The sequence below is a fragment of the Candidatus Auribacterota bacterium genome (assembly GCA_026392035.1).
GTDB lineage: Bacteria > Auribacterota > Tritonobacteria > UBA1439 > UBA1439 > JAPLCX01.
In genome coordinates this window covers 1-57671 of record JAPLCX010000047.1, presented here as the reverse complement: position 1 = coordinate 57671, position 57671 = coordinate 1, and the positions used below count along the sequence as shown (strand labels likewise).

Annotated in this window: 51 protein-coding genes (1 of these 51 running past the window's edge); 50 read left to right on the top strand and 1 reads right to left on the bottom strand. The window is 55.4% G+C overall.

Annotated elements, in window-relative coordinates; translation table 11 throughout:
* From NTX71_04705 to NTX71_04675, 7 genes are all read left to right on the top strand, one after another.
* On the top strand, positions 1-640 hold the 3' portion of the coding sequence (locus NTX71_04705) for an ornithine carbamoyltransferase (protein ID MCX6339203.1). Its footprint begins 371 nt before the window's first position; only the last 640 of its 1011 coding nucleotides appear in the window; its start codon lies off the left edge, out of view; it ends in the stop codon at positions 638-640.
* Between the two features lie 131 nt (positions 641-771).
* Positions 772-1782 carry an ornithine carbamoyltransferase gene (locus NTX71_04700; protein MCX6339202.1) on the top strand — a complete coding sequence of 337 codons (1011 nt, stop codon included), beginning with the start codon at positions 772-774 and terminating at the stop codon, positions 1780-1782.
* A 107-nt stretch (positions 1783-1889) separates the two neighbouring features.
* Positions 1890-2168, top strand: coding sequence for a hypothetical protein (locus tag NTX71_04695; protein MCX6339201.1), 279 nt, complete (start codon positions 1890-1892; stop codon positions 2166-2168).
* A gap of 73 nt (positions 2169-2241) precedes the next feature.
* Positions 2242-3213, top strand: a complete 972-nt coding sequence (gene arcC, locus NTX71_04690; GenBank protein ID MCX6339200.1) for a carbamate kinase — start codon at positions 2242-2244, stop codon at positions 3211-3213.
* An 84-nt stretch (positions 3214-3297) separates the two neighbouring features.
* Positions 3298-4536 (top strand): threonine synthase, encoded by a 1239-nt coding sequence (locus NTX71_04685; protein ID MCX6339199.1) that lies wholly within the window; start codon positions 3298-3300, stop codon positions 4534-4536.
* A gap of 216 nt (positions 4537-4752) precedes the next feature.
* Positions 4753-5691 carry an ornithine carbamoyltransferase gene (gene argF, locus NTX71_04680; protein ID MCX6339198.1) on the top strand — a complete coding sequence of 313 codons (939 nt, stop codon included), beginning with the start codon at positions 4753-4755 and terminating at the stop codon, positions 5689-5691.
* Positions 5692-5795: 104 nt separating this feature from the next.
* Positions 5796-6581, top strand: coding sequence for a rhomboid family intramembrane serine protease (locus tag NTX71_04675; GenBank protein ID MCX6339197.1), 786 nt, complete (start codon positions 5796-5798; stop codon positions 6579-6581).
* A gap of 25 nt (positions 6582-6606) precedes the next feature.
* Here NTX71_04675 and NTX71_04670 read toward each other — a convergent pair whose 3' ends face one another.
* Positions 6607-7524, bottom strand: a complete 918-nt coding sequence (locus NTX71_04670) for a Ppx/GppA family phosphatase (protein MCX6339196.1) — start codon at positions 7522-7524, stop codon at positions 6607-6609.
* Between the two features lie 748 nt (positions 7525-8272).
* On the opposite strand from NTX71_04670, the gene NTX71_04665 reads away from it, so the two are divergent.
* The 43 genes from NTX71_04665 (at position 8273) to NTX71_04455 (ending at position 56950) form a co-directional block, all read left to right on the top strand.
* Complete coding sequence (locus NTX71_04665) at positions 8273-8677, top strand: hypothetical protein (protein MCX6339195.1); 405 nt, start codon at positions 8273-8275, stop codon at positions 8675-8677.
* Between the two features lie 420 nt (positions 8678-9097).
* Positions 9098-9283: a hypothetical protein gene (locus NTX71_04660; GenBank protein ID MCX6339194.1), complete on the top strand. Its 186-nt coding sequence runs from the start codon at positions 9098-9100 to the stop codon at positions 9281-9283.
* 158 nt (positions 9284-9441) lie between these two features.
* Positions 9442-10401, top strand: coding sequence for a XamI family restriction endonuclease (locus tag NTX71_04655; protein ID MCX6339193.1), 960 nt, complete (start codon positions 9442-9444; stop codon positions 10399-10401).
* A gap of 5 nt (positions 10402-10406) precedes the next feature.
* Positions 10407-12002, top strand: a complete 1596-nt coding sequence (locus tag NTX71_04650) for an SAM-dependent DNA methyltransferase (GenBank protein MCX6339192.1) — start codon at positions 10407-10409, stop codon at positions 12000-12002.
* Positions 12003-12117: 115 nt separating this feature from the next.
* Positions 12118-12927, top strand: coding sequence for a hypothetical protein (locus NTX71_04645; GenBank protein ID MCX6339191.1), 810 nt, complete (start codon positions 12118-12120; stop codon positions 12925-12927).
* 621 nt (positions 12928-13548) lie between these two features.
* The gene (locus tag NTX71_04640) at positions 13549-15192 is read left to right on the top strand and encodes an IS1634 family transposase (GenBank protein MCX6339190.1); all 1644 of its coding nucleotides are present in this window, start codon (positions 13549-13551) and stop codon (positions 15190-15192) included.
* Between the two features lie 245 nt (positions 15193-15437).
* Positions 15438-16097 (top strand): PDZ domain-containing protein, encoded by a 660-nt coding sequence (locus NTX71_04635; protein MCX6339189.1) that lies wholly within the window; start codon positions 15438-15440, stop codon positions 16095-16097.
* Between the two features lie 862 nt (positions 16098-16959).
* A complete protein-coding gene (rplU, locus tag NTX71_04630; GenBank protein MCX6339188.1) occupies positions 16960-17274 on the top strand; it encodes a 50S ribosomal protein L21 in 315 nt (104 codons plus the stop codon).
* An 82-nt stretch (positions 17275-17356) separates the two neighbouring features.
* Positions 17357-17614, top strand: a complete 258-nt coding sequence (rpmA, locus tag NTX71_04625) for a 50S ribosomal protein L27 (protein ID MCX6339187.1) — start codon at positions 17357-17359, stop codon at positions 17612-17614.
* Between the two features lie 53 nt (positions 17615-17667).
* Positions 17668-18729 carry a GTPase ObgE gene (obgE, locus tag NTX71_04620; protein ID MCX6339186.1) on the top strand — a complete coding sequence of 354 codons (1062 nt, stop codon included), beginning with the start codon at positions 17668-17670 and terminating at the stop codon, positions 18727-18729.
* The gene (gene proB / locus NTX71_04615; protein ID MCX6339185.1) at positions 18726-19886 is read left to right on the top strand and encodes a glutamate 5-kinase; all 1161 of its coding nucleotides are present in this window, start codon (positions 18726-18728) and stop codon (positions 19884-19886) included. The genes obgE and proB overlap by 4 nt, the downstream gene beginning before the upstream one ends.
* Before the next feature lie 5 nt (positions 19887-19891).
* Positions 19892-21160, top strand: a complete 1269-nt coding sequence (locus tag NTX71_04610) for a glutamate-5-semialdehyde dehydrogenase (protein MCX6339184.1) — start codon at positions 19892-19894, stop codon at positions 21158-21160.
* Between the two features lie 109 nt (positions 21161-21269).
* Positions 21270-21938, top strand: a complete 669-nt coding sequence (nadD, locus tag NTX71_04605; GenBank protein ID MCX6339183.1) for a nicotinate-nucleotide adenylyltransferase — start codon at positions 21270-21272, stop codon at positions 21936-21938.
* Positions 21920-22309 carry a ribosome silencing factor gene (gene rsfS, locus NTX71_04600; protein MCX6339182.1) on the top strand — a complete coding sequence of 130 codons (390 nt, stop codon included), beginning with the start codon at positions 21920-21922 and terminating at the stop codon, positions 22307-22309. The genes nadD and rsfS overlap by 19 nt, the downstream gene beginning before the upstream one ends.
* Before the next feature lie 24 nt (positions 22310-22333).
* Positions 22334-24010, top strand: coding sequence for an arginine--tRNA ligase (argS, locus tag NTX71_04595; protein MCX6339181.1), 1677 nt, complete (start codon positions 22334-22336; stop codon positions 24008-24010).
* A 150-nt stretch (positions 24011-24160) separates the two neighbouring features.
* The gene (locus tag NTX71_04590; protein MCX6339180.1) at positions 24161-24337 is read left to right on the top strand and encodes a 4Fe-4S binding protein; all 177 of its coding nucleotides are present in this window, start codon (positions 24161-24163) and stop codon (positions 24335-24337) included.
* Between the two features lie 29 nt (positions 24338-24366).
* Positions 24367-25686: a tetratricopeptide repeat protein gene (locus NTX71_04585; protein ID MCX6339179.1), complete on the top strand. Its 1320-nt coding sequence runs from the start codon at positions 24367-24369 to the stop codon at positions 25684-25686.
* Positions 25687-25709: 23 nt separating this feature from the next.
* The gene (locus NTX71_04580; protein MCX6339178.1) at positions 25710-25952 is read left to right on the top strand and encodes a YggT family protein; all 243 of its coding nucleotides are present in this window, start codon (positions 25710-25712) and stop codon (positions 25950-25952) included.
* Positions 25953-25961: 9 nt separating this feature from the next.
* Positions 25962-27140, top strand: coding sequence for an ATP-binding protein (locus NTX71_04575; GenBank protein ID MCX6339177.1), 1179 nt, complete (start codon positions 25962-25964; stop codon positions 27138-27140).
* Between the two features lie 532 nt (positions 27141-27672).
* A complete protein-coding gene (locus tag NTX71_04570; GenBank protein MCX6339176.1) occupies positions 27673-29073 on the top strand; it encodes a sigma-54 dependent transcriptional regulator in 1401 nt (466 codons plus the stop codon).
* A 24-nt stretch (positions 29074-29097) separates the two neighbouring features.
* Positions 29098-29670: a hypothetical protein gene (locus NTX71_04565; protein ID MCX6339175.1), complete on the top strand. Its 573-nt coding sequence runs from the start codon at positions 29098-29100 to the stop codon at positions 29668-29670.
* Positions 29671-30060: 390 nt separating this feature from the next.
* Entirely contained in the window at positions 30061-31989 is a 1929-nt protein-coding gene (gene dnaK, locus NTX71_04560) for a molecular chaperone DnaK (GenBank protein ID MCX6339174.1), read from the top strand.
* Positions 31990-32130: 141 nt separating this feature from the next.
* Entirely contained in the window at positions 32131-32418 is a 288-nt protein-coding gene (locus NTX71_04555) for a co-chaperone GroES (protein ID MCX6339173.1), read from the top strand.
* 60 nt (positions 32419-32478) lie between these two features.
* On the top strand, positions 32479-34110 hold the full coding sequence (gene groL / locus NTX71_04550; GenBank protein MCX6339172.1) for a chaperonin GroEL: 1632 nt from the start codon (positions 32479-32481) through the stop codon (positions 34108-34110).
* Positions 34111-34322: 212 nt separating this feature from the next.
* Positions 34323-34532, top strand: a complete 210-nt coding sequence (locus NTX71_04545; protein MCX6339171.1) for a DNA-directed RNA polymerase subunit omega — start codon at positions 34323-34325, stop codon at positions 34530-34532.
* A gap of 65 nt (positions 34533-34597) precedes the next feature.
* Positions 34598-35527 (top strand): ATP-binding cassette domain-containing protein, encoded by a 930-nt coding sequence (locus NTX71_04540; GenBank protein ID MCX6339170.1) that lies wholly within the window; start codon positions 34598-34600, stop codon positions 35525-35527.
* An 82-nt stretch (positions 35528-35609) separates the two neighbouring features.
* A complete protein-coding gene (locus NTX71_04535) occupies positions 35610-36356 on the top strand; it encodes an ABC transporter permease (GenBank protein MCX6339169.1) in 747 nt (248 codons plus the stop codon).
* 58 nt (positions 36357-36414) lie between these two features.
* The gene (locus tag NTX71_04530; protein ID MCX6339168.1) at positions 36415-37878 is read left to right on the top strand and encodes a GldG family protein; all 1464 of its coding nucleotides are present in this window, start codon (positions 36415-36417) and stop codon (positions 37876-37878) included.
* 173 nt (positions 37879-38051) lie between these two features.
* The gene (locus NTX71_04525; GenBank protein MCX6339167.1) at positions 38052-39851 is read left to right on the top strand and encodes a DUF4340 domain-containing protein; all 1800 of its coding nucleotides are present in this window, start codon (positions 38052-38054) and stop codon (positions 39849-39851) included.
* A gap of 181 nt (positions 39852-40032) precedes the next feature.
* The gene (locus NTX71_04520) at positions 40033-40683 is read left to right on the top strand and encodes an NAD-binding protein (protein MCX6339166.1); all 651 of its coding nucleotides are present in this window, start codon (positions 40033-40035) and stop codon (positions 40681-40683) included.
* Positions 40684-41346, top strand: coding sequence for an NAD-binding protein (locus tag NTX71_04515; GenBank protein ID MCX6339165.1), 663 nt, complete (start codon positions 40684-40686; stop codon positions 41344-41346).
* Between the two features lie 141 nt (positions 41347-41487).
* Entirely contained in the window at positions 41488-42993 is a 1506-nt protein-coding gene (locus NTX71_04510; protein ID MCX6339164.1) for a TrkH family potassium uptake protein, read from the top strand.
* A gap of 1 nt (position 42994) precedes the next feature.
* Complete coding sequence (locus NTX71_04505) at positions 42995-43552, top strand: hypothetical protein (protein MCX6339163.1); 558 nt, start codon at positions 42995-42997, stop codon at positions 43550-43552.
* Entirely contained in the window at positions 43549-43782 is a 234-nt protein-coding gene (locus NTX71_04500; GenBank protein MCX6339162.1) for a hypothetical protein, read from the top strand. Before NTX71_04505 ends, NTX71_04500 begins: the two co-directional genes overlap by 4 nt.
* Before the next feature lie 197 nt (positions 43783-43979).
* A complete protein-coding gene (locus NTX71_04495; protein ID MCX6339161.1) occupies positions 43980-44777 on the top strand; it encodes a rhomboid family intramembrane serine protease in 798 nt (265 codons plus the stop codon).
* A gap of 128 nt (positions 44778-44905) precedes the next feature.
* The gene (locus tag NTX71_04490; GenBank protein ID MCX6339160.1) at positions 44906-45517 is read left to right on the top strand and encodes an MBL fold metallo-hydrolase; all 612 of its coding nucleotides are present in this window, start codon (positions 44906-44908) and stop codon (positions 45515-45517) included.
* A gap of 11 nt (positions 45518-45528) precedes the next feature.
* Positions 45529-46407, top strand: a complete 879-nt coding sequence (locus NTX71_04485) for a diacylglycerol kinase family lipid kinase (GenBank protein MCX6339159.1) — start codon at positions 45529-45531, stop codon at positions 46405-46407.
* Between the two features lie 202 nt (positions 46408-46609).
* Entirely contained in the window at positions 46610-48331 is a 1722-nt protein-coding gene (locus NTX71_04480) for a DUF3416 domain-containing protein (protein MCX6339158.1), read from the top strand.
* A 320-nt stretch (positions 48332-48651) separates the two neighbouring features.
* Positions 48652-49827, top strand: coding sequence for a glycogen synthase (gene glgA / locus NTX71_04475; protein MCX6339157.1), 1176 nt, complete (start codon positions 48652-48654; stop codon positions 49825-49827).
* A 169-nt stretch (positions 49828-49996) separates the two neighbouring features.
* The gene (gene galT / locus NTX71_04470; protein ID MCX6339156.1) at positions 49997-51016 is read left to right on the top strand and encodes a galactose-1-phosphate uridylyltransferase; all 1020 of its coding nucleotides are present in this window, start codon (positions 49997-49999) and stop codon (positions 51014-51016) included.
* Between the two features lie 81 nt (positions 51017-51097).
* Complete coding sequence (locus tag NTX71_04465) at positions 51098-53272, top strand: glycoside hydrolase family 57 protein (GenBank protein MCX6339155.1); 2175 nt, start codon at positions 51098-51100, stop codon at positions 53270-53272.
* 63 nt (positions 53273-53335) lie between these two features.
* Entirely contained in the window at positions 53336-55468 is a 2133-nt protein-coding gene (locus tag NTX71_04460; protein MCX6339154.1) for a DUF1926 domain-containing protein, read from the top strand.
* 291 nt (positions 55469-55759) lie between these two features.
* Positions 55760-56950 carry a hypothetical protein gene (locus tag NTX71_04455; GenBank protein MCX6339153.1) on the top strand — a complete coding sequence of 397 codons (1191 nt, stop codon included), beginning with the start codon at positions 55760-55762 and terminating at the stop codon, positions 56948-56950.
* The last annotated feature ends 721 nt before the right edge of the window (positions 56951-57671 follow it).

Here is a 57671-nt window from a genome sequence, read left to right as displayed (position 1 = left end):
CGGCGACGCGCGCGAGGTGCTGTGCGCCATCGCGAAGGACGCGAACATCCCGGTGATCAACATGCTCGACGACAAGGAGCACCCCTGCCAGATCATGGCCGACATCATGACCATGCGGGAGAAGTTCGGCCAGGGCTACAAGGAGAAGAAGGTCGTCATGGGATGGGCGTGGGACGACAGGGCCAAGTCCGCGGGCGTGCCGCAAACGATGGTCGTGGCCGGCGGCATCATGGGGATGAACATCGTCCTGGCCTTCCCGGACGAGGCGGGATGCTACGACATAGACCCGGAGTACTTGAAATTTGCTCAGGCAGCGGCGAAGGAATCCGGCGGTAGGATCACCGTTGAGCATGACATATGGAAGGCCTGTAAGGGCGCCGACGTGATCTACTGCAAGAGCTGGGCGCGGAAGCCGGACGTCCACGCTGAGAAGGGTCCGAAGTACGCAAAGGACTGGTGCATCTCTCACAAGCATTTCGAGGTGGCCAATTCACGTGCCGTCTACATGCACTGCCTGCCCGCGAAGCGCGGCAAGGAAGTGACGGACGAGCTCATCGACGATCCGAAGATATCCATCGTGAACGACGAGGCGGAGAACCGCCTGCATGTCCAGAAGGCCATTATGGCGTTGACGATGTGAGACCGCCAGTGGTATAGTGTGCTCCCGCGCGAGCGACAGGTGGTAAGCGGATGCGCGCTTACCACCTGTGCTCTGTAGGCCGCGGGTGAGTCCTAACCATCAATCGTTCAGAGAGGAGAGGTGAGGGACACATGTCAGATTTAACGGGAAGAGACCTGGTGTGCACGCAGGAGTGGTCAGTGAAGGAACTTACCAAGGTTCTCGACTTGGCCGAGCATATGCGCAAGAAGCGCTATGATAAAAAGTATACGAAGCTTTTGCTGAACAAGACATTCTTCATGTTCTTCTATAACCCATCGGTCCGCACGCGCCAGAGTTTCGAGTGCGCCGCCACCGAACTGGGTGGGCACGCGCAGTTCCTCGAGCCCAAGACGATGCGGCTCAAGACGGCGAAGACCGCCGGTGAGACGGTTGAGGACGCGGCGAAGGTGATGAGTCGCTACGCATGCGGTCTCGGGATACGGATACTCGAGGACAAGGTGAGCCGGTACGGGGAAGGTGACGAGCTGATCCGCGAGTACGCACGGTGGTCTGATATCCCGGTCATCAGCATGGCGCATGACAAGTTTCACCCCTGTCAGGGGCTGGCAGACGTCATGGGACTCAGGAAGCACCTCGGGAAGAACATCAAGGGCAAAAAGCTGCTCCAGGTGTGGGGGCAGGGAGCGCTCGCCCGATCGTGGTGCTCCGTCCAGGAGAGCTTGCTCATCTGCTCGCGCTTCGGCATGGATGTCACGCTCGCGTACCCCGAGGGGTATGACCTGGACCCCGCCGTGATCGAGCAGGTGAAGAAGAACTGCGCTGACAACAAGGCGAAATTTGCGATTACCCACGATCCGAGAGCGGGGTACCGGGGAGCGGATGTGGTGTACTCCCGCAACTGGATGACCCCGCACGCCTATGACAAGGGCGAGTTCGACAAGCAGGGCGAGGTTGAGAAGGCCATGAAGTACACGGAATGGATATGCGACGCGGCGAAGATGAGGCTCACCAACAACGCGCTGTTCACGCACCCGATGCCGATCGACCGTGGGAACGAGGTGACCGATGAGGTTGCGAGCGGGCCGCGCTCGATCATCTACGACGTCGCGGAAAATCGCCTGCATGTTCAGAAGGCGATCATGGCCCTCACCATGGCCTGACTACAGTTGAAAGTGTAAGGTTGAAGGTTTAAAGAATAAACCTAGATGTCTTTATACCTTAAGCTTTCAACTTTAGGCCGTGTTTAGGTGCGTCCGGGGAAACTGATATGGATCCTTATATGGTGCAGCACTGGCTCGCGTGGAGCATTGTGGTCGTCATTTTGATGCTGGGCGCGTGGATGAAGATGGGTTCATATCTGTTCTATCTCGGCCTCGCCGCGTTGCTCGCGCTGGTGGAGGCGATTTTGCGCTTCAGGTTGTCGATACAGATCGTGAGCTTTGTGGTGGCATCCATTGTCCTTGTGTGCGGGAGCTGGGCAATCTCCTCCCGCATGCAGAAGAGAAAAACTGCCCTTCCCGGTGACCGGCCTCCCCCGGGGCACTGAGGGAACGCATGACCTGGGAACCCTCTCTGTGTTGAGTAATATGAGAATGAAATAAAAGGAGGTATGTTCAAAGATGAGAAAAGTGATTGTGGTGGCGCTGGGAGGCAACGCGATCAAACAGGCCGATGAGAAGGGCACGGCCGAGGATCAGCTCAGGAACGTCGAGATCACCAGCACGCAGCTCGTGAGCATGCTGAAGTACGGTCACCGGCTCGTGATCACCCATGGCAACGGCCCGCAGGCGGGGAATCTGCTCCTCCAGCAGGAAGCGGCGACCGGCGAAGTGCCCGCCCAGCCGCTCGACATCGTCGGCGCGATGACGCAGGGGCAGATCGGATACATGTTCCAGCAGACCATGCAGAACATGCTCTGGAAAGAGAAGCTGCCGCTCCCCGTGGTGTCCATCGTGAACCAGGTGCTCGTGAGCGAGGACGACCCGGACTACCAGGACCCCAGCAAGCCGGTCGGCCCGTTCTATGCAGAGGAGGAGGCCGCGAGGATCAAAAAGGAGCGCCCTGACTACGTCATCAAGGAAGTCAAGCCAAAGAGTGTCGCGAAACGGTTCCGGCGCGTCGTGGCGTCTCCAGACCCGATCAGAAACATGGAGTACGTCGCCATACGGCGCATGGTGGATTCTGGGATCGTCGTCATTGCCTCGGGCGGCGGCGGTGTCCCCGTGGTGTATGACAAGAACGATAACCTGAGGGGGACCGCGGCCGTCATAGACAAGGACAAGGCCGGCGAGCGGCTCGCCGAGGTCGTCGGGGCTGACATCTTCCTCATCCTCACCGACGTGGACGCCGCGCGGATCAACTTCGGAACCCCTCAGGAAAAACCGGTAAGGAGCGTCACCCTCTCGGAGATAAAGAAGCTCCACAAGGAGGGTCATTTCAAGGCGGGCAGCATGGGGCCCAAGGTGCTCGCGTGCATACGATTCATGGAGTGGGGCGGCCAGTGCGCCATCATCACCAGCCTGGATAAGGCGATCGATGCCCTCCTAGGGAAGGCGGGGACCCGGATTGTCCCCGACCCCGTGAACGGATAGCGTGTAGTGGTCGAGGGTTGAGCGTCTGATAGCGCGTATTCTCTCAGCCCGCGACGCTCAGCCCTCATCTATTTCTGGAGAGCAATGCACCACGTTCTCGGATTGAAGTGCACCGGCTGCGGGCGGGAGTTTGAGGCCCGCGGCATGCGCTACGTGTGCGACCGCTGCGGGAAGAACCTCGATGTCGTGTATGACTACGCCGCCATCCGCAAAAGGCTCACGCGCGAGACCCTGGCGGCGAATACCGATTTCTCAGTCTGGCGCTACTGGGATCTCTATCCCCTGGAAGACCATTCCACGATCATGCCGCTCGCAATCGGGTGGAGCCCCCTCTACCGGGCTGAAGCACTCGCCAGTCGGCTTGGGATCAAGACACTTTTCCTCAAGGATGACGGGAGGAACCCGAGCGCGTCATTTAAGGACAGGGCCAGCTCGGTGGCCATTGCGAAGGCCCTCGATCTCGGCTTCAACAAAATATGCGGCGCCTCGACAGGCAACGCGGCATCGTCAACCGCGTGCCTCTGCGCGAGCATCGGCCTGAGCCCGATCATCTTTGTCCCCGAGACGGCCCCGAAGGCCAAGATCGCCCAGCTCCTCATCTTCGGCGCAAAGGTATTCGCCGTGAAGGGCTCCTACGATGACGCCTTCGATCTATGCCTCGAGGCGGCAGAGGAGTACGGGTGGTACAACCGGAACACCGGCTACAATCCCTACACGCGCGAGGGGAAGAAGAGCTGCTCATTCGAGATATGCGAGCAGTTGAACTGGGAGGTTCCCGATCTCGTATTTGTGCCTGTCGGCGACGGGAACATCATCAGTGGCATATGGAAGGGATTCAGGGACCTGCAGGGTGTGGGACTGATCCATAGCATGCCAAAGCTCGTCGCCGTCCAGTCCGAGAAGAGCAGCGCCGTGGCGGACGCGGTGAATGGCGACGGCGTCATCCGCCCGGTGAAGGCGACGACGATCGCCGACAGCATATCCGTTGACCTCCCGAGGGACGGTGATATGGCGGTGCGCGCGGTGAGGGAATCGGAGGGCATGGCCGTCACGGTGCGCGACGAGGAGATTCTAGACACAATACCGCTGCTCGCCCGGACGTGCGGCATATTTGCCGAGCCCGCGGGCGCGACGAGTGTGGCGGGATTGAAGAAGCTCATCGCCAAGGGGGATTTGTCGGGATCGGAGAGGATCGTATGCCTGATCACGGGGAACGGGCTCAAGGATGTCGATACCGCCATGAAGATCGCCGGCCGGACAATCTCCATCGAGCCCGATCTGGACAGCCTGAAGAAGGCCATCGGCGGTGCCGGCATCGAATAAAAATATATTTTCACCACGGAGGCACGGAGGGCACGGAGAAACTCAAGAGTTTAACCGCGGATGACGCTGATTTCGCGGATTAATTTTAACCGCAGGTAAACACGGATTATTTCTTGCCCTGGAAACCAGAAACGCGAAACTGTTGTTGCTGTTTTAAAGATCTCCGTGCCCTCCGTGCCTCCGTGGTGAGAATTTAACGTTGTTATGGAGGAATCAATGAAGAGTAAGGACCTGATCAGCATTGACGCACTCGATAGGGGAGAGATATTGGAAATCTTTTCCAGGACAAAAGAGCTCAAGGATAAGCTGAAGAGGGGCACGCCCACCCCCGTGCTCGCGGGGAAGACCCTCGGCATGATTTTCCATAAGCCGTCCACGCGCACGAGGGTTTCATTCGAGGTGGGGATGTTCCAGCTCGGCGGACACGCCCTCTATCTCGGCGCGGGCGACCTTCAACTCGGCCGGGGAGAAACCATCGCTGATACCGCGAGGACCCTGTCCCGCTACCTGAACGGGATCATGATACGGACCTTCAGCCATCAGGATGTGATCGAACTTGCCAACCACGCCTCAATCCCGGTGATCAACGGCCTCACGGACCTCCTCCACCCGTGCCAGGTGCTCGGCGATATCTACACGGTGCTGGAGCATTTCCACAGGGACGTGAACGCTCCGCGCCTCGACGATATCAAGGTCACGTTCATCGGTGACGGCAACAACGTGGCAAACTCCTGGGTGGAGGCCGCCGCGAAACTCGATTTCACGTTTACTATCTGTTCCCCCACGGGATTCGAGCCGGACAGGGAGATCTGGGCGGCGGCGAAAAGAGCGGGAGCGAAACTATGTATTGAAAGGGATCCGGCGAAGGCGGTGTCGGATGCCGATATCATCTATACCGATGTCTGGGCGAGCATGGGACAGGAGAAAGAACGCGAGAAGAGGCTGAAGATCTTCGAGCCATTCCGGGTGAATGGGCGGCTCATGTCAAAGGCCAAGAAGGGTGCCAGGGTGATGCACTGCCTCCCGGCCCACAGAGGCGAGGAGGCGACGGATGAGGTGCTCGACGGCCCCGCTTCCATAATCTTCGACCAGGCCGAAAACCGCCTCCATGTGCAGAAGGGGATCATGGCGCTCTTACTACAGTCGAAAGTGTAAGGTTGAAAGTTTAAAGCGTCCAAAGCCATATTAGGGTGAAAAGTTTATTGGTGACATTGAAAAATCCTTAAACTTTACACTTTCAACTTTAGGCTGTTTTGCCCATGCTTCCCATCCGCGACATCAATCCCGCTTCCGCCACGCCGTTGGTGACCGTTGCACTCGTGGCCATCTGCGTCATCGTCTTCGTCTATCAGCTTGTACTCGGAGTGAGCGAGGGCCCCTTTGCCGCTCAGTCGTTCGTGTACCGCCACGGCCTCATCCCCTTTGAGATTGCGCATGGCGTGAAACTTACCCCGCATCCCTCGCGCCTTCCGCATCCCCTCTCCTCGTTCGGGTGGCCTGATGAAGCGCGGCTTCGGGTCGTCAGCGAGCCCGTGCGCGGCTTCGGTGAAGCAATCAGGATCCTCTATCTCCCTATAATCCTCTCCATCTTCATGCACGGCAGTGTCATCCACCTTGGATTCAATATGCTCTTCCTCTGGGTCTTCGGCAATAACGTGGAAGATGCGATGGGCCATATCCGCTTCCTCTTCTTTTACCTGATCTGCGGCGCGGCCGCTGCCCTCATCCATGTGGTCACCAATCTCAACTCCCAGATCCCCACGATAGGAGCGAGCGGCGCGATCGCCGGCGTCATGGGGGCATACCTGGTGCTCTATCCGCGCGCGCGCATCCTGACGCTCGTCCCGCTCTTTTTCTATTTCACCTTCGTGGAGCTCCCCGCGGTGGTATTTCTCGGGATCTGGTTTCTGATGCAGCTCCTCATGGCCAGGAGCGGAGGAGACGTCGCGTGGTTCGCCCACATTGGCGGGTTTATCGCGGGGCTCTTCCTCGTCAGGAGATTCGTCAAGTACAGCCCCCGGAGCCGGGGACGTTACGGCCGGTGAGCGGTAGCCCGTGTGGCGAAGCCTGTCACCCCTCGGCGAGTTCCATGACAGCGCCATGGAGAATCCCCTCATCGCTCACGGTGATCTCTCTGAATTCGTAGAACTCCATGATGCCCCGGAGGACAATGAGACCTGCGACGATGATGTCGGCCCTTTTTTCTTCAAGCCCTGGCATTTTCCTCCGCGCGTCGAGCGGCATCCCGGAGAGTTTTGCGATGAGCCCCGCGACCTGTGCGAGCGATACCACGCAGCCGTGGATTTTCTCAGGCTCATAGCGTGCGAGGCCGAGCGTGAGCGCGGCCGCGGTGGTGATCGTGCCGCCGGCGCCGATGAGCCTCGCTGTAGGAGCGTCGCCTTTGGGCATCTCTCGATCAAGCGTGCGAGCGATGCATTCCCGCAGTGATCTTCTCTCGCTTTCTGGTGGAGGATCGGAAGTGAGGAACAGCTCCGTCATCCTCACGCAGCCGAGGGCAGCGCTTCTGAACACAGGTTCCCCCTTTGCGGATGGAATGATGAACTCCACGCTCCCGCCGCCGATGTCGATGACCAGCGCGTTCTTGGGTAGGGGTGGGATCGTCCGGGTGACACCGCGATAGGCGAGCGCCGCCTCCTCGATACCGCTCAGGATCCTGACGCCCTGGCCGGTTCTCTCCTTGACCCTGTCTATGAATGATTTGGCATTCTCAGCCTCGCGCAGGATGGCGGTGCCGAAGAGAAGGAAGCGCTCTGCCCGGGCGCGCCTGCCCAGTCCGACGTATCGCTCCACCGCGGCAGCGGTTCTCTCAGCCGCATCGGGAGAGATCAGCGGGCTCCTCCCCATCCCCCCGCCCAGCCGCGTGATCTCGATGCCGCGCTCGACCGGGGAAATACGCCCCCCGCGCGCGACGTCCGCGATAAGGCAGCGGACAGAATTTGATCCTATGTCTATCGCGCACACACGCATGATATGAACCCTCTCTCGCAGACGTATAACAGACGGTTGAAGTATTGCTGAAGCTTATTAGATGCTAGTGTAAAACATTATGTGCTCACCTCACAAGGAAGAACCGGCGGCGGAGAAAAAATCAGGTTCAAACCTTTATACTATACACTGAGAGGAGCATAGTTGATGTAGTGCGAGCATGGCAAGACCACTGAGGATTGAATATTCGGGGCATGGTACCACGTTACAATCCGCGGGAACGAGCGGGGGGAGATATTCCGGGACGACAAGGACAGGAAGCGGAGCTGCGGTGACGAATAATCATATGCCCCTTCAGAAGCAGATGTTAAAAGACCGAAGATTGGCGAAACGGGTGAAACAGATTCACAACAAACTTGTCAGTGTATAGTGAAGGTCTGATTGATGCTGCACGACTATACAATCGGTCGCCGGCATCAGTCATAACGAAGTTCCCGTGTTATACCAAAATCACCATAACCACGGAATTTCCAGTGTTATGGTAGCCGCCTGACCGCCTCCCGTCAAGATTCTTCGTCCCGCGAACAAGAAAAGCTTGACAGCACCTCTCGTAGACAATATGCTCTGGGCGTAGGGGACTCGGGTGCCCCGGCAAACGGAGATTTGTGTAGAATAACAAGTTGGCCGCAACGAGGAGGTAAAAAAGGAGGTATCCCATGAACAAGTGACCGCGATGAACGGAAGTGCGAGAGGAGACAGGACCGGATACTAAGAAGAGAGGAATGTGCAGATGAAAACCCTTGTTACGTTGTTTGCATGTGTCGTTGCTGCGTCCGTTGCGTACGCCGAAGCAGAAAAGGCACCGATATCCATAACGAAGCCGGGCAATGAAACGAAAGTTGACGAACGTCCGCTTGTTGAAGGGGCTGTTTCCAACACAACGGCGGTTGTCAAAGTGGTTGTTCACCCTATGGAGACAGGCGACTATTGGGTTCAACCGAATGTGAGCGTCAAGACTGATGGAACCTGGAAGGTCCAAATCTATATCGGAAGGCCGGGAGACATAGATGTCGGTAAGCATTTTGAGATCATGGCCTTTGCCGACCCCGAAACGAATCTGGAAGAAGGACGTGTTCTCAGCGACTGGCCGAAGGCCAAACACAAGTCAGGCGTCGTTGAAGTGATAAGGAGATGATGCGTGCATTCCGCGTTGACCCAACTTCAGGCCATCGGGTCCGCCTTGATGGCGGTCGGCGGTGCGATTCTGGGGCACACTCGGCTCAAACGTGTCGGTTGGTGTTTGCTTGTTGGCGGTTTGGCAGTGGTCATCCTGACGGTCTGGCAGACATTGGCCGAAGTGGCACGCCTGCAGCATCGTGATACGGAGCAGAAGGAGACAATCAGCACACTTCTTATTGCGCCGCCGGCTCGCGAGACCGCACGGAGGACTCCGCGCAACGTCAGTGGCGACGTAGTCATCCGGGAACCCCCGCAAGGCACAAGGATGCCCCAAGAAGGATATGTGGCTGGAACTATCTCCGACCCTGGTATAGAGGTCTGGCTTGTCGTGCACCCTTTGGACGTCAGTGCATACTGGGTTCAAGCAGCCGCGAACGTGAGTCGCGCAGGTAACTGGCGGTGTAAGGTCTACCTGGGCAGATCGGGGAATACCGATTCAGGAAAGGAGTTTGAGATCGTTGCCCTCGGAAAGCCCGTACAGCCCCTCAAAGAGGGCATGGTGTTGCCAGACTGGCCAGAAGCGGAATGGTCCTCAGACGTGCTCATGGTGCTGCGCGAGTAAACGCACAGACGAACTGCAGAAAAGGAACGACTGGCCAACAACCGCCTCCAGGCTATCGCGGTCCGCGGCGGACCGCTCAGCCTGAGGCGGGGCGTTAGGCGCACCAGGGTGGTGGCCGCGACAACCGGAAACGCAGTAGCCATGAACGGCTGGATCTCATGAAGGCTCGAAGGATCAACTCGAACAAGCCGCACCTGTGGAAGGCCGACATCGCGGCCTCTGTTGACCAATTCAACCAGTGGTTCATGCGATTTGCGCCCCAGGCGTTCCGTTCCACACGGGTGGAGACGACCGAGCACGTCAAGACGGCGCTCCTTGCCACAAACGACCTCCGGAACCTCGATGCGGCAACCTTGCGAAGTAACCCCGGAGCGTTGCCAACGCTCCGCATGTGCACGGCTCCACCCTTGGCAGTAGACCGTTTGATCGGGCTTGCCAAAGCGAGCAAGAATCTCGTCAGCCGGATGGAAAAGGCAAAGCTCCCCGCACGGATGCCTGGTGCAGATCTCGACACCGAGTTGAAAGCCCTGTGCCGCATCTTGGTGAAACTGTTGGACCGCGACATCTTCCCGTGGCTCGCCGGGAGTCGGAACCCCAACGACCACGAACGTGAACGAGCAGCCACGATCGTTGCCGATCGCCTATGCAGCGCGGTCGCCAACCCGATCGTCCGCAATGCTCAGGAGCAGCGCCAACTCGTACTGATCGGTAAGTACTTGGACAACCGAGGCTATCGCAAGCAGGCGCATCCGGCTGGGAAACCACTGATAGACATGGAGCCTGGCACCTACTCGTTTCGAATGAATCTACCTGTCGGCAGAGTGCTCAAGGTGAACATTCCCGTTGACGTGGTGATTCAGCCCAGAAAGCCCCGCAAGGATCGGCTCCCGATTCTCATCGAAGCCAAGTCGGCGGGCGACTTCACGAACACCAACAAGCGCCGCAAGGAGGAGGCGACCAAGATTCACCAGTTGCAGGCAACCTACGGCGCGACCGTGGCGTTCGTGCTCTTTCTCTGTGGGTACTTTGGCAGCGACTATCTGGGCTACGAAGCTGCCGAGGGGATCGACTGGGTGTGGGAGCACCGGATCGAGGACCTCGCGAAGCTGGGGCTATAACACCGATGATTATGCGACACGAGAACACGATTGAAGCTCGACGACAGGCCATGCAGGCGGCGCTCGATGCAAGGAAGTCGCCCGCCGAGAGGAACCGCCTCGGTCAATTCGCGACTCCCAACGCCCTCGCGATCGAGATTGCCCGCTACGTTCGGTCCATTGCGGGCCGCCGTCTCCGCGCGGTCCATTTCGCCGACCCCTCCGTTGGCACTGGCAGCTTCTACAGCGCCGCGCTCGCCGTTTTCGGTCCCGAGCAAATCGAGAAAGCCGTTGGCGTCGAACTCGATCCCGGCTTTTGTGATGCCGCCCGCGACCTGTGGGCGGAGGCGGGCCTTGATGTGATGCGGGGCGACTTTACCCGCATCGTCGCAAGCAGCAGCCGCCCGGTCGCGCCTAACCTGATCCTCGCCAACCCGCCTTACGTCCGGCATCATCACTTGGAGCGCGAGGACAAGGAACGCCTGCAAGCCCTCACGCACCGGATGACGGGCGTCGAGGTCAACGGCCTTGCGGGTCTGTACGTTTACTTCCTCCTTCTCGCCACGGCGTGGATGGAGGAAGGCGGCTATGCCGCGTGGCTTATCCCCTCCGAGTTCATGGACGTCAACTACGGCGCGGCGCTCAAACGCTTCCTGACGGACCGCGTGGAGCTTCTCCGCGTTCATCGTTTTGACGCCGAAGATGTGCAGTTCGGCGACGCTTTGGTCTCATCCGTCGTCTTGGTGTTCCACAAGGCGCCCCCGCCACGCGAACATACCGTGGAGTTTACCTTCGGTGGCACGATGGCTCAGCCGCACGCCCGCGAATCCGTCACGCTCGACCGACTGCGCGACTCACGCAAGTGGACCGTGTACCCCGAGCACGCTAGGAACGACCGTCGCACATCCACGAACGGCGAAGGGCCAACGCTCGGCGACTTGTTTCGAATCCAGCGCGGTATCGCCACGGGTAGCAACAAGTTCTTCGTCCTTGAGCGGACCGACGCGGCCAGACGCGGCCTACCGAAGAAGTTCCTGCGCCCCATCCTCCCCAGCCCGCGCCACCTCAAGGCGACGATCATCAATGCCGACGAGGATGGTTACCCGCTGATCGACCCACAGTTCTGCGTCATCGACTGCGAGCTGCCGGAGCATGTTGTTGAGGCCAAGTACCCGGCCCTTTGGGCATACCTGCAAACCGCCGAGGCGCTGGGGATCAAAGACGGTTATCTCGTCAGTAAGCGCTCGCCGTGGTACAGGCAGGAGCAACGGTTGCCTGCGCCCTTCCTTTGCACGTACATGGGTCGGGGCGCCGAGGAAAAGCAACCGTTTCGCTTCATCTGGAACCGCTCGGCCGCCATAGGGACGAACCTCTACCTCATGCTGTATCCACAGAGCACCCTCGCCGCGAAACTGCGCCTACAACCAGAGTGTGGCGCAGCGATCCACGAGTTCTTGCGATGTGTCACCGGGTACGAGCTGCGCGGAGAGGGACGCGTCTACGGCGGTGGGCTCAACAAGATTGAGCCGAGTGAGTTGGGCCGCATTTCGGCAGCACCGTTTATTGCGCGCTGGCCTGAGCTGAAGTCCGCTGTGCAACGCCAGATGGAGCTCTTCGGGTGACTTGCAGCAGAATCAGAGTGGGCACCACGGGGCGCCTAACAAGCCGATGAAGCTGACGGTCGCCTGCGGCGCCCGCAGCTTATCGGCAGGGCGTTCGGCATGAAGGAGGAAGATGATGGAATTCACGAAGTTTGAGTCCGTCTCCATACAGAATCATTCAGAGTTGAACGAGCGGTGGGTGCAGGATCGCATCGCCGAGGACCCGTCCATCCTTGGGCTTGGGGATATCGTCCTCAAGGACCGAGAACGCATTCAGGCAAAGGCGGGCCGGCTGGACCTGCTCCTGCAAGACGCCGAGTCAACCCGACGGTACGAGGTCGAGATACAACTCGGCACAACTGACGAAAGTCACATCATCCGCACAATCGAGTACTGGGATATCGAGCGGAAACGCTATCCGCAGTATGAGCACACGGCAGTCATCGTTGCAGAGGACATTACAAGTCGCTTTCTGAATGTGATCAACCTGTTCAATGGTACGATCCCGTTGATCGCCATACAAATGCGCGCTCTTCAGTCCGGTTCTAAAATCGGCTTGGTGTTTACGACTGTCGTTGACTTGCTGTCCTTGGGCCTCGTTGATGACGACGAAGAGGGACAGGAGCCTACGGATCGAGCCTACTGGGAATCGAGAGGTTCTAAGAAGACCGTGGGCATGGCGGACCAACTTCTTGGCATCGCCAAGCAGCACGACCCCACCCTGGAACTGAAATACAACAAGTTCTACATCGGGCTTGCAAGAAACGGACAACCGTGCAATTTCATGGTGTTCCGCCCCAAGAAGGGCTTCATCCGTTTCGAAGTCCGCCTCAAGAACACCCAAGAGACTCAAGAACGGCTGGAGTCAGCGGGACTCGACATCGTTCGGCGTTCGGCGTTCGGGGTCGCACCACGATATCTTATTGGCAATGAGGTGGTTGTGTGATTTCAGGGCCTTTAAAAGTGGCTTAGACCTCACATTCCGCGCTTCCGGGATGGTGTTTTTGAGGGATTTTAATTTTGTAACTCTAATCCCTCCAATTAGTTATGGCATGCCGATTTTTATCGCTCCGCTAATTATTGCACGCCTTTGTTCTTTTGTACTGCATTATTTGTCGCTACGCTGAGGAAGGGGAGCCTCATTCGGCTTTGCTCAATCAATGCCATCTCATAGTCGTCGAACATCTTTTTCATTTTGGACTGCATACCCAACAGTCTGCGCCGGAGGGAGCGAAATCTCCGGTAATTTTCCGTCAGCGTGCGCACATTTGCGAGATCAGAGGAAGGGACTTTGCGGGTAATGATTGTACCCTGCTGACTCCATGACATCCGAACATGGGGATGTCCCTTGGGACTTTGCGCGCACCAGCACCTGGCCTTGCCGCAGCGAGTAACCACGTGACTCACCGTTCCCCGCAGTAGTGGCTGCAGCGTGAGCAGCTGCCGGATCAGTCTCGTCTGTTGATCGTGCAGGGTGAGCAATGCAGTCCTGGATTTTGTTGTTGTCATCTTGATTATATTAAAGCATTATATGTTCAAGATGTCAACTAACTCTGACAGGCAACTTATGCGTTTGCAGGTGGGCGGGTTGCCGCTTGTGGATGAGATCATGCGACGGATGCGCCTGAGGCAAATCCTGGGCGATACTATTCCGGCTTCTGAACGAGGATCAATCCCCGCCGTTGATGCAGTGCTGCTGCTCGTAATGAACATGGCGGTGGCGAAAGATCCTCTGTATGAACTCCAACAGTGGGTCGAATCAGTTGATCTGCGCTGCCTGGGATACGCACGACTCCCGGGCGTTAAATTCAGCGATGACAGGTTTACCCGGGCGCTTGACAAACTGTATCAGGCCGACCGGGCCTCCCTCATGACATCGGTTGTGGTTTCAGCCGTCAGGACGTTCAAGATCGATCTGAGTCGCATCCACAACGATTGCACCACAGTCTCAACATTCGGCAGGATCGCCGGACGGACGCGCTCCGGGCTTGAAATGCTCCGTGGGTACAGTAAGGGCCATCGGCCCGATCTCAAGCAGCTTGTATTCTGCTTGAGCATCTGTGAGGACGGGGCAGTTCCCGTACATCATAAGGCGTATCCCGGGAACCGGAACGAGGATGCCACCCACATTGAGACCTGGGAGACGTTGCGCCAGATTCACGGGCGCCCTGATTTTATCTATGTGGGAGACTGCAAGCTCTGCGGGCAGAAGCAACTTGCACACATCGTCTCCGGTGGAGGCCGGGCGATAACCATCCTCCCGGAAGGCAGACTGGAGGCTCGTCAATTCAAGGACGGGATCCGCGTGGCCGGCATAAAAAAGAAACTGCTCTGGAGAAGGCCAAAGCCCTGTGATGAGTCCACGACTGAATATTTTTACCTCTATGAGGGTCAACACCGCACGCGGGTGGATAGCTATCCACTATGGTGGTATTCCTCCAGTGAGAAGCGCGAACGGGATCGATATAGCCGTGAAGATCGGCTGCGGAGGGCAGGGGTGTCCCTTGCGGCGTTAAACCTGAAGATCAACAAGGGCCGTTTGGAGAAAAAGGGACGCATTGAACGAGCTGCCACGGGAATCCTCACACAGCTGGATGTGCGGCATCTTATGCGCGTCGATGTCAGGACCCATATTGAGCGCATGCGGCTACGGCGTCGAGGGCGCCCCGGAATCCATTCCCAATACAGGACAGCCTGCCGGGTCTCTTACAGTCTGCATTGGTCGCCCGATCAAGATGCCCTGCGCCGAGAAGCCCGAACCGACGGGCTGTTTCCCCTGGTCTGTACCGACCCAATGGTGTCTCCCAGAGATGTGCTGAAAATATACAAGTATCAGCCTCGGCTTGAGAAACGCTTCAGTCAATTCAAGAGCATTCACCGGGCAGCGCCGCTGTTATTCAAGCGAATTGATCGGGTTGAAGCAAATATGTTCGTGTTCTTCCTCGCGTTATTGGTGCAGGCGCTCATTGAGCGGTTGGTATGTCATCGGATCAAGGCACAGAAGCTTGATCCCTTGAAGCTGTATCCGGAAGAGCGTGATGCGCCACATCCTACCACTTCTCGAATCCTGAAGACCTTTGAGGGTATCTCCACTTACCGAATCACTCAGAACAGCCACACACTGGAGGAGTACCGGGATCAGTTAAACCACACGCAACGACAGGTCTTAAAACTAATGGATATTACAGAAGAGAAATTCTGGAAATTTTGATCTAATAACTCATCATAAATCACGAAATACTCATTCCCGGAAGCGCGGAATGTGAGTTAGACGCGATTTTTGGGCCTGAAAATTGCCTGTAAGGAATGCTCATGGGGAACAGTCGCTTTGCTGGCGCGGATGCGCGAACGCTCATGCGTTCGCTCCTCCCCGCGTCCCGCTCCTGCCTACCGGCAGGCAGGCAGTGGGATCGCCGCGCAATTCGGTCGTTATATTAATAAGGAGGAAAATGAATTATGGGAAAGTATCGATTATTTTTATTTATGGGAGGTATTTTTATATTTTTCTTTATTGGTTGTCTTTCTGCCGAACAAATTTACCAAACAGGTTGGATTGGAGGTAATTACTCGAAAATGTCTGCATTACCGGATAAGATAAGACAAAATCAATCAGGTGCAATATTTGTCTCCAGAGTTTATGAAAATACACCACTATTGAATGCCGGGATTAAAGAAGGCGATCTTATCTTTAAAATAGATACTAAGGAAGTGGATAATATAAAAACATTTAGAAAGATAATAGAAAAAAGTACGACAGGAACAAAAATTACATTAACAATATATCGCGATGGAGAAATAATAGATTGTCCTATTACAGTAGGAAAAGAGACTTATCAGAAAAGTATTTTTTTGGGCATTGGACTTCCTGTATCACTTAAATTTGATCCTATTCCAAATCCTGATTTTTCCATTTTCGGTATCTTGCATTACGAAAAAAATAATAGCCAGCTGGAATTAAACTCTCCAGAGAATAAATATTTAAAAAACATAAACTCAGAATTCAATATGAGAGAAAGCTGGTCTGCCTGTTTTGCAATATTGGTATTTGGTGGACATAAGGAAATTCTCACTCAAGAAATATTGCAATCAGAGGCACCGAGACACAAAAAACAATAAGAGGATATAAAATAATTTTGTTCTTTGTTGCTTTGTGCGAAAACTAAATAATTTATTCGTATAATTCGTGCCATTTGTTGTAAAAAAATATAACGAGTCAATGCAGCCGACCGCAAAAAGCGCGGCGGCCGATTTCTACGTTGGGCATGGAAAATTATGATTGAGGACCCCATTGCCTGCGCAGTATAATATTTCATAAGAGAAGAGATAAATCATGCACAACGAATTCACGGCAATTGTCGAGCGCGATGGGCGGTGATTCATTGCTTACTGCCCCGAGATTCCCGGAGCGAACGGCCAGGGACGCACGAAAAAGGAGTGCCTGAAGAACTTGGCAGACGCCATCGAGTTGATTCTTGAGGACCGCAGGAAGGATGTCCTTCGCGGTATTCCCCCGAATGCTGAAAGGGAATTGGTGGCGCTCGGATGAAGCAAAAGGAACTGCTCCGTCACTTCCGGCGACACGGGTGTTTCCTTAAGCGTGAGGGAGCATCTCACTCTTTGTGGACGAATCCTGCCACGGGGTGGATTGAAGCTATTCCCCGGCATAATGAGATCTCCAAAAACTCGCTAAGAAGATTTGCCGTTGTCTCTCCGTTCCAAAGCCAAAATAAACGGGAAATATCGGGGTCTCGACACTATTGACTAGGGCAGGGATTCATCCGACCCGCTTGGCGGGCTTGATGAATCAAGCCCCTACAGGGAGAACTGCTTCTGATTGCATTTCACCTATCAGGTGAACGTTTCGATATGGTATCCGCCATTTCGGGCGGGAGATCTACACAGGCGGGAGATCTACCTTGACAAAGGGGGATGAAAAAAGTATAGTATCTCATCGTTGTAAAACTTGAGGGAGGAAGTAATGTTTGCTATAATACAGAGTGGTTCAAAGCAGTACAGAGTATCACAGGGCGACCGGCTCGTCATCGAAAAGGTGGATGCCGTTAAGGGGAAGGATATTGAATTCAAGGACGTACTCCTTATCTCGGAGGGAGATAAGGTGCTCGTGGGGCATCCTACGGTCGACAATGCCGTGGTGATAGGGACGTCCGAGTCCGAGGAGAGGGGAACCAAGCTCTACCCGTTAAAGAAGAAGCGACGGAAAAATTACAGGCGACGCATCGGGCACCGACAGACCATGAGTGTGGTGAGAATCAAGGAGATCAAGACAGTCTGAAGTTTCAACCACTGAGGGCGCTCGAACCACCAATCTGCAAAATTTCAGCGTCTTCAGCGGTTACAACGCGGAGGGATTCGACATGGCACATAAAAAGGGAATGGGGAGTTCGAGGAATGGCCGCGACAGCAATTCTCAGCGTCTGGGGGTCAAGCGGTTCGGCGGTCAGCGCGTCACGAGCGGGAGTATCCTCGTGAGGCAGCACGGAACACGTTTCGCAGCCGGCGTCAATGTCGGCAGGGGGAGAGACGACACCCTTTTTGCCCTCATCGACGGCATCGTCAGTTTTACAGGGGAGACGAAAGGGCATAGAAAAGTGGGCGTGATACCCGCAGTATAATTGCAAGTTGCAAATTGCAATTTACAATTTCAAGTGGAGTAACGCGACAATACGTGTTCATAGATAGGATTAAAGTTTTGGTTAAAGCGGGAGACGGTGGAAACGGCTGCGTGAGTTTCCGCCGGGAAAAATACGTCCCCAAGGGCGGTCCCAACGGCGGTAACGGAGGAAAGGGGGGGGACGTCTTTCTTTTTGCGGATAAGAATCTTGCGACGCTCCTTGATTTCTACTATCAACCCCAACTGAGGGCCGGCAAGGGCGAGCACGGCAGGGGGAAACTCCAGAGCGGAGCCGGTGGGAAAGACCTGCTGGTGCGTGTCCCCGTGGGAACGGTCGTGCGCGAAGTTCCGGCGGGCGCCACTGTCGGCGATTTGTGCGAAGATGGGCAGCGCCTCCTCGCGGCGCGGGGCGGCCGCGGCGGCCGGGGGAATGAGCACTTCAAGAGCTCAACCAGGAGGGCTCCTCGAATAGCCGAGAAGGGCGAGGCGGGAGAGGAGCGGACGCTCGAACTCGAGCTTAAACTGATCGCAGATGTGGGGCTGGTGGGCTATCCAAACGCAGGGAAATCAACGCTCATATCGAAGATTTCCGCCGCCCGCCCCAAGATTGCGCCCTATCCCTTCACCACGCGTGAACCCCACCTCGGTCTTGTCCGCTATGGTGAAGACGGGTCGTTTGTGGTCGCTGACATCCCTGGGCTGATTGAGGGCGCGCATCGCAATGTGGGACTCGGCCACGAGTTTCTGAGGCATATCGAGCGGACTCGTCTCCTCCTCATCGTCATAGACATGGCAGCGGTGGACGGGCATGAGCCGCTCGATGTGCTCATGACGCTCGAGACGGAGCTCGCACTGCACCAGCCTGAACTCATGAAGAAGACTCGCCTCATCGCCGCCAACAAAATGGACCTCCCCGAGGCGGCAGTGCGCCTGGAGGAGTTCTGCCGGAGGACGAGAGCGCACGGCGGCAGGGTATACCCGATCTCGGCGCTCACGGGGAAGGGGGTGAAGGAGCTCGTCGCCGCCCTCGCGAAGCTGCTGTACGAGAATAAAGAAAGCAGCCACGGAGGCCACAGAGATTCACGTTCGACACAGATAAGCACCGTTGACCTATGAGAACACAACTGATTTCGAAGGCGCACAGGATCGTGGTAAAGGTGGGGAGCAATGTGCTCTCTGGTGCGGACGGTCACATAAGCGAGAAGGTCATTGATGGACTCGCTCGGCAGATCGCGGGCCTCTGCCGGGAGGGGAGAGAGGTAATTCTTGTGACCTCCGGCGCCATCTCCACCGGTATGGCCCGCCTGGGGCTCTCCCAGCGACCCAAGCTGCTGCCCCAGCTCCAGGCGGCGGCAGCGGTGGGACAGAGCTATTTGATGAATCTGTACGCGGTGCAGTTCCGCGCGCAGGGCGTTGAAGCAGCTCAGATCCTGCTCACCGCCGATGACCTGAAGGTCCGCCACCGGCATCTGAACGCGCGCAATACCATTATCGCGCTGCTTGAGAAAGGGATCGTCCCCGTCATCAACGAGAACGACACGGTATCCACCGAGGAAATCAAATTTGGTGACAACGACAACCTCTCCGCGCTGGTCTCGAACCTTGTCAAGGCCGACCTGCTCATCATCCTCACCGATACGGCGGGACTGATGACTGTGGATCCGAAAAAGGGCGGCGGTGAACTGATCAGGGAGGTCCCATGCATGAGTCACGAGATCGAAGCGCTCGCCCGGGGCGTCGGCTCGGAGAGGGGAACCGGCGGGATGGCGAGCAAGTTGAAGGCCGTGAAGATGGTCACCTCATCGGGAGAGGCAGCGATCGTGGCTGACGGGCGGGAGAAGGACATTCTGGGAAAACTCTTCGCGGGAGATCAGGTGGGGACGTTTTTTCATCCGCAGGGGGGAAGGATGCGGGGGCGAAAACGCTGGATCGCTTTTTTTATCAAACCGAAAGGGAAAATAGTCGTTGATGACGGCGCGGCGGCGGCGCTCCTGGAGCGGGGCACAAGTCTCCTGCCCACGGGCGTCAAGGACGCGCTCGGTGATTTCAAGAGCGGCGACAAGGTGAGCATCGTGACGCTCCAGGCGCGCGAGATAGCCCGCGGGCTGACGAACTATGCCTCTGAAGACCTCCGAAAAATAAAGGGGTTGAAGACCGGGGAGATACAGGCAGTGCTCGGGTACAAGGACTACGATGAGGTGGTCCACCGGGATAATCTGGTACTCGTCAAGGAGCCGGCAGACCGGAGAAAAAATTCAGGAGACGGAAGGTAGAATACATGAGCGCGGGGTCGAACATAAAACAGTACGTCGAAGCGATCGGCAGGAAGGCGCGCGCGGCATCCTCGGTGCTCGCAACGGTCTCCGCGGAGGCGAAGCGCAACGCCCTCATCGAGATGGCGGAATCCATAGAGAAGGGGGTGCGTCCCATCCTCGATGCGAACAGGCGTGATCTCAAGGCGGCCGCTGAGAAGGGCATTTCAGCCGCGGTCCTCCAGAGGCTCGAAGTCAGCGAGAAGACCATCCAGGAGATGTGCGAGGGGCTCCGGCAGATTGCGTCCCTCCCGGACCCGGTGGGAGAGGTCCTCAGCGCGTGGGAACGGCCGAACGGGCTCACGATCCAGAAGGTGCGCGTCCCCATCGGGGTGATCGCCATGATCTACGAGGCGAGGCCCACCGTGACCGCCGACGCGGCGGCATTGTGTATCAAGGCCGGCAATGCCGTCATTTTGAGAGGGGGCAGGGAGGCGCTCCATTCTAATGTGGCACTGGCGCGCGTCTTGAGGGGCGCTGCGGCGCGCGCGGGGCTTCCAAAAAATTCACTCCAGCTCATCGAGTGCCCTGAGCACGAGGTGGTGAATGGACTCCTCAAACTCAATGCGTATATCGATCTGGTGATCCCGAGGGGAGGAGAGGCGTTGATTCGCAAAGTCACGGAGCTCTCAACCATACCCGTCATCAAGCACTACAAGGGCATCTGTCACGTGTACGTTGACCGCGGTGCGGATTGTGCCATGGCCGAGAAGATTATTCTCAACGCCAAGGTGCAGAAGCCGGCGGTCTGCAATGCCGCGGAAACGCTGCTCGTGCACGCGGATATCGCTCGGTCATTCCTCCCGCGCGCGGCGGCGGCCTTGAGGGCCAGGGGCGTTGAGCTGAGGGGCGATCCCGCGGCCAGAAAGATAGTTCCTGGCATGAAGGCCGCGAAGGAGGGTGACTGGGGCTTTGAGTACCTCGATCTCATCCTGGCCGTGAAGGTGGTTCATGATCTGGACGAGGCAGTGGCGCACATCGCGCGCTATGGCTCGCAGCATTCTGACGCGATTGTCACATCTGACAACGAGGCAGCCGAGCGGTTCCTCAGAGAGGTGGATTCATCAGCGGTCTTCTGGAACGCGTCAACGCGCTTCAATGACGGCGGTCAGTTCGGGATGGGGGCGGAGATCGGCATCAGCACTGACCGGATCCACGCCCGTGGACCCATGGCTCTCCCCGAGCTCACCATCTATAAGTATGTCGTGAGAGGAACGGGGCAGACGCGAGAATAATCGAAACGGCGAGGGGCGAATCGGCGAAGCTATAAACTCACCGACTCGCCGTTTCGTTGATGGTATGGCGGACTCATGGTGAAGGCAGCGTGTCAGTATGGGGAAGCGAGTGATTAGAAAGATCGGAATACTGGGGGGCAGCTTTGATCCGGTCCATATCGGCCACCTGATCATCGCCGAGCAGATTTCGGAGCGCCTGACGCTGGATTCGGTGCTCTTCATCCCATGCAATACGCCGCCCCATAAAGATGCGGTGAACCTCACCCCGGGGGGGCGCCGCTTCCGGATGGTCGAGCTCGCGATCGAGGGGAACCCGCGATTCAGGGCGTGCGACATTGAGTTGACGCGCGGCGGCGTCTCGTACTCGGTGGACACAGTCACCTCCCTTAAATTACAGTACGGTCCCGGGACGGAATTCTACTTTCTCGTGGGCGCGGACAGTCTGATCGAGCTCGCGGCATGGCGGGAGTATAAAAGGTTGTTGTCACTCTGTACGGTGGTCACCGCGGTTCGCCCCGGGTGCGACCTGAGCTCCTGGCCATCTCAGGATGGATTATGCACCCGGGAAGAGATCTCCGATCTCAAGCGCCACGTCATGGAGACGCCGCTCATCGACATATCGTCAACAGAGATACGCCGGAGGCGACAATCCGGGGAGAGCATCAGGTATCTGGTCCCGGATGCGGTGGAGCAATACGTCATTGAGCACAGTCTCTACGTGTCGCATGACAGGCACGGGAGGGGGACCGAGAAGGAGCAATGCGAAAAACTGCGCTGAAGAATGTGCCGGGAGGCAAGAGGCTCGCATTGGCCTGCGCCAGGGAGGCCGCTGAGAAAAAGGCGGAGAACATCCTGGTGCTGGACATGAGAGCGATCTCATCCATCGCCGATTACTTTGTCATTTGCAGCGGCGCTTCAACGAGACACGTGAGGGCGATCGCGGAATCTATCGTGGATGAGACGGGCGCGGATGGCGCGCGCTGCTGGCACAGCGAGGGATGGGCTGACGGTTACTGGATTGTGCTCGACTTCACTGATGTCATCGTCCACGTCTTCCACGATGATGCCAGACGGTACTACCATATCGAGCGCCTATGGGGAGACGCAAAAACAGTTACAAGCCAAAAGCCCAAAGCCGAAGGAAAGTAGCACTCGATTGCTCTCGTGCGATATATGGGAACGTCACTGAGAACTCGGGTTGAGAATGCATTGCGTGAGGCCTGCCGCGACGTTGCGGGAGGCCGGCTCCCCCCCCTCATCCTCCAGAAGCCGCGCCGCACGGGGCATGGCGATCTCTCGACAAATATCGCGCTCCTCCTCGCGAAAGAGAAGGGGGCAGGGCCGCGGGATATCGCTCAGCAGATTGCCGATCGCCTCATGGAGCGAACCGATTTTCATCCCGAAGTTTGCGAAAAGATCGAGGTCGCGGGAGCCGGTTTCTTAAATATCTTCCTGTCCCCATCGCTGCTGCATGAGCAGCTCAAGGTGATCCTACAGGAGCGCGACGACTATGGCGGCGTCCGCCCAGAACGGCCGCATACGGTGCTGATCGAGTATGTCAGTGCCAACCCCACGGGACCCCTCACCGTTGCTCACGGGCGGCAGGCTGCTGTCGGCGATAGTCTGGCGCGGATACTCACCCGGGCGGGATGCAGCGTGGCGAGGGAGTACTACTTGAACGACAAGGGGAAGCAGGTCCGCACGCTCGGTTTCTCGGCGCTGCAGCGATACCGGGAGCTCTTCGGCCAGAAGGTGGAAATCCCTGACGACGGATACCGCGGGGAATACGTGAAAGAGATCGCCGCGCGAATCAAGGCCCGCGACGGCGACCGGTGGCTCGGCGCGGGAGAAGAGGAGGCGATAACATTTTTCTCTGATTATTCGTCCGGCGAGATCGTGCGGACGATTATAAAGGATCTGGATGATTTCCGCGCGCAGTTCGATCACTGGACGAGCGAAAAGGAGTTCTCCGCGAGTGGAAAAGTCGAGGAGTGTCTGGCCTTCCTGCGGGGGAGGGGATTCATTTACGACAGGGAAGGAGCCGTGTGGTTCCGCAGCTCGGCCCTTGGTGATGACAAGGACAGGGTCCTCGTCAAGAGCGACGGGGAACGAACGTACTTTGCGCCGGACATAGCCTACCATCGGGATAAGTTCGCGCGCGGGTTTGACCGACTGATCGATCTGTGGGGGCCCGACCACCACGGATACGTCGCCCGCATGAAGGCCGCGGTGAGCGCACTCGGCTATGACGGCCCGCGCTTCACCCCTGTCATCGTGCAGCTCACCACGCTCTTCAGGGGAAAACGGAAGCTCTCCATGTCAACGAGGATGGGGGAGTTCGTTACCTTGAGGGAGGTGATGGATGAAGTCGGTGTTGACGCCGCGAGATATTTCCTGGTGCGCATGAGGACTGACAGTCACCTGAATTTCGACCTCGAGCTCGCGACGAAACGTTCCAATGATAATCCCGTCTACTACGTGCAATACGTGCACGCGCGCATATGCAGCATCTTCAAGAGGCTTGCCGAGAAGAAACCAGGCCTCACACTGCCGCCGTGGGAGAATGTCCCTCTCGGTATGCTGCGCCAGGATGAAGAACTCAATCTCCTCACGCTGCTCTCCGATTTTCCCTGCGCGGTGGAGTACAGTGCGGAGGCGCTGGAGCCACATCAGCTCTGCAACTACCTCGAAGAGCTGGCCGCGATGTTCCATCAGTGCTATACCAGGCACACCGTTATCTCCGATGACCCTGATTTGACCGCCGCCCGATTGGCGCTCGCGGAGGGCGTCCGCATTATCGTTCGTAATGGTCTTTGCCTCCTCGGGGTTTCGGCTCCGGAGCAGATGTGAACGAGCGGATGTCCGGTCCTGCGGGGGAATCCGGCATTTATGAATGCGGGCGACGGAGGGCCAGGAGGGGCGTTCTTGTTGCGCGATGAGCATCATCAGTTCATAGTTACTCGTATGTCGAGTAATGCTATCATATATGAGGAGGAATCCATGACACACAAAATCACCGAGGTCTGCGTTTCTTGTGGCGCGTGTGAGGCAGAGTGCCCTGTGCAGGCGATCAGCCAGGGTGAGCAGTTGTACATAATCGATCCCGCGAAATGCACCGACTGCGGTTCGTGTGTTGAGCTGTGCCCCGTAGAGGCGATTGTCAAATCTGAAGGGTAGTTTGCTCCCATACACTGAGTAGTACCTCCATGCTACCGTATAGAGCGCAGTGCGCGATATGTGCCATTGCCGTCGCCGCCGTTTTCCTGGGCATCTGCCCCGCCCGCGCACAGAAAATGTCCGGGGTGGGGGAGGGGAGCGCCCTCTACAGGAGGGCCCTGCAGCTCCTCGATGCGGGCGAGAAACGGGAAGCTGCCACTGAGATGATACGCGCCGTGCGTGCACTCACCAGGGCGCCCGCTGCTCCCTCGAAGCCGAGCCCGGCAGCTGAAGGGCATTATCGCCAGGGCGTGCAGCACATGCGCGTCCGGCGCGATTCCCTGGCAGAAAAGGAATTCAGACAGGCGATCGAGATCGATCCCGGCAGCGCGGCCCCACGCTATCAGCTGGCATTCCTCCTGGGAAATAAGAGCGACTACCGGGGAATGTTCAAGGAGCTCTGGAAGGCTGCTCAGACTCAGACGCTCCCGTCGGAGAAGCTCAGGGCGCTCGCGGGCCTCTCGCTGCTCGCGGGGAGACTTCCCGATGCGGTCGCCTGCTATCGTGAGGCGCTGGTCAGTGACTCGTCCTCGCCCGAGGCCATGCGGATGCTCGGCCTCGTACTCGTTGAGAGCGGCGGGCAGCGCGAAGGCTTTGATCTCATTGAGAAGGCACTGAAAAAACAGCCGGACGACTACTCAACGCTCTCCGCGGCAGGTCTCGCGTATGCGCTGAGCGGCGACTATGACCGCGCAGTAAAATATTTAAAAGCGGCGATAGACGTGAACCGTGATCACCCCGAAGCGCAGGGCAGGCTCGGGCTCGTGCTCCTGCTGGAGGGACGTACTGAAGAGAGCATCCAGCAATTGAACGAGGCGGTGAAGCTGAATCCGGGAGTCGCGGAGCTTCACGTGAACCTGGCGAAGGCGTATACAGTGGCGGGAAAACTGGATGATGCGGATACACACTACACGCTCGCGCTCAAGGCCGATCCTGGCAACTACGACGGGTGGTACGAGAAGGGGAATATCCTGAGCATGCAGGAGAAGTTGGACAGAGCGCTCGAGGCCTATAGAAAGGCCGCGGGCATTGAGCCCGGGCTTGCTAAGGCGTACTACAAGATGGGGCTTGTGTGCGCCCGAAAGAAACTGTACGATCAGGCGGAGGCGCAATTTAAGAAAACGATACGCGCGAACTGCGATTACGCCGACGCATACTACGCCCTTGCGGTGCTCAGCCGTGAACATGCAAAAGACTATCGCGCCGCAGCGCACTACTACACGATGTACCTACTCTATGATGCGTCCAGCGAGCGGGCCGCGGAGGCGAAACGGTGGCTGGAGCAACAGCGGAAGGCGGAAGCACGCTGATGTCGTGTCAGTGACGATGCCCAATGATTAATTTTTTCACTCTCGTGATCAACCTGTATATGCTGGCAATTGTTATACGGGCGATCTACTCCTGGACGCAGCCGTATCCGCGGGGTCAGCTCGCGCGCGTCATTAATGCGATCACCGACCCGGTGCTCAGTCCGCTGAGGCGGTCCATCCCGCCGATCGCGGGACGGATTGATATTTCGCCTCTGATTGTGCTCATTTTTGCAGAGATTATCAAACGCTTCCTCGCGAATGCATGAGAGGGGCATATGCCTTTTCTAGATAGGGTACTACCGAGGCTCGATCGAGTTGACCGGGAGCGCGTTGAGGGCATTCTGAAGGCGCTCGCGCAGGAGCGGGATTTCTTGGATAAGGTTTTAAACCTGCTCTACGAGGGGATCGTCGTGGTCGATCGCGACGGCAGGATATGTTTCACCAACAGAGCAGCGGAGTCGATCCTCGCGCAGGCCCGAACGAATCTCATCGGGAATGAGCTGCGGGAGACCGTGCGGGATTCCCGCCTACGAGGCCTCATCGAGGAGGCAGTGCATAACCGCGCCGGCATTCTCGGGAAGGAAATCACGCTCGAGCCACCCGCACAGGATCGTCTTACGGTGTCAATGGTTCCCCTCGAGGATGGCACGGGCGAATTCACGGGAGCAGTGTTCACGTTTCGCAACACCACCGCGGAGATGCTGAGGCAGCTTCGGTACGCCCAGATGAAGCAGATACAGACATTCAGCGTCATGGCCGCCGGGATCGCCCACGAGGTGGGCAATCCGCTCAACAGCTTGGACATCCACCTCCAGCTCATCGAGCGCCACGTGAAACGGATGAAGAGGGGAAAGAAGGGGAATGAACGGGGACTTCTCGATCTGCTTGCGGTTGCCCAGGAGGAGATAAAACGGCTCGAACACATCGTCGGCCAGTTTCTGAAGGCGACCAGACCCGACACCCCCGCGCTCGAGGAGGGCGAGATAATCCCCATATTGGACAAGACGCTGGCCTTCATGGGGCCCGAGATAAGGCGCCACGGCATAGAGGTTGAGAAGCAGTACGCAGACTTTGTACCGCCGGTGATGCTAAACGCTGACCAGATGCGGCAGGTGTTCATCAACCTGATACAGAACGCCATCCAGGCGATGCCGAGCGGCGGCTTGATCAGGGTGACTGTCGAATGCGGGCGCGGCCATGTTACGGTGAGCGTCAGCGACAGCGGCAAGGGCATCACGGACGAGCATCGGGAGAGGATCTTCGAGCCGTACTTCACCACCAGGGAGGGCGGAGCCGGGCTCGGGCTGATGATTGTACAGCGGATTGTGGGCGAACACGGCGGCGAGGTGCTCGTGTCGAGCGGCCGTGGGAGCGGCACCACCATGACCGTGAAATTACCCGTCCCCTCGAAATACGGCAAGCTCCTCCCCGGGAGGAAACAGGCAAAAAATTAAACTACTGAAGGCACTGCACCTGCCTGCCGGCAGGCAGGTGCACAGAAGCTTTTTCTCTTTGTTAATGTAGTTTCAACAAAGAGTAAAAGAGATCGTAACTGCTCAGGAGCCAGAATTCAGGAGTCAGGAGCCAGGAGTTAGAATGAGGACGCCAGCGGCGACATTACTGCTCAGGAGCCAGAATTCAGGGTTAATGCAGTTACTCCAAGAGGTCAGCAAGCTACTGGAAGCTTATTCGCGATCCATTCTGGATTCTGGCTCCTGGCTTCTGACTACCTGAGTAGTTACAAGAGATCAAGAGATTTAGTTTTTGTATTTGTGGAGCCCCACGGGCAAGCCCGTGGCACCTCCACATGCTCCGGAGGGTTGTTCAAACGGCATGAATCATGCTAAGCTAAGCGCAACCCTCCGAAGCGTACCCTACTGTGCTCTTTTCAAGAGCTTCGTAGGGTTACCCTCCCCGCATTCATCCACGGGCAAGCCCGTGGCTTTCTGCGTAGGAGGGTAAATACATCCGGTTAAAAATGTAACTATGAAACCTGTTATTCTTATTGTTGATGACGAAAAGAACGCGCGGGAGGGCCTCGAGAGGGCATTGCAATCCCCCAATCGTAGGATACTCCTCGCCGCGAGCGCTGCCAAGGCGCTCGATATCCTGGAACGCACGCCGGTAACCCTGGTCCTGACCGATCTCAGGATGCCGGGGATTGACGGCCTTGATATGACGCGCCGCCTGCGCCGCGCTCGTCCGGAACTGACAGTCATCCTTCTCACCGCATACGGCACCGTGCAGACGGCGGTGGAGGCGATGAAGGAGGGTGCGTATGACTATCTTTCAAAACCGATCAACCTCGACGAGCTTGAGATGGTGGTCCAGCGGGCGATAGACTCCCGGCGTATGGAGCGGGAAGGGGGGGCGCTCCGCGGAGGGATCGATGCCATCATCGGCGTAAGCAGGGGAATCAAGGAGATCAAGGCGAGGGTGCAGCAGGTTGCTCCGACGAAGGCAGCCATCCTCATCGAGGGGGAGAGCGGCACGGGGAAGGAGTTGTTCGCGCGCGCCATCCACGACCTGAGCGACCGCAGCGCACGGCCGTTTATTGCAGTCCACTGCGCCGTGCTCGCCGAGGGGGTTCTGGAGAGCGAGCTTTTCGGCCACGAGCGCGGAGCGTTTACCGGCGCGCTCAAGCGGCACAAAGGAAGATTTGAAATGGCGGATAAGGGGACACTCTTCCTTGACGAGGTCAGCGAGATGGCCCCGGCGACCCAGGTGAAGCTGCTCCGGGTTTTACAGGAGCAGGAGTTCGAAAGGGTGGGGGGGGCGGAGACGATTCATGTTGACGTGCGCCTCATCACCGCCACAAACGCAAACCTTGAAGCGCTGATCGCGCGAGGGGGGTTTCGCGATGACCTCTACTATCGGCTGAACGTCATACGGTTAAAAGTCCCCCCGCTGAGGGACAGGAAGGAAGATATCCCACCCCTCATCACCGCTTTCCTGGCTGAATTCAACGCGGCAAATAGCAAACGTGTGGCGGGGCTGACGCCGGAGGCCTTTTCCGCGGTGCTCGCGTATGATTGGCCCGGGAATGTGAGAGAGCTGCGTAACTGTGTCGAGGGGCTGGTCGTGCTCGCGCGGGGGGACATGATCGCGCTGTCGGAATTGCCGAGCAAGGTCCGCGAGAGCGTTTCGAGGATCTCCGAGGCGCCTCCACTAGCACGCACCGCCGGAGAGCGTGCCGGAGGAATCCCACGGGAGGTGAGGAGTGATCGCACGCTCAAGGCGGTAGAGCGGCGGATGATCGAAGAAGCATTGGCGAAGACGAACGGCAGCAAGGTCGAGGCGGCAAAGCTCCTCGGTGTCAGCAGGCGTACCCTGCACAGGAAAATCAAGAGATACGGGCTCTCCACGACAACGGGGAAGATTTTGTAGCGGGCGATGAGGGGTGCCATGTTTATGAACCGATCAGTGCCGCGGCTGAATCTGTGTTTATCCGGCGTGGCCGTTCTGTGCCTGATGATAGGGCACGCCTCCCGCCTCCACGCGAAAGACCTCGCGGTGTTTGAAGATCAGATCAACCCCTCGCCGCCTGATGGGCAGGGTTATTCAACGATATCAGGCCCCCCCGGTTCGGTGATTGTCAGCCCTAATGTGATCGGGACATTCAATATTGAGAACACCGGGAACAAGGAGAAAATCTCAGGGAAGGTGAACACCGACGGGAGTTTATCGGGGCGGATTCGGGCCAGCGGTGGGGACAAGCTTAAAGTCACCATTATGACCTCTACGGACAATAAGAAGAAAATAAAGAAGAAGGTCCCCCCTCAGTTGTTCAGTCCGCACTCGCCCCCCGCGCAGGATATCCCCGCCTACGGACGGACAGAACCGCTCCCTCAGTTCCCTGACCCGACACCGGAGGTAATCATCCGCTACAAAGGAGCGCCCGGAAAGGGGATAGCCGGGGCGATCGGTCGCCCCGTGAACCCCGATGCCGAGGTTTCAGAAAGTGGCGTCCTTCCTACTGAGTAACTACTCAGGTAGTCAGAAGTCGGGAGCCGGAATCAAGAATGGATCGCGAATAAGCTTCCAGTAGCTTACTGACCTCTTCGAGTAACTGCATTAACCCTGAATTCTGGCTCCTGAGCAGTTACCCTACTGATTGATATCCACGTGGTCAGATGTATCCACAAGGGTCATTATGTCTCATGTATAGCTGTAAAAAGGCGGATCATGAGTAATAATGTCCCATCCTATCGTTATTATGCGTTAATTTGTAGTAACCACTCAAAACTTAATATATTCACTGACAATAAGTTACAATCAATATTCAAACTATCAATCAAGATGGCATAGTTCTTGCTCCTATAATAGCTCAGTTTTGGTCTATTTACTGGATTTTGATGTCTAAGGAGGAATAAGATGGGAAAAGTCATTGGAATAGATCTTGGCACCACAAATTCATGCGTGGCGGTCATGCAGGGTGGGGAGCCGGTGGTGATCCCAAATGCCGAGGGCAATCGCGTGACACCCTCCGTGGTCGCGATGACAAAGACCGGTGAACGTCTCGTCGGCCAGACGGCGAAGCGCCAGGCAATAACGAACTACGATAATACCATTTATTCGATCAAACGGTTCATGGGCAGGAAGTACGACGAGGTGAGCTCCGAAATTAAACTTGTGCCCTTCAAGGTGGTAAAGGCGAGCAATGGAGACGCCAATGTGAAGGCGGGAGACAAGGTCCTCTCTCCCCCTGAGATTTCTTCCATGATCCTCCAGAAGATGAGAAACGATGCAGAATCATACCTCGGGGAAAAGGTCACGCAGGCGGTCATCACCGTCCCCGCGTACTTCAACGACAGTCAGCGCCAGGCCACGAAAGATGCGGGACGGATCGCCGGCCTCGACGTATTGAGAATTATTAATGAACCGACCGCGGCCTCGCTCGCATACGGCCTGGACAGGAAAAAGGATGAACGCATCGCCGTGTACGATCTCGGCGGCGGAACCTTCGACATCTCCATACTGGAAATCGGCGATGGCGTCTTTGAGGTGAAAGCGACCAATGGCGATACGCACCTCGGCGGTGATGATTTTGATCAGCGGATTGTGGACTGGATTGCCGAGGAATTCAAACGTGAGCAGGGGATCGATCTCCGCAAGGACAAGATGGCCCTCCAGCGCCTGAAGGAAGCAGCCGAAAAGGCAAAGTGCGAGCTCTCGTCCGTCACTGAAACCGAAATTAACCTTCCCTTCATCACCGCTGACGCCTCAGGCCCGAAGCATCTCGTGCTCAAGCTCACCCGATCAAAGCTCGAGCAGCTCGTGGCTGACCTGATCGAGCGGACCATAGGTCCCTGCAAGAGGGCGATCGAAGACTCGGGCATCCCCGTCGAAAAACTTGACGAAGTGATCCTGGTCGGCGGGCAAACCCGCATGCCGAAGGTGCAGGAAACCGTGAAGAAGCTCTTCGGGAAGGAGCCGCATAAAGGGGTCAATCCTGACGAGGTGGTCGCCGTCGGGGCGGCGATACAGGCGGGCGTGCTCAAGGGAGAGGTGAAGGACGTGCTGTTGCTCGATGTTACGCCGCTCTCGCTCGGGATCGAAACGCTCGGCGGGGTGACGACAAAATTGATCGAGAGGAATACCACCATACCCACAAAGAAGAGCGAGATCTTCAGTACGGCTGCCGATAGCCAGACGAGCGTGGATATCCGCGTCCTCCAGGGGGAGCGTGAGATGGCAGCGGATAACAAACTCATAGGCAATTTCCAGCTCGTGGGCATCCCCCCGGCGCCGCGCGGCATCCCCCAGATCGAGGTTACCTTCGATATCGACGCGAATGGCATCCTGCACGTCTCCGCGAAAGATCTCGGAACGGGCAAGGAGCAGTCAATCAAGATCACCGCTTCGAGCGGCTTGAATGAGTCGGAAATCAAGCGGATGGTGAACGACGCCGAACTGCACGCGGGTGAGGACAAGCAGCGGCGCGAAAAGATAGAAACCAAGAACAGGGCCGAGGCTGCGGTCTACGAGGCTGAAAAACTCCTCAAGGAGCACGCAGCAAAGATATCGCCCGATCAGCAGCAGAAGCTCAGGGCGGCCACGGAACGCGTGAAGGATGCGGTGAAGCGAGACAACGTCGAAGAGATGAAAGCGGCATCAGAGGATCTCACGCAGAGCTGGCATGCGGTTTCCGCGGAAATGTACGCTCAGGCGAGAGACAAAACGCAGGCCGGCCCCCACGCGGGACCGCAGGGCGGAGGCCAGGAGGAGCCACCGCGTGGGAAGCCCGAGGATGTGATCGACGCCGATTATGAAGTCGTCGATGATGACAAGAAGGGAAAGTAATTGGGATTTGGGATTTGGGATTTTATCAGGAAAAGGGGGTGATGTGAAGCTATCGCAGGTTTTGCTCTTATGATCCGCAAATAAATTATGTAGACGCGAGCGCATGATGGTGAATTTAATTACTACGAAAGGAGTTATGTGATGAAGATCAAACCGTTGAGTGATAGGATATTGGTGCATCGCATCGAGGAGGCCGAGGCGAAAAAGGGAGGCATTATCATTCCCGACACCGCCAAGGAGAAGCCGATGCAGGCCAAGATTATCGAGGTAGGCCCAGGGAAAAGGAACGAAGACGGCAAGGTGATTCCCCTGGAGGTGAAGAAGGGAGACACGGTGCTTATCGGAAAATACGCCGGCACGGACGTCACGGTGCATGATAAGGAATACCTCATCATGCGTGAAGAAGATGTGCTGGCGATCATAGAGTAGCGGGAGACGGGATGCGCGCAGCATCCCGAGGGTAACATTGAACAAGAAAGGAGTTATCCAATGGCAGCAAAACAACTTTTATTCGGCGCTGATGCGAGACAGGCGATACTCAACGGCGTCACAAAACTGAGCAAGGCCGTCAAGATCACGCTTGGCCCCGCAGGCCGTAACGTAATCCTGGACAAGAAGTTTGGATCGCCGACGATCACCAAGGATGGAGTAACGGTTGCCAAGGAGATCGAACTCGAGGAGCCATACGAGAATATGGGAGCCCAGATGGTCAGGGAGGTTGCCTCAAAGACCTCTGAGGACGCCGGCGACGGCACGACCACGGCAACGGTGCTCGCCGAGTCCATATACCGCGAGGGTTTGAAGAACGTGACCGCGGGTATCAACCCGATGGAGCTCAAGCGCGGTATTGACAAGGCCGTTGAGGTGGTGGTTAAAGAGCTCGCGAAGATGAGCAAATCGGTCAAGGACAGGAAAGATATATCCCAGGTGGCCACGATTTCAGCGAACTGCGACTCGACGATAGGAGACATCATCGCTGACGCGATGGAGAAGGTCGGAAAGGACGGCACGATCACCGTTGAGGAAGCCAAGAGCATTGACACCACGCTCAAGGTGGTTGAAGGGATGCAGTTTGATAAGGGCTACATCTCGCCATACTTCATGACCGATGCGGAGACAATGGACGCGGTGATCGAGGACTGCTATATCCTCATCCATGAAAAGAAGATCTCAAACCTCAAGGATCTCCTCCCCCTGCTCGAAAAGATTGCGAAGACCGGCAAGCCCCTGCTCGTCATCGCTGAGGATGTCGAGGGGGAAGCCCTCGCGACGCTCGTGGTAAACAAGATCCGCGGGACGCTCGCCTGCTGCGCGGTCAAGGCGCCGGGATTCGGCGACCGGCGGAAGGCCATGCTCGAGGACATTGGAATCCTCACGGGCGGCAAGTGCATTTCCGAGGACCTGGGGATCAAGCTGGAGAATCTACAGCTCTCCGATCTCGGGCGCGCCAAGAGGGTGACGGTGGATAAAGAGGACACCACCATCGTAGAGGGCGCGGGCAAGTCGTCTGATATCCAGGGCCGCATCAACCAGATCCGCGTGCAGATTGACGAGACGACGTCCGATTACGACCGCGAAAAGCTCCAGGAACGGCTCGCGAAGCTCGCCGGTGGCGTCGCCGTGATCAATGTCGGCGCTGCGACAGAGACCGAGATGAAGGAGCGGAAGGCGCGCGTTGAGGATGCCCTCCATGCGACCCGTGCGGCCGTTGAAGAGGGAATCGTCCCCGGCGGAGGAGTGGCGCTGCTGCGTTGTGCCCCGCTGCTTGAGAAAATGAAACTCAATGAGGAGCAGCAGGTAGGCGTGGCAATCGTGAAGCGCGCACTGGAAGAGCCGCTGCGGCAGCTCGCGAACAACGCGGGTGCCGAGGGATCGGTTGTCGTCCAGGAGGTCAAGAAGCACGAGGGCGGTTTTGGTTACAACGTCGCGGATAACGAGTACGAGGATCTGCTCAAGAGCGGGATCATCGATCCTACCAAGGTAGCCCGCACTGCGCTGCAGAACGCGGCGAGCATCGCCGGCCTCCTGCTCACCACAGAGGCGCTCGTGACCGAGATTCCGGAGAAGGAGAAACCGGCTCCGGGAATGCCTCCGGGCGGCGGCATGGGTGGGATGTATTAAACAGCCCGTTGTGGACTGTGAATCCCGGGGGAGGCAAAACGCCCCCCCGGGATTCAACCTTTTACGGTAAGACTAACTCTAACAAAGTCTGTGGTTATTCATAATGCGCCGTTTGTTATATATCAGTCTTCTCAGAACGTGCGGCATGAGATATAATTGCGCCATTCAAGATTCTTACGGTTGTGGTGGTGAAAGAGGGGAGGTGCGGAGAGATGGAGAACCGCGATAGGGAACTCATGGAGGCCCTCGGCAAGACCGGGAATAGCTGCCTCCTTGTCAATGTGATTGCGGCGCGTGCGAGACAGCTTTTCCGGGGAGCGAGGCCCCTGCTTGAGAAAACGGATGGACTCTCTGCCATTGATATTGCGCTCAAGGAATTCATTGGGGGAAGGATCGGTTACCGTTCAAGGCGCGAAGCGTGAGGATCGCATAGCGAGGGTCTGCAAGGAACTCGCCCCGTGTTGCATTCAGAAAGGGATTTGCCATTATGATTGACGTCAGGAATATAAGCAAGTGCTACGCAGACACACTCGCTGTGGATGACCTCTCGTTTCAGGTGAACAAGGGAGAGATCCTCGGCTTCCTCGGCCCGAATGGCGCGGGTAAAACGACGACGATGCGCATACTGACATGCTTTATGCCGCCCACCTCGGGCACCGCCACCGTTGCGGGCTTCGATATCTTTGAGCATTCCCTCGATGTGCGCAGGGTGATCGGCTACCTTCCTGAGAACGTTCCGCTCTACCATGATATGCGCGTGAGTGAGTTCCTCGACTATCGCGCGCGTCTCAAGGGCATTCCGCGAAAATCACGGAAAAAGCGCATGCAGGATGTCATGGGGAAAACCGGGATTGTGGATATTCAGCACCGCATCATCGGCCAGCTCTCCAAGGGGTACCGGCAGCGTGTGGGCCTTGCGGAGGCGCTCATTCACGACCCGAAGGTGCTCATTCTCGACGAGCCGACGATTGGCCTGGATCCCAATCAGGTCCGGCAGGTGCGCACACTCATCAGAGAGCTGGGGGGTGAATACACGATCCTCCTCTCGACCCATATCTTGCCTGAGGTTGAAATGACCTGCGGGCGCGTGATTATCATCGATCACGGCAAAATCGTTGCCATGGATACGCCCGGTAATCTCACCCAGCACATGCGGGGGGGGAGCAGGCTCAGCCTCGAGGTGCGCGGCCCGGGGCAGGAGATCCAGAGCGCGATCGAGAAGATTCAGGGGATCGTCTGTGTCAACCGCCGTGGGAACGGGGTGAGCACGTTCAGCGTTGAGGTTGAGAAAGGGCGCGACGTGCGTGAAGATATTTTTAAGGCGGTGGCGGATAATCGCTGGGTGCTGCGGGAGATGAAGACCGAAGCGGTATCGCTTGAGGATGTATTTGTACATATAACAACTCATGAAACCTAATGCGCGTGAAGAGTGAAGCGTAGAAAGTAGTTTGCGCTTCACGAATGACGCGTCACTCATTATCTATCGGGAGATTAAGACTATGCGCAAGATTGCTCCGCTTTTTGTGAAAGAACTCAAGTCGTATTTTTACTCGCCGATTGCATTCGTGGTGCTCGTGGTGTTCCTCGCGTTCAACGGGTTGGTTTTCTTTTTAATCATGAGCGCCCTCAACGATCCCCGGATGCCGCGAGAGGGCTCAGCGATGCAGCTCTTCTTCGGGGGGACGATCTTCTTCTATGTGCTCCTCTCCATCGTCGCCGCGGTGATTACCATGCGGCTCATCGCGGAGGAGCGCAAATCGGGCACGATCGAGGTGCTCATGACGGCTCCCATCACGGATTGGGATCTCGTACTCTCGAAATTCTTCGGCGCCATGGCATTCTACCTGTTTCTCTGGCTGCCCACCCTCTCCTACGTTGCCGTGTTGCGGCGTTATTCGGGAATCGACGCGGGCCCTCTCTGCTCGGGTTACCTGGGGGTAGCCCTTCTCGGAGGCATGTGTATCTCGGTGGGGCTGCTGTGTTCCGCCGTAACCAGAAACCAGATTATCGCGGCGATCTCAAGTTTTGTCATCATCACCGCCCTCTGGACATTGGGTATTTTCAGGACATTCATAACAGGAACGTCGGCCCAGGGCTTTTTTTCTTACATCAATATCCTGGACCACTTTTTTGAGAGTTTCAGCAAGGGGATTATTGACACGAGGGCGCTCGTGTATTATGTGAGCAGTACCGTGCTGTGCCTTTTTCTCACCGTCAAGATTGTCGAGTCGCACAAGTGGCGGTAACTGCAGCCTAATGCAAAAAGTAAAAAGTAAAAAATAAGAGTGCAAGGAGGTCGGGTTCATGTCAAACGAGCAGGTTACGCGGATACGGAGGACGGCCATAGGCGCCAATGTGGCGGCGGTGTGCATCGTGGCACTGGCCATTTACCTTATGGTAAATTATCTGAGCTCCCGGCACTATAAGAGATTTGACTGGACGGCGAACAAATATTACTCCTTGTCTGATAAGACCATAAACGTCATTAAGGACCTTCACCTGCCGATCAAGGTATACGTGTTTTCCCAGCCGTTCAATCCCGTGTACCGCGATGTGAAAGAGCTCCTCAACCGCTACCGCGCGATGAGCGCAAATGTCGAGGTTGAGTATGTCGATCCGGAGAAAGATCCCGCGCGTGTGCGCTTTTTGCTGAACAAGTTCAAGATATCGTCGCCCGAGCAGGGCAACCTGGTCGTCTTCGCGCAGGGGGAGAGAAACAAATATGTATACGATAAAGACATTGTCGAGATGGACTACAGCGGCGTGAGGTTCCGTCAGGCGCCGACCGTAAAGGCATTCAAGGGGGAGCAGGCCTTCACATCCGCCATCCTCAATCTCACCCAGCAGAAACAGCCGGTTGTCTATATGGTAACCGGCCATGGGGAGCGTGGTATTGATGATGCACAGCAGTCCGGGTTGCAGCTCTGCAGGACGCTGCTCGAACGAGAGAACCTCAAGGTCGAGAAGGTGGCGCTTTATGAAAAGAAGGAGGCGCCGCGGGACTGCGACCTGCTCATGATTATCGGTCCTCGGGAGTCATACATGGATGAAGAGAAGAAGGCCTTGAGCGCATACCTCACAAACGGGGGGCGCCTCTTCGCCGCGCTCGACCCGCAGACGAACTCAGGGCTTGAGGCATTTCTGAGGGAGTGGGGCGTCGAGGTGGGAACCAATATTGTGGTGGACCCGGAGTCCGCGCAACGCCTGCTCTTCTTCAGCGCGCTCAATCTCTTCGCCGATAACTACGGTTCCCACGAGATCACGAACGACATGAAGGGGCGGGCGACGCTCTATGCGGAGGTGCGCTCGGTAAAACCCCTCACCTCCAATACTGACCTCAAGGCTGTTACTCTCGTGCAAACCTCGCCCCTCGGCTGGGGCGAAACCAATATGCTCGATGAAACCTTCCGCTTCGATGAGGGCCAGGATATGAAGGGGCCGGTCCCATTCGGCGTGGCGGTGGAAGCGAACGCACGCACAGTGGGAGACAAACCGCTGAAGAACATGCGGCTGGTAGTTATGGGCGACTCCGATTTTATTGACAATACGCAGATCCCCAATCTGAGCAACGCGAGCTTTTTCCTCAATATCGTCAACTGGCTCACGAGCAGAGAAAAGCTCATTGCGATAGGTCCTAAGATGCCGGAGCAGACAAGGGTGCGTCTCAACGCGGCGCAGATGAGCAACATATTCTGGTTCTCCGTTGCCGTGCTCCCCGGCCTCGGTCTCGCCCTCGGCATAGTAGTGTGGTGGCGGCGAAGGAAGTGAGCGGGCAAGCTATCAAGCTATCGAGCTACAAAGCACCGGAGTGAGCACGAGAGTTAGAGTGCCTATATATCCGAAGGTCATTCCCGCGGAAGCGGGAATCAGGCGTTGACCGTCGTTAATTATTCCCTCCCCCCTTGAGGGGGAGGGGCAGGGTGGGGGGGGTGGAGGGATTGATGAAATTTCGCACCACACTAATATTGCTGATCGTGGCGCTCGGGATCGGGAGCTACATCTGGTTTTTCGAGAAGAAGACGATGTCAACCAATGAGCAGGAGGAGAAGGGAAAGCTCGTGTTCCATGTGAAGGCTGACGATATCGACAGAATTGAGCTCGTGAAGGGGAAAGAGAACGTTGTATGCGTCAAGGACAAAGCGGGCGATTGGCAGATCGAGCAGCCCCTGAAGTACAAGGCGGATAAATCTCCGCTGAGCAGCATCGTGAGCCGCCTTGAATCTCTGAACAGCGTAAGAATCATCCCGCGTGCCGAGCTCGATGAGAAGAAGATTGAAGAGTTTGGCCTCACGAAGCCTCGCCTGACGGTACGCTTCACCGCCTCCGGCACGAAGGATGGACTCAGCATCGGGAGCGATACCCCCATCGGAAACAACGTCTATGCGAAAAGCATGGGGGGAAATGATATCCTCGTCGTTGACAAGAACATTCGCCAGGTCATTGACAAAGGGGTCAAGGATTTGCGCGACAGGGGAGTGCTGGATTTCGAAATCGGCGATCTTGGCAAAGTTCAGATTATTAGCGGCGATCAGCGCGTAGAGCTTGTTCAGGAATCAGGCGTCTGGAGACTGACCTCGCCGGTCCAGGGGCTTGCGGATCCCGATAAGGTGAGCGGGATGCTCCGAAAGATTAAGCACGCGCAGGTGCGCGATTTTACGAGCGATTCCCCGAAAGACCTCGCTGTGTACGGGCTTGACAAACCTCGCGGTGAGATTACGCTGTGGGACGCGAAGGGCCAATCCTCCAAGACCCTGCTCCTCGGGAAAGAGGCGGAAAAGAACGTGATATACGCCACGCGGGCAGGGACCGATGCCGTGGTCACCGTGGGCGATGATGTCCTGAAAGATCTCACGCGCTCGCCCCACGAACTTCGCGACCTGAAGGTGACGCATCTCGCCCAGGGGGGTATCGAGGAAATTCAAATCAGGAGCGGGGATAAAAAGCTGGTTCTGGCAAAGGCCGGCGAGAAGTGGAAAATTAAGGAGCCGGAAAAGAAAGAAGCTGAGGGGGCGCAGGTGCAGGATCTATTGCGCATGCTGACTGAGCTCAAGGTTGCGGAATTCGTTGCGGATAAGCCGGTTGATTATGAGCGCTATGGGAAAAAAGAGGCCATGGAGATCGTGCTCAAACCCAGGGGCGGCGAAGCGGAGACGATCCTTGTGGGAAAGAAGTTCGACGGTGGCAAAAAGGCATATCTCAAAAGGGCCAGGTCGGAGGAGATCTGTGCGGTTTCCGCTGATTTTCTCCAGCGGTGTTCGCTGGATCCGCTCCACTACATGAAGAGGCAGGTGATGGATTTCAACAGCAGTGACGTGAAGAAGTTCACCATCACCAAATCACAGAAGCCGCGGGTGGTGTGCGAGAAAAGCCAGGGGAACGAGTGGCAGATGGTGGAGCCTGAAAAGCGCAGGGCCAATGCGAGCCAGATCAACACCATCCTCTCCAATCTCTCAAAGCTGTGTGCCCGTGAGTTTGTCGAGCAATCACCCAATGACCTGAAAAAATATGGCCTGGACAAACCGTCGTACGAGGTTTCTCTCGATCTCGAAAAGGGGAGTTCGCCCCCGAGCCTCCGTATAGGCGGGAAAGCAGAGGGGGGGGCATACTATGCCAAACTCTCCGACAGCAGCTCAGTCTTCACAATCCCCTCCTCTTTAGAGGAGAATCTGCGCAAGGATCTCACCTCTGCCGAGAAGCCCACCCCTGGGCCTGCTCCCACAGCGAAGGCAGGGAAAAAATGAGGGGCGCTGGAGAAATAGGGCCCCTCACTAACCTGTCTTTCCCTTCCCTTTAGGCGCGGCCTGTGGGTGGTGTTCCCGATTGCAATGCCCAGGTGGAGCCTCCGTGCCTCTTGCGGGAGTTAAGAGCCCCATGCCCTCTTGCCTTTTGGTACAATACATCCAATGAAATGAGGCTGTTTCTATGAACGTGATTATTGTCGGCTGCGGACGTGTCGGTTCGGAATTGGCCCTTTTGCTCTCACGTGAAGGAAACAATGTTGCTGTTGTAGATAACAATAAGACATCCTTCCATCGGCTGGGCGGGACTTTCAATGGCCTCTGTGTCACGGGGAACGGATTCGATCTGGAGGTGCTCCGGAGGGCAGGTGTGGAATCCGCTGATGCGTTTGTCGTGGTCACCAATGGCGATAATACGAACATAATGGCTTCTCAGGTGGCGAAGAAAATATTCAATGTCCCCAAGGTTATTGCACGAGTGTATGATCCACGGAGGGCTGATATCTACAAGAGGTTTGGGCTCGAGATAATAAGCGGTACGACGCTGCTCGCATCCATGATTCGCGACAAATTGATCGAGAGCCGCTTTTCGGGCTTCTTTATTGAAACCAGGGGGATGGGTATTATAGAGATCAATGTCACCGAGGATTTTGTTGGGAAAACGGTTTCTGAACTGAACAGGCCCGATGAATTCTTAATTGCCACGATCATAAAAAAGAATAACCCGGTCATTCCTTCCCCCATGACCCGGCTTGAGTTGGGTGATGTCCTTATCGGCATTGTGAGGACTGAGAGCGTGAAAAAAATCAAGAGCATGTTTAAAATGGAGGACTAAATGTTCGTCATCATATGCGGCGCGGGGAGAGTCGGCTCTTCACTCGCGACGCGTCTCGTGGGCGAGAAGCACAAGGTGGTTGTCGTCGATAGAGATACGGCAAACTGCGAGAGGGTTGCAGAAGAGCTGGACGATGCGATTGTGATCCATGGGGATGCCTGTGAACCAAAGTACCTCGAAGAGGCGAATGCAGAAAAGGCGGACGTCGTTGTCGCGGCAACCAATGACGACGAGGACAACCTGATTATATGCCAGCTCGCGAAACTCTATTTTTCAGTGCCTCGAACGATCGCCCGGGTGAATGACCCGAGGAACCAGGAGGCTTTTGCAAAGCTGGGCGTGGATGTTCCTATCGATGCGACGACAATCATCTCCCAGGTGCTCAATCAGGAAGTGAGCCTCGAGGAGTTGAGTACATTACTCAAGTTGAAACAGGGGAAGATTTCAGTGGTTCATGGGAAAATATCCGAACACTCCCCCTTGTTGCGGCACCCTCTAAAAGATATAGCGCTTCCCGCGGGATGCATCATCGCATCTGTGTTGAGAAGGGAAGACGTCATTGTACCCAATGGGGAGACGATTTTAGAAGATGGCGATGATATCCTCGCCGTCACCACTCCCGAGAACGAACGGGAATTTTATAAGCTTCTCAGAGGCGCATAAACCCCATGCAAAAACTGAAGCGCATCGTCAGTCATGTCCACCTCTCGTTCTGGGGGATTATCGTAGAGGTGCTGTACGTGATCTCCCTGGTCCTTGTGATGTATTGTATTACCATTCTTACTCGGCTAGTACTTCGCTGACATGATATCGAAACCATACCTGAGTGACTATAAACTGATTAGCCAGCATACCGGTAGAATTGTATGCGGAATTTCTTTTCTCCACTTTGTCCCATTGGTGACTTCCCTGATCTTCAAGGAATGGGCTGTGTTCCCTGATTATGTTATCGGGTTCAATGCATGCTTTATTACGGGGATAATCTTACTGATCTTCGGATATGGAGCGGCAGGGTCCCTCAGGTGGATTCATTCGATGGTCATCGCAGCATTTACATGGTTTCTCGCCACTCTTTTATGCGCCATCTCTCACTATCTCAGCGGGCATTTTGCATCATACCTTGATTGCGTATTCGACGTGATGAGTGGATTCACCACAACGGGGTTGATTCTTATTCTCGACCTGGATCATGTATCTCAGGGCTTAAACATGTGGCGTCATCTTCTGACCTATGTCGGTGGCCAGGGGATGATTGTCCTCGTGCTCACGTTCCTTGTCAAGGGAACGGCAGGAGCCTATATGATGTACGTGGGCGAGGGCAAGGATGAAAGGCTGCTCCCGAACGTGATTCACACCAGCAGAGCGATCTGGCTCATCAGTACGATTTATCTTATCGTGGGGACGGCGGCTTTGTTTTTTGTGCTCACTGCGGAAGGTATTGCGTTCCCCAATTCCCTCTTGCACGCGCTCTGGCTCTTTATGGGCGCCTGGAGCACGGGAGGATTTGCCCCTCAATCACAGAACATCCTTTATTATCACAGTTGGCCTGTAGAAATAGTTACTCTGTTCATTATGATTTTAGGCTCATTTAACTTTGTCCTGCACTATGCGGTATGGTCTGGTAAGCCGAAGGAGATGTTCAAAAATATCGAGATACGCTCATTTACGATAACGGTCCTGCTTGCGTTTGCGCTGTGTGCCTGGGCCCTCATCAAATCTGGTGTGTACGGTGATGCGGTGAGTGTGTTTAGAAGGGCTTCGTATATCGTCGTGTCGGGACATACCACCACAGGCTATATGCAGGTATATGCCAGTCAACTCATTCAGGACTGGGGAGAATTGGCGGCGCTTGCCATAATTGTCGCCATGGTAATCGGTGCCAGCGCCTGTTCAACGGGAGGGGGTATCAAGGGATTGCGGATGGGGATTTTTGCAAAGGGCCTCTACCAGGAAATAAAGAAAATAATTTTAGCGGAAGATTCCTACTTTGTAACTCAATTCCACCATGTGAAAGATATTATACTGACCGAACAGCATATAAAAATGGCGGGGCTCATCATTATATGTTATCTGACAATGCACCTGTGCGGCGGAATTGTCGGATCCGCATGCGGATATCCGTTTATCGATTCGCTGTTTGAGTCGGTATCCGCCGGCAGCAATACGGGGCTCTCATGTGGTATCTTAACCCCGTCTATGCCGGCAGTGCTCAAATGCTACTACATATTTGCAATGTGGGCCGGGCGATTGGAATTTATCGCTCTGTTTGGATTAATTGCATTTGGTGTTTCTGTGTTCAGGGGAAAATAGCATGATGAGCGCGATAGGGCATAGGGGGATTCAGACAGGCATTCTCATGGCATTATTGAGCAGCCCTCTTTATGCAGCACCGGACTCCATCCCTATCGGCACTTTGATAAGGGAGGGCAAGAAATACGATGGCAATGAGGTGGTGATCGAGGGAGAAGCAATTGGCGATATCATGAGGAGAGGGGATACTGGGTGGGTAAATGTACTTTCGAGCGATGGGGCGGCGATCGGCGTTCTAATGAACGCGGCTCACATACGGAATGTCCGCACCATGGGAAGCTATTCTCATCGTGGCGATCATCTTCTCGTCAGGGGAGTGATGTACCGCTTTGCGCCAATGCTCGAGGGGGAGACCTGTGTCATTGCCCGCGAGGTAATGGTGCTTAAAAACGGGTATGTGACCATACATCGCCTCTCTAAGGGCAAAACTGTGTTAAGTGTGCTCCTCACGGCGTGTTCTGTAATAGTTTTTCTTTTCTATAAACTGAGATTTGCGGCGAGGGAGAGGATTGTGAGCGATGATAGTTCAAAATGGTATCGCACTAAGGAGGGAGTATGAATAAAACGCTGGTGCTCGTAGTGCTCATTATCGGTGTGATAATTGTGAAATTCGTTTTCGCCGATGCGAAACAGCCGGACGCGGCAGACATTGCAAAGCAGCTCGATCAGCTCAACGCGAAACTGGATACGATCATTCAGGGCCAGGCCAAACTCGATACGATCATCGCCAAGCAGGAACAGACGATGGAAATGCTGCGCATGAGGCGTTTGCACGTATCCCTGCAATAACATTTGGCCTCGGGGCCGCGTTACTCATTTGTATTCTGTGGAAGAGGTTATCACTCGTCATTTAATCCCGTAGCACTTGGGTCAAGGTGATCATTAACTCGGGCTGAGCACGCGCCAGGCAGAACATGTCCTATCCTGAATATCACTATCGCGACAATTCCCCTCAATTCTCTCTCGGGCCTTCTTTGAGCTCTGGCGTGAAGCGTCTGATTGCGGCGACCATTATCTGCTTTGTCGTGCAAAGCATCGGCGGGAGAGCGGTGGACCGCACATTCGCCCTTATTCCCGCCCTTGCGTTATCGCATCTCTATTTCTGGCAATTTGCGACCTATATCTTCCTCCACGCGAATCTGATCCATCTCCTCTTTAACATGTTTGTCCTCTGGATGTTCGGGCCCGATGTCGAGGCCGCCCTTGGAACGAGGCGCTTCACCTGTTTTTACTTCTTTTGCGGCATCGGCGCCGGGCTCTGTTCGGTTGTATTCTATCCGCCGTATACCCTCATCATGGGGGCCTCCGGCGCGGTCTTCGGTCTCATGGTGGCCTTCGCCATGCTTTTCCCTGAGAGGGTGGTCACGCTCCTGCTCTTCTTCGTGCTCCCCGTGAATATGAGAGCTAAGCACCTGGTGCTGATTTTTGCGGGGATTGAGTTGCTCCTGGTCATCTCAAATGTGCGCGGTGATTTTGTGGCACACTTCGCCCATCTCGGCGGCGCCCTTTTCGGTTATCTCTACATGGGGTGGTGGGGGAGGGGATGGGGGAGGCTCGGAGTGCGGGGATCTCGAAGATCAAAATCGTGCAGTACCACGGAGGGTAACGGTTCTGTGGATCGGAGCGAGCGTGTTGACCGTATTCTGGACAAAGTGTCCGCGCACGGCATCGCCATTATTCTTTACACTTTTTGCCATGGTCATTGCGATCCCGCAAAGCGGGAGAAGCAATCTCCTGCTGCCCAAAGAGTTGAGATTGCTTCGTCGCTACGCTCCTCGCAATGACATGTCAGATATTTAATGCTCCCCGTGATAATTATGGACAACGATTATATATTCTGGAACAGGATGCACGCACCTGCCTGCCGGCAGGCAGGGATGCACAAAGATAGGAATGCAATGGAGGAAATTAAATGATCGAGGGGATACACTGGTTGGGACACGCGAGCTTTAGGCTCGATGGAGAGAAATTCATTTACATTGATCCTTATAAGATCACGGGAGGGCCCGCTGCAGATATAATCCTCGTTTCGCATTCGCACTACGATCATTGTTCGCCAACCGCTATTGAGCGGATTTTCAAGTCTGACACGGTGACGGTGACCTGCGCGGAGTGCGCGAGGAAGCTCAAAGGGGATGTGCGGATCATCACACCGGGGCAGTCGATTTCCATAGGAGAGATCGTCGTAGAGGGAGTGGCCGCCTATAATACGAACAAGCCGTTTCATCCCCGCGCTGAGGGCGGCCTTGGGTTCATCATCACCTTCGGCACACGCCGGATTTACTACGCCGGAGACACCGACCTGATCCCCGAGATGGCGACCGTCACTGCCGATGTGGCACTGCTTCCGGTGAGCGGCACCTATGTGATGAACGCGAATGAGGCTGCGGAGGCAGCGAAGAGAATAAAACCCGCCGTGGCAATCCCGATGCACTACGGAACCATTGTAGGTTCCCGGAGCGACGCGGTGCGTTTCAAACAGTTCGCAGGAGTTCCTGTCGAGATACTGGAGAAGGGAGCGTAGGGTATTTCGCCATGCGCGCCAAACTCATAGTAAATCCAACCTCCGGGAGAGCCGCGAGCGCCGCGCGGCTGCGGAGAATCGAGCGCGTGCTCACGGAGAAGGGGTTTTGCCTGGAGACGTTCACCGCGGTACAGCCGGGCGAGGCGCGGCATCTCGCATGCAGCGCGAGGGATGGATCGTTCCAGATGGTGATCTGCGCGGGAGGAGACGGCACGATACACGAGGTGATCAACGGCATCGCGGGCTCGGACCTTATTCTCGGGATACTCCCCATGGGAACCGGTAACGTACTCGCCTGGGAGATGGAGATTCCCCTCGATCCACTGAGGGCGTGCGAGGTGCTCACAAGGGGAAAAGTCAAGACGATCGATCTTGGCCTGACATCGGTGGGGCGTTACTTCTCCTGCATGGCGGGAGTGGGTCTTGATGCGCAGGTGGTGAGAGAAGTTGATCCCACCGTGAAGGGTTTTTTGGGGATGTTTGCATATCCAATAGCCGCGGTACGCGCGGTGATCCACTATGGTCTCCCCGAGCTCACCATTGATATCGACGGTCAAAAACCATCGCTCAGCGGGTATTCAATGGTGGTCTGCAATTCCCGGCACTATGGCGGCAGGTTCACGCTCTGCCCGGATGCGGCAATTGACGATGGCTGGCTCAATGTGTGTATTCTCCAGAAGCGATACGCCTCTGTGATCCTCCGATCAGGGTTATCTGTGCTCTTGAATACCCACCGGGCTCTGGAAGGCATCACGTTTCACCGCGGGCAGTCAGTCAACGTGAGTTCCGCCCATAAGGTTCTGGTGCAGTCAGACGGCGATATTATCGGGACCACTCCTATCGGCTTCTCAATAGCCCCCCGGGCGCTCAAGGTCATGGCTCCCGCGTGAGATATTTGATTGTCTTCTACGCGGTCTCATTTGCTCTGTGTGCGACGCACTGCGGCTGCAAAATAAGCCCAGTGAAAAGCGCCGTCCACGAAGGGTCAGTTCATACCGTCTGACCTATTTCCCTCTTATGATTATTTTTCTTGAGAAGTCGCATTCTTTTAACTAAAATTCTGTCAGCTTTTGAAGTGGAGAGTCCTTAGACATGCGAAGTGAAATACGCATCAAAAATGTATACCCGGAGATAGAGGGTGGGCGCTTTCCAGTCAAGCGGGAAGTGGACAGGAGCTTCCGGGTTACGGCGGATATTTATAGCAAGGAGCCGCCTGAGGCTTGTCTCCTATACAGAAAGAAGCATCCTAACTCCTCCCCCTGGTTTAGAGTCCCAATGATACAAGAAGGGGAGGTTCGCTGGTCGGGGGCCTTCCCGCTGAAAGACATGTTGGGATGGTGCCAATATACCGTAGAAGCAAACTTGAAAACTGATAAAAATAGAAAGACTACCTATACGCGCGGGCTCGAGATCATGGTGGAGCCCGTCAGCGCCAGGTTCGCCGCATGGTACGAAATGTTCCACCGGTCACAGGGAGGGGTGCCCGGAAAAAGCGCAACCTTCGACGACATGATTGCCAGGCTCTTCGATATAAAGAGAATGGGGTTTGACGTTATCTATCTGCCCCCCATTCATCCTATCGGAAGGACAAACCGGAAGGGCCCGAACAATAGTCTGAAAGCGGGACCCACGGACCCGGGAAGCCCATGGTCGGTGGGTAACGAATGCGGTGGGCATAAGGCCATCAACCCCGAACTTGGCACCCTCGACGATTTCAAACGATTTGTTCGGGCGTGCAGGGAAAGGGGCATGGAAGTTGCCCTGGATTTCACGACCAACTGCTCCCCCGACCATCCCTGGATCAAAGAGCACCCCAACTGGTTCTTCCGTAATCCGGACGGGTCCATCAGATACGCCGAAAATCCCCCTAAAAAATACGAGGATGTGTGTCCTCTCAATCTCATGCCGGGGGACAGGGAGGAACTGTGGAATGAGATTAAGGGCATCCTCACTTTCTGGCTGGACCAAGGGGTGACCGCCTTCCGAATCGACAACCCGCACACGAAACCTCAGGAGTTCTGGGAATGGATCATCAGGGAGGTGACCAAGGATTATCCCGGAACCGTCTTCCTCTCCGAAGCTTTCACAGATTATGATAAACTTGAATCTCTTTCCAGGCTTGGCTTCTCCCAGTCCTATACATACTTCACATGGCGAAATGCCAAGAACGAGCTCATCGAATACCTGCTGAAGCTCACGAACAGCTACCTTAAGGAATTTCTGCGCCCTAACTTTTTCGTCAACACGCCGGACATCCACCCCCCCATACTCTTCACCGGAGGCCGGCCCGCTTTCAAGATGCGCATCGCCCTCGCTGCCACATCCTCATCGCTCTACGGTATGTACAACGGTTATGAGGTTCTGGAAAATGACAAGCTTCCAGATAAGGATGAGCTCAGGAATTCAGAAAAGTACGAGTATAAGGTACGCAACTGGGATGCTCCGGGAAACATCAAGGGCTACATCGCGCGGTTGAACCATATCCGAAGAGAAAACCCTGCCCTGCACTATACCGACAACCTTCGCATCTATAACTCGACTTGCGATTCTATTCTCTTTTACGGGAAGACATCGCCGGATGGCAGGAACACCATCTTCGTGGCGATTAACCTCGATCCGTTCAGGCCCGCGACGAGCAGGATTACCGTGCCGGTTGAAGAGTTCGGTATCTCCTCTGACGAGGAATATGAGGTCAGGGAGCTTATTACTGATAGCCTCCACACATGGAGGGGAAGGGAAAACCATATAACGCTCGATCCCAACGTGGAGCCGGCTGCCATATTCCGCTGTGAGAAGAGGCCATTGACTCTATAGGCCGGTTCACAGGTGAAATACGCTATTATGCGGCAGCTGATAGTGTCAAAGGTTTTATGAAAGAACTAAATGCAACCACAGATTGCACAGATACTTGTAAATTATTTTTGGGGGGAGGAAGTCTGCGTTAATCTGTGGTGAATAAATCTGTGGTAAATGGAGAAGGGAATGAATTTCTATACAAGGGCTTAATTATACGCATGTTACCACAGATAAATCACCACTGATTTACTCAGAAAAGGCGTAAATAATCAGAAAAATCTGTGGTTGCTTTATAAAATATCTTTTGACATTACCCTGCAGCTAAAAAGGAGAGAGAGATGAAGGTAACAATGATAGCGCGGGAGTATCCGCCCAATGTCTACGGGGGGGCAGGAGTCCACCTCCGCGAGCTTTCACGATGTCTCTCCAAGCTCATGGACGTTGAGGTGAGGTATTTCGGCGATGTGAATAGCGAATCGCCTCACCTAATGGTCAAGGGGTATATGCCCTGGAAAGATCTGGACTGCAAATTGCACCCCAAATTCAATTCGATATTCAAAACCCTCGCCACGAACCTGGAGATGCTCTGCGAAGGAATAGATTCTCAGATCGTCCACACCCATACGTGGTACGGCCACTTTGCCGGGTATCTCGCAAAGATCCTTTATGCGGTCCCATTTGTCGCCACGTGCCACAGCCTGGAGCCTTTCCGGCCCTGGAAGGTGCATCAGCTGGGAAGGGGTTACGAGGTCAGCACCTGGATGGAGAAAACCGGGATTGAAGGGGCTGACAAGGTTATTGCGGTATCCAAGATTATGAAAGAGGATATCCTGAAGTACTTCAATATCAGGGCTGATAGGGTAGAAGTCGTCCATAACGGTATCGACCTCGACACCTGGAAACAGAAGGAGATGGACCCCAAACTCAAGAAGAGATATGGCATAGAAGACGAATATATCCTTTTCATCGGCCGGCCAACTGCTCAGAAGGGGATGAGATTCCTGATCGATGCAATGGACTATATCCCGTGCCAGCTCGTCATGGGCGCCGTTGGCGCAGACACGAAGGAATATGAGGATCTCATGATGGCAAAAGTGCAAAAGAATAAAAAAATCGTCTGGATTCACGAGCATTTAAAAGAAGAAGAATACATTCAACTCTATACGAGCGCGAGGGTTTTTGTCTGCCCCTCGACCTACGAACCATTTGGCATCATCAATCTCGAAGCAATGTCATGCAAGACGCCGGTCGTGGCAAGCGCCGTAGGTGGCATTCTCGAAGTAGTATTACATGAGAAAACAGGACTCTTAGTGGAGCCGGCGAATCCCAGGAAGATTGCCGACGCGGTCAATAGGCTGCTCAAGGATCACGGGATGGCGAGAACGCTCGGCGAGAATGGCAGAAGAAGGGTTGAAGAGCTGTTTAGCTGGGACCTCATCGCTGACCAAACGAAGAAGCTCTACGAGAAGCTCGTCTGGGGTGCTGATGCGATGTTGAAAAAACAGCATATCTAGAGAGGATGCTGCTCGCTGTTTCTCTTTTTGTATTCCTTGCATTTCACGGTGGCAGCCTCACTGGCAGGGGATACGCGGGAATGCAACGGAGTTGAATTTTTCATGGGCCCGATCTGTGTGGGAATATGCGCAGATATACCCGTAACATGCTTAGCGATAGGAGGATAATGTGCCTGAATTAAGGAAAGATCCCATACTTGGACGATGGGTCATCATATCAGACGAGAGGGCACAACGCCCGAAGGATTTTTATACGTGCCCCGATAAACCGGATGCAAAGGGATGCCCCTTTTGCGAGGGGAGAGAAAAGATGACCCCGCCGGAGATCTTCGCGTTCCGCAGCCCCCACTCACGGCCCAACTCGCCTGGCTGGGAGGTGCGCGTCGTCCCCAACAAATATCCCGCGCTCCGTATCGAGGGGGAGCTGGGGAAAGAGGGGCGCGGGGTATATGACAGGATGAATGGCATCGGGGCGCATGAGGTGATCATCGAAACCCCCGATCACCACAAGTGCCTGGAGATGCACACACGAGAGTCATTGAGCAAGATATTGGAAACCTACAAGCTGCGGATCGTGGACCTGACCCAGGACCGGCGCTTTAAATACATCCTCATTTTTCGCAATGAGGGGAAGGCGGCGGGTGCTTCGCTCTCGCATCCGCATTCACAGCTCATCGCCACGCCGGTTACCCCGAAGAGGGTCAAAGAAGAACTCATGGGCGCACTCAGCTACTACAACTATAAAGACCGCTGCATCTTCTGCGATATTCTCAAACAGGAGCTCGCGGAACACATCCGCATCGTCTGTGAGAACGAGCTCTTTGTGTCATTCTGCCCATTCGCCTCACGGTTCCCCTTTGAGATCTGGATTCTCCCCAAGGCGCACCATGCGGATTACCAGAGCCTCCAGTCCGGTGAGATGCAAATACTCGCCGACATGCTGATCGTGACGCTCGGCAAACTGGGGAAGGCGCTCAACCATCCCCAGTACAATTTCATCCTGCACACCGCACCTATCCGATGGCCGCGCAAGGATTATTGGAGGACGCTCGAGTTTGACTTCCACTGGCACATTGAGATTATGCCTCGCCTCACGCAATTGGCCGGTTTCGAATGGGGTACCGGCTTCTATATCAACCCCACAGCCCCTGAGGAAGCGGCGAAATACCTTCAGGAGATCGATCTCTGAATGGGCCAGAAGAAATCGATCGGCGATTGAGCAATTGCGCGAATCAAAACATGCACACTCATACAACGAGGACAATCGCGCGTGAAACAGCTCGCTCTCGCATTCTACTGGCACATGCACCAGCCGTACTACTATGACCCGCTGACAAAGGTGAGCGCCATGCCATGGGTCCGCATGCACGCCACGATGGGCTACTTCGACCTCATCTCGCTCCTCGAGGAATTCCCGGCCATCAGGCAGACATTCAACTATGTCCCCTCCCTGCTGAAACAGATCGAGGAGTATACCAGCGGGGAGGTCAGGGATCTGTTTTTTGAGCATACCGTGAAGCCGGCGGCCGAGTTGTCCCAGGAGGAGAAGCAGTTTATCCTCTGGAATTATTTCATGGTGAACTGGGACACGCGCCTCATGCGCTATCCGCGCTACAAGGAATTGCTTTACAAACGGGGAACAAAGATTATGGAGAGCGCCTTGCCGGATCTGGTGAGTCGATTCACAGAAAGGGATCTGAGGGACCTGCAGGTGTGGTTCAATCTCGCATGGTTCGGATTCAGGGCGTGCGCGCTCTATCCGGAGTTGCGTAAAATGAAGGAGAGGGGATCCGGATTTACCGAGGATGACAAGGCCCGGCTCATTGAAATCCAGGATGATATTTTTAAAAAGATCATTCCCCTCCACAAGGATGCGGTGAGGCGCGGCCAGATAGAATTGACCACCAGCCCCTACTATCATCCGATTATGCCGCTCCTCTACGACACGGACTTTGCCCGGCGGGCCATGCCCGATGTACCGCTGCCGGATCGTTATCGCTACCCCGCCGACGTTGAGGCGCAGCTCTCAGCTGCCGTCGCGTACCACGAGCGGCTCTTCGGCCAAAAGCCCCTCGGCCTCTGGCCACCGGAAGGGTCTGTGTGCCCTGAGATCGTGCCGCTGGTTGCGAAGCAGGGGATCCGGTGGATGGCTTCCGATGAGGAGGTGCTCTTCAGGTCGCTGCGGAGCAGGGACAGGTTCAGTGTGCTCTACCAGCCCTACCGGATTGAGCACGGCAACGCCTCGATCGCGATGGTGTTCCGGGACAGGGAGCTCTCCGACAGGATTGGCTTCAGCTACGCACACAATGACGGGAAAAGCGCCTCCGCTGATTTCCTGCTGAGGCTGGCTGAAATATCAAAGATGGTGCGCACAGATGACGCGCTGGTGAGCGTCATACTGGACGGAGAGAATCCATGGCAGGGCTATCCCGACGGAGGAGAGGGATTTCTCCGGAAGCTCTACGAAGAGCTCAGCAGGGGTTCATTCGCCTCAACCGTGCAGATCGGCAGCTATCTTGAGGAGCATCCACCATCTGAGGTGATCCGCAATCTCCACAGCGGCTCATGGATCGACAGCAACTACGGGGTGTGGATAGGCGATAAGGAGGACAACGAGGCCTGGAATCTCCTGGGCAGGGCGAGGCGCGTAGTGCGCCATGCCGAGGAATCAGCGCCGCGCCGGAAGAATCTCGATGCGGCGCGCGAGGAGCTCTATGCCGCCGAGGGGAGCGACTGGTTCTGGTGGTATGGCGATCGGTTTTCAACCGACAACGACCCGGTATTCGATGAGCTGTTTCGGACGCACCTGAAGAACGTGCATCAACTGCTCGGTGAAGAGGTCCCCGAAGCCCTTGACACCCCGATCATCAACCTGGGGAGGGTGCGCGTCGCTCATGAACCGAAGGCATTTTTAAAGCCAACCATTGATGGGCGTGAGAGTTCATACTATGAATGGGTGGACGCGGGCCACTATCGTGCGGCGCGCTCGGATACCACGATGTGCAAGACGGAGGCGTTTATCAAGGCCATCTGCTACGGCTTTGACGAGCGTACATTGTTCTTGAGGATTGATCCGCTGAAGCGAGAGGAACTCCGCAATGATACCGATTACCACATTCACCTGCATTTCACCAAGCCGCGGGAATGCCGAATCTCTTTCTCGCTGAATCAGAAGAAAATCATGAATCCGGAGTTCAAGCTCTGCCACCGTGAAGCCTCTGGTCGCTACGGGCGCAGGGTAAGCTACACTACCATTGCGATAGACAGGATCATCGAGCTCGCGATACCATTCCGTGATTTAGGCTTCAAAAAGAGGGAGGAGGTATGCTTCTACCTTCAGGTAAAGTCCGGCACGTTGGAGCTCGAGCGGCATCCTCACGGTGGATATATCTCATTCACCGTCCCGGCTGAAGATTTTGAACTCGAGCGCTGGACGGCGCTCTGAGCAGGAGTGCGGGTTACTGCCAGTCGCGAAGCCGGCGAGACGGTCAATCGGAGATTGTACTCTATGGGACATATATATTTCCTATTCGCGGTGCATAATCATCAACCGGTGGGCAACTTCGGGCACGTGTTCACGGAAGCGTGGCAAAAATGCTACAGTCCGTTCCTCGAGTTGCTGAAGAAACACCCCGGCATCCGCTGCGCGCTTCACTATAGCGGGCCGCTGCTCGAGTGGATTGAAGTCAATCGCCCGGGGGCGTTCACGGATATTAAAGAGCTTGTCAACCGCCGCCAGGTGGAGCTCCTGGGAGGAGGGTTTTATGAACCGATCCTTCCGGCAATCCCCCGGGAGGACGCGCACGGCCAGCTCGCATTTATGAGCGACTACCTTCGCGCCGCCTTCGGCTGTGTCCCGCGCGGGTTGTGGCTTGCGGAACGGGTATGGGAGCCGCAGCTGACGAGCCTCATTCGCGCTGCGGGTCTCAGCTATACCCTCCTCGATGATTCCCACTTTGTCTATGGCGGGTTGGATCGAGAGGGGCTTTCGGGATATTACATTACCGAGGACGAGGGGTGCACTCTCGCCGTATTCCCGGTTAATAAGCAGTTACGATATCTCATACCGTTTAGCGAACCTCATAGCGCTATAGACTATCTCAGGCAGGCAGGAGAGAAATCACCAGGCGTCGGGCTCACCCTGGGCGATGATGGGGAGAAGTTCGGCGTCTGGCCTGGTACATATAAATGGGTCTACGAAGAGAGGTATCTGGAGCGCTTTTTCGAACTCATCGAGAACAATTCAGATTGGCTCACGATGCTCACGCTCAGCGAGTACCTCGACCGATTCCCGCCACGGGGGAAGGTATATCTTCCTACTGCCTCGTATGACGAGATGATGGAATGGGCGCTCCCCGCGAGAGTACAGGCTGCATTTGAGCAGACTATCGGTGAGTTGAAGCGAGAGAAGCGGTTCGATCAGTTGTCACGCTTTTTGAGGGGAGGGTTCTGGCGGAATTTCCTGGTGAAATACCCGGAGAGTAACCTTCAGCGGAGCAAGTCATTCCATGTGAGCCGGATGGTCCATAAGGAGCTCCCAGGAGATCTAGAAACAAAGAAGTCTCTGTGGCGCAGCCAGTGCAACTGCGCTTACTGGCATGGACTATTCGGCGGTGTCTACCTGAACTACCTCCGGCACGCGAATTACAGCAACATGATCAAGGCAGAGGTGGCTGTTGACAGGGCCGTGCACGGGGAGGGGGAGTGGGTTGAGAGTGAGAGAATCGATTATGATCAGGATGGGATGGAGGAGATCCTGTTGCGAAACGCACGCGTCAACGCCTATCTATCACCGGGATACGGAGGATCTCTCTTTGAACTGGATTACAAGCCTCGCTATTTCAACCTCTCCAACACAATGAGCAGAAGGGAGGAAGCGTATCATACTGCTATGCGTGAGCAGCCTGCGAAAGGTGCGGACGGAGGAGAGGGGGCGGTCCAGTCTATTCATGATATGGTAAAGAGCGTAACCCCGGAATTGTTAAATGCATTGCATTATGACTGGTATCTCCGGCGTTCATTGCTGGATCACTTTTTTGGCGACGGCACCACGCTCGAGAGTTTTGCCCGCTGTGAGTACCCCGAACAGGGGGGGTTTGTAAACCAGCCATATGAAATCGCCGCGCTCACGGAACGCGAAGGCAGTGTGATCGCCTCTCTCCGGCGGCGAGGAGTATTTCACTCCCCGGGAGAGAGGAGATACCTCGATATCCTTAAGACATACACCCTTAACGGGAGCGGCATCGTCGGGATTGACTACTGTATTTCAAGCCAGGCTGACGAGGCTCTTGAACTCTGGATGGGTATTGAGTTTAACATGACGCTCCTCTCCGGAAATCAGGCAGAGCGGTATATTTCAATCCCATCACAGAAGCAATCAGCCCGCAAAGCGGGGAGCAGGGGTACGGCAGAGGGAATCAGTTTTGTTGAACTGGTGGATACTCCTGACAGGTTTGCGGTTCGTATCTCGTGGAGCGAACCAGCCGGATTCTGGCATTTCCCGATAGAAACGGTTTCGCAATCCGAAAAGGGTTTTGATTTGACTTACCAAGGAACCGTCATTTTGCCGCATTTCCGATTTGTCCTTCCTCCCCGGGGGGACAAAAAGATCTCCCTCCAAATAAGCTGCCGCGAGCTCTAACGATTATTGTGGGCCACTATGACCGTTATTGCATCCTTTGGGGATCATCACTGCAGCTTTTCCCCCTGATATGGCGAGCAGATAGAACTTGAGGGAGGGGATTTCTCTCGCCCCCCCCGGCTTTAATAAAATGGGTTCTCTTCCAAAAAGAGCTTCCGCAGCACAAAGTACATTGCATCCATTCGCAGAGCATAGTAATATATAACGTATATCCGTTAATAATAAGGGTATGCCTATTTTGTTATATAACGTATTATCGCTATATAATTACTATGGAGGCTCTGGGATATAATGCAAAAAGATATTAGGGAAACATGCCCAGCAAATCCATTCAGTGATGCACCTATTATTGCCCATGACCTCAATCTTTTTGCAGGAAGAGAGAGCGAGCTCGCACTGGCACGAAATGCCATGCTGAATGGGGGAGGGATTGTTTTTATCGAGGGTGGCAGAGGCACGGGCAAGAGCTCACTCGGGAATTACCTAAGATATGAGATGGCGAGCCGGGGAGCGTGCATAAGCCCCGTGGGTGAGATACAGTTTAATGGAGATGTTTCCGAACAATATTTCGTGGCGCTTGCACTGTGGTCGTCAATTAATGCCATTAGGGGTGTGCTGGCAAATAGCCTTAAAACGAAACCTCGCCGCAATGGAGACTATGATCTCCTCCATCGTGATGCGATTCGACTAATGAACTGGGCAGGCGTACACTCGTCCGCCATGCTCCAGGCCAGGGTGCAGCATCGATATCCCGTAATTGCTGTGAAACATGGCTTCCGGATCGAGCGCCTGGGCGAATACGCGAATATTGCAGCTACGAGAATGGGATATGAGGGTGGGCTCGTACTTCAAGCAAGGGTAGGGGAGCGGCGCGTTATTTTGCCCGACGAGATAGGTCCGCTTTTTCAGCCGCATCTTTCGTGGATCTTCACAGGTCCACCCGGGTCCGGACGAAAGCTGGCTGGCAGGTTCGAAAATTTAATCTGGCTGAATCTGGATCCCCTGCCCACTTCAAGCCTGGACCTGATACTCGCCAAGAGATTGCCAAAAAACTCTCCCATGTGGACCGAAAACCCAGCCGTTATCAGCGCTCAGATAGTCAAGTACATATACAGCCTGTCCACAGGTGACCTGGGTTATACTCTCCGCATATGCTCGAAGCTATTGAATTCGATTATGGCTGAAAACGGCCTGATCACGTCAATTACGCTCAAAAAAGCAAAAAAGGCGATATTTTCTATATGCCAGCATGATATCGACAAAAAGCACCCGACTCCCCTAGCCGCCACTGTATTGCGCCGCCTGGCTTATAAGGGGCCCTTAACCACGGGGATTTTAACCCGATTGCTCGACAAGGAACAAAGCAGCGTTTCCAGGGCCCTTTCGGAGCTTGTTCGCAGTGATCTGGCGACCTGCCACAGCATTGGCAGGCAGCATGTATATAGGGCCTGCTCGGCCGCCAAGGTCTTTTATTCCTCTTAAAATGACCTATCAGCCACGATCTTTGTCCTAAGCGGGCCCCTCTCTATGGACTTCACCTTCCTGATAACGTTATCCACATGTTATCCAAGAACCTACGCAACTGCTTATAAATGAAGAGACAGAAGCATATAGGCCTATCTCGGTTAGTTTACATAAGGTACATTATGGGAGTATATGCGACATTATAAATATAGGCCCTAAACGGGTTGATCTGGGAGGTTTTAGGGGATTTCAGTTATGAAGCACCTACTAATTTGCCAACACGACAAGCTTATTGACCACGCTTATTAATGAAGGATTCTATGATCTTCAGATGCTTTTCTTTTGGTGACCCAATGCCTTTAGCCCATCGCTGGAGAGTACGGCGCGTTACACCTAATTCGCTGGCAAGCTCCGTGTTACGGAAATCATATTTACCGTTGCTCATATAGAGATATCGTGTATGAAGCTCAAGATATCTCAGCCAACGGGGATCGTTGCTATTATAACGCTTGGCTCGCATAGGAATAAGTTAGGAACCCGAGTCCCCCCGGAATAGATTTCTGTAATTCCCGGAAATATTTTTTAGTGTTATCACATATTCAACCCGAAATCGGCGAGTATCGAGTTGATGATTTCGTAACTTGTTGAATGCCTACAAGAATGAGCGACATGCAACCTTCAACTTTTTTGCAGGATGCGGACACAAAAAGAGCCTCCTTTGTTTCACCATTTGTTAAAA

Bases quoted from the DNA above. Each gene is read 5' to 3' on its own strand.
- NTX71_04700 (MCX6339202.1), top strand. From the start codon at position 772: ATGTCAGATTTAACGGGAAGAGACCTGGTGTGCACGCAGGAGTGGTCA.
- NTX71_04695 (MCX6339201.1), top strand. From the start codon at position 1,890: ATGGATCCTTATATGGTGCAGCACTGGCTCGCGTGGAGCATTGTGGTC.
- arcC (MCX6339200.1), top strand. From the start codon at position 2,242: ATGAGAAAAGTGATTGTGGTGGCGCTGGGAGGCAACGCGATCAAACAG.
- NTX71_04685 (MCX6339199.1), top strand. From the start codon at position 3,298: ATGCACCACGTTCTCGGATTGAAGTGCACCGGCTGCGGGCGGGAGTTT.
- argF (MCX6339198.1), top strand. From the start codon at position 4,753: ATGAAGAGTAAGGACCTGATCAGCATTGACGCACTCGATAGGGGAGAG.
- NTX71_04675 (MCX6339197.1), top strand. From the start codon at position 5,796: ATGCTTCCCATCCGCGACATCAATCCCGCTTCCGCCACGCCGTTGGTG.
- NTX71_04670 (MCX6339196.1), bottom strand. From the start codon at position 7,524: ATGCGTGTGTGCGCGATAGACATAGGATCAAATTCTGTCCGCTGCCTT.
- NTX71_04665 (MCX6339195.1), top strand. From the start codon at position 8,273: ATGAAAACCCTTGTTACGTTGTTTGCATGTGTCGTTGCTGCGTCCGTT.
- NTX71_04655 (MCX6339193.1), top strand. From the start codon at position 9,442: ATGAAGGCTCGAAGGATCAACTCGAACAAGCCGCACCTGTGGAAGGCC.
- NTX71_04650 (MCX6339192.1), top strand. From the start codon at position 10,407: ATGATTATGCGACACGAGAACACGATTGAAGCTCGACGACAGGCCATG.
- NTX71_04645 (MCX6339191.1), top strand. From the start codon at position 12,118: ATGGAATTCACGAAGTTTGAGTCCGTCTCCATACAGAATCATTCAGAG.
- NTX71_04640 (MCX6339190.1), top strand. From the start codon at position 13,549: ATGCGTTTGCAGGTGGGCGGGTTGCCGCTTGTGGATGAGATCATGCGA.
- NTX71_04635 (MCX6339189.1), top strand. From the start codon at position 15,438: ATGGGAAAGTATCGATTATTTTTATTTATGGGAGGTATTTTTATATTT.
- rplU (MCX6339188.1), top strand. From the start codon at position 16,960: ATGTTTGCTATAATACAGAGTGGTTCAAAGCAGTACAGAGTATCACAG.
- rpmA (MCX6339187.1), top strand. From the start codon at position 17,357: ATGGCACATAAAAAGGGAATGGGGAGTTCGAGGAATGGCCGCGACAGC.
- proB (MCX6339185.1), top strand. From the start codon at position 18,726: ATGAGAACACAACTGATTTCGAAGGCGCACAGGATCGTGGTAAAGGTG.
- NTX71_04610 (MCX6339184.1), top strand. From the start codon at position 19,892: ATGAGCGCGGGGTCGAACATAAAACAGTACGTCGAAGCGATCGGCAGG.
- rsfS (MCX6339182.1), top strand. From the start codon at position 21,920: ATGCGAAAAACTGCGCTGAAGAATGTGCCGGGAGGCAAGAGGCTCGCA.
- argS (MCX6339181.1), top strand. From the start codon at position 22,334: ATGGGAACGTCACTGAGAACTCGGGTTGAGAATGCATTGCGTGAGGCC.
- NTX71_04590 (MCX6339180.1), top strand. From the start codon at position 24,161: ATGACACACAAAATCACCGAGGTCTGCGTTTCTTGTGGCGCGTGTGAG.
- NTX71_04585 (MCX6339179.1), top strand. From the start codon at position 24,367: ATGCTACCGTATAGAGCGCAGTGCGCGATATGTGCCATTGCCGTCGCC.
- NTX71_04580 (MCX6339178.1), top strand. From the start codon at position 25,710: ATGATTAATTTTTTCACTCTCGTGATCAACCTGTATATGCTGGCAATT.
- NTX71_04575 (MCX6339177.1), top strand. From the start codon at position 25,962: ATGCCTTTTCTAGATAGGGTACTACCGAGGCTCGATCGAGTTGACCGG.
- NTX71_04570 (MCX6339176.1), top strand. From the start codon at position 27,673: ATGAAACCTGTTATTCTTATTGTTGATGACGAAAAGAACGCGCGGGAG.
- NTX71_04565 (MCX6339175.1), top strand. From the start codon at position 29,098: ATGAACCGATCAGTGCCGCGGCTGAATCTGTGTTTATCCGGCGTGGCC.
- dnaK (MCX6339174.1), top strand. From the start codon at position 30,061: ATGGGAAAAGTCATTGGAATAGATCTTGGCACCACAAATTCATGCGTG.
- NTX71_04555 (MCX6339173.1), top strand. From the start codon at position 32,131: ATGAAGATCAAACCGTTGAGTGATAGGATATTGGTGCATCGCATCGAG.
- groL (MCX6339172.1), top strand. From the start codon at position 32,479: ATGGCAGCAAAACAACTTTTATTCGGCGCTGATGCGAGACAGGCGATA.
- NTX71_04545 (MCX6339171.1), top strand. From the start codon at position 34,323: ATGGAGAACCGCGATAGGGAACTCATGGAGGCCCTCGGCAAGACCGGG.
- NTX71_04540 (MCX6339170.1), top strand. From the start codon at position 34,598: ATGATTGACGTCAGGAATATAAGCAAGTGCTACGCAGACACACTCGCT.
- NTX71_04535 (MCX6339169.1), top strand. From the start codon at position 35,610: ATGCGCAAGATTGCTCCGCTTTTTGTGAAAGAACTCAAGTCGTATTTT.
- NTX71_04530 (MCX6339168.1), top strand. From the start codon at position 36,415: ATGTCAAACGAGCAGGTTACGCGGATACGGAGGACGGCCATAGGCGCC.
- NTX71_04525 (MCX6339167.1), top strand. From the start codon at position 38,052: ATGAAATTTCGCACCACACTAATATTGCTGATCGTGGCGCTCGGGATC.
- NTX71_04520 (MCX6339166.1), top strand. From the start codon at position 40,033: ATGAACGTGATTATTGTCGGCTGCGGACGTGTCGGTTCGGAATTGGCC.
- NTX71_04515 (MCX6339165.1), top strand. From the start codon at position 40,684: ATGTTCGTCATCATATGCGGCGCGGGGAGAGTCGGCTCTTCACTCGCG.
- NTX71_04510 (MCX6339164.1), top strand. From the start codon at position 41,488: ATGATATCGAAACCATACCTGAGTGACTATAAACTGATTAGCCAGCAT.
- NTX71_04505 (MCX6339163.1), top strand. From the start codon at position 42,995: ATGATGAGCGCGATAGGGCATAGGGGGATTCAGACAGGCATTCTCATG.
- NTX71_04500 (MCX6339162.1), top strand. From the start codon at position 43,549: ATGAATAAAACGCTGGTGCTCGTAGTGCTCATTATCGGTGTGATAATT.
- NTX71_04490 (MCX6339160.1), top strand. From the start codon at position 44,906: ATGATCGAGGGGATACACTGGTTGGGACACGCGAGCTTTAGGCTCGAT.
- NTX71_04485 (MCX6339159.1), top strand. From the start codon at position 45,529: ATGCGCGCCAAACTCATAGTAAATCCAACCTCCGGGAGAGCCGCGAGC.
- NTX71_04480 (MCX6339158.1), top strand. From the start codon at position 46,610: ATGCGAAGTGAAATACGCATCAAAAATGTATACCCGGAGATAGAGGGT.
- glgA (MCX6339157.1), top strand. From the start codon at position 48,652: ATGAAGGTAACAATGATAGCGCGGGAGTATCCGCCCAATGTCTACGGG.
- NTX71_04460 (MCX6339154.1), top strand. From the start codon at position 53,336: ATGGGACATATATATTTCCTATTCGCGGTGCATAATCATCAACCGGTG.
- NTX71_04455 (MCX6339153.1), top strand. From the start codon at position 55,760: ATGCAAAAAGATATTAGGGAAACATGCCCAGCAAATCCATTCAGTGAT.